Origin of the sequence: Pseudoxanthomonas mexicana, from assembly GCF_001556105.1 — a bacterium.
GTDB classification, from domain to species: Bacteria; Pseudomonadota; Gammaproteobacteria; order Xanthomonadales; family Xanthomonadaceae; genus Pseudoxanthomonas_A; species Pseudoxanthomonas_A mexicana_A.
On the sequence record NZ_LSIF01000065.1, the window covers coordinates 113,876 to 165,688 of the forward strand.

The following is a 51,813-nucleotide window of genomic DNA, read 5'->3' on the forward strand; positions in this document are numbered from 1 at the left end:
CGGCGTGGCCGGCGGCTCGCTGGGTGTCATCTTCGAACAGGTGACGCAGCACCCGGGCGCGTTGGGGGGTGCGATCGGCGGCATCGTCGCTGGCCTGATCGGTTACGCCTTCACCTGGTGGTACCTCGCGCGCTTCTGCCAGACCGCGCAGCAACGGGTACAGGTGCGTCGCTTCATGGCGCTGAACGCCACCAGCGGCGCGGCCTGGCTGTTCTGCCTGATGCTGGCAACGGTGCTCGCACCCGGCTGGCAGACCATCGTCGCGATCACCGTCGTGGGCATGTGCGTGATCAACTACCAATACCTGGTCACCTTGCCCCGCATCATGGCTCCCATTCTTGCGCATCCGGCCAATGCGAGACGCCGGCGCGGCTACGACTATGTGATCGGTCGGAAGGCGGTGGTGCTCAGCAGCGCACTCGCCATCGCGGCCATCCTGTTCGCACTGCTGCAGTCAGGCCGATTCGAACTCTGAAGATGCCGCAACACGCACCCGCCTGAGCGGGTGCGTGCGTGTGCATCAACGGCGGCTTGCCTTGCCTGCCGCCAGCTCATCCCTGGACAGGAACCCGTCCTTGTTGGTATCGAGTGCGTCGAAGCGCTCGGCGAAGCGACCCTTGTCCTTCACTTCATCACGGGACAGGCGGCCATCCTTGTTCGCATCCGCGGACGCGAAACGCTCGTCGGCACGGGCCTGCATGCGCTGCTGGAACTCCGCCCGGCGCGCGACCTCGGCCTGGTCGATCTCGGCACGGGTCAACTTGCCGTCCTTGTCGGCATCGGCCTTGGCGAACCACTCGTCTCGGCGCTGCTTGCCGCGTGCTTCACGGTCGGCACGATCGATCACGCCATCCTTGTTCGCATCCATGGTGTCGAAACGCTCGGCGAAACGCGGTTGCGCGGCGGCTTCGGCGCGGCTGATCTTGCCATCCCCATCGGTGTCCAGCTTGTTGAAGCCATCGCCGTGGCGCGAGCCGCCCTTGCGGCCATGGCCACGCATGCCCTTGTGCTGCGGACGCTCGTCGGCGGTCAGCTTGCCGTCGCCATTATTGTCCAGCGCTGCGAAGCGTTCTGCCAGGCGCGGATGCGCGGTGGCCTCGGCCTTGTCGATGACGCCGTCATTGTTCTTGTCGAGGCTGGTGCGCGCGGGCTTCTGCACGTCACCCGCTTGTGTAGCGGCCAGCGCGGAACCGGCACCGAGGGCGGCCAGCACGGCCACGAAAAGCAGGGTCTTGCGGTTCATCGTGTTCTCCTGAAGACGCGGCGCCATGTGCGCCACTGACACGGAAAACGCGCCTGCACCGTGCCGGTTGACGCGCGGACGGACGTGTTCAGCAAACGGACGGTCGCGATCCCCGCGACGGCGCCGCCGCAGTATGCTGGCCGCATGTCACTTCCGCTCGCCCGTGCCCTGTCGATCTTCGGCCATCCGATGCTGGTGCTGCCGATGGCAGTGCTGGCGATCGCGTTGGCCCAGGGCGATGCGCGGACGGCCGCATGGTCGGCAGTGGGCTTCAGCGCATTCGCCGCGCTGGTGATGGGCTACTCGTGGTGGCAGGTGCGCCGTGGCCGCTGGCACCATGTGGATGCCAGTGCGACGCATGAGCGCAGCGCATTGAACCGTTTCCTGCTGGTCGCCCTCACCACCGGCGCCGTGCTGGTCGCGTGGCACGGCGGACAGCCGCTGTTCGCGCTGGGACTTGCGCTGTCCGCTGCGATGATCCTGGTCGCGATGCTGACGGCTCGCTGGTGCAAGCTGTCGCTGCATCTGGCGTTCGTCGTCTTCGCGGCGTGCCTGTTGCGCGAACTCGGTACGGTGTGGATGCTCGCGGCGTTGATGTTCGCCGCCGCGGTGGCCTGGTCGCGTCTCGCGCTGCAGCGGCATACGCATCGCGACCTGGTCGCCGGTGCGGTGGTCGGCGCACTGGCGGGCCTCGCGTTCTGGCCCCTGGCCACGCGCTGGACGGGCTGACGTGGGCGAGAACACGCACCCCATCGACGATCTGCGCCTGTTCCATACCGGCGAACATCCGTGTGGCTACTGGCCCGATCGTGTCGCACGCGATCTGGTGCTGGATCCGCGCGACCCCCGCCTGTCCCAGCTGTATCCGGATGCGCTGGGCTGGGGCTTCCGCCGTTCCGGCGACATCGTCTACCGGCCGCACTGCCGCCAATGCCGCGCCTGTGTCGCCGTGCGGATCCCGGTGGCCGACTTCGCACCCGACCGCAGCCAGCGTCGCTGCGCATCGCGCAACGCGCGCGTGGAGACGAGGATCGTCGCTGCCTTGCGCGACGAGGAGCACCTGGCGCTCTATCGTCGCTATCTGGCGGCACGGCATCCGCTCGGCGGCATGGATAACCACGGCGCGACCGAGTTCGACCAGTTCCTCGTGGGCAGTTGGTCACGTGGACGCTTCGTGGAATTGCGCGAGGATGGGCAATTGCTGGCGGTCGCAGTGACCGACGTCATCCCCGGCGCATTGTCGGCGGTCTACACCTTCTACGATCCCGCACTTGAAACACGCAGCCTGGGCACGTTGGCGATCCTGCGCCAGATCGAATGGGCGCGACGCGACGGCTACGCGCACCTGTATCTCGGCTACTGGATCGATGGCCATCGCAAGATGGATTACAAGCGTCGTTTCGCCCCGCTGGAATGTTTCGACGGGCGTTGTTGGGTTCGTACAGAAGGGTGAGCCATGGCGCTGCGTCGGCACGACAAGTGTGAGACGTAAATGTGAATAGCAACTTCGTGATTGAGTGCACAAAATGTGCCACCGGCGCAGCTGTGCGACGGACCTGCAACATCCATTCAATCGTCTGGAGCTTTCATGAAGTTCAACATTCTTGCCCTCGCGGCGCTGACCGTCCTGGCGCTCGCCGCCTGCAAGCCTGCCGATGACGCCGCGCGCGTCGCCGATGCCCCGGTGGTCGAAACGCCTGCCACTCCAGGTGCCGTCGCCACCACGTCGGACACGGTCGAAGCCGGCACCGGCGTTGCCGAGTGCGACCAGTATCTGGAAAAGGTCTACGCCTGCATCGCCGACAAGGTGCCGGAAGCCCAGCGCGAGATGATGAAGCAGGGCATCGAACAGTCGAAGGCCGGGTGGTCGGCCCTGACCGACAAGACGGCGCTGGCCGCGCAGTGCAAGACCGCGATGGACCAGGCCAAGACCGCGTACGCCGCCATGGGTTGCACGTTCTGACGTTCCACCGGGCCAACCCGTCGTTTGGCCTGCGGCGCCCCGGTTCTCCGGGGCGCTTTTTTTACGCCTGTCACAGCGGCATGACAGAATCCGCGCATGCGCACCCTCTTCCTCCTGCTCACCATGACCCTGGCCGCCTGCAGCTCGCCCGCAAAGATGGATGAGCCCGCCAGCCGGCAGACCGTGCCGCTCCGCGTGGCCACCTACAACACCTCACTGTTCTCCGACGACACGGGCGGCGTGATCGGGCAGTTGGAGGGCGACAGCGCGCACGCGCGCAAGATCGCGGCCGTGCTGCAGAAGGTGCGACCCGACCTGGTGCTGCTCAACGAGTTCGACTACGACGACGCGCACCGCGCCGCCGACCTGTTCCAGCAGCGCTATCTCGACGTTGCCCAACCCGGCGGCGGCGAACCGCTGCGGTACCCGTATCGCTATCTCGCCCCGGTGAACACCGGCGTTCCCAGCGGTCTGGACCTGGATCGCAACGGATCGGTCGGCACCCGCGGCCGCGAGCGTGGCAACGACGCCTGGGGCTACGGCCTGCATCCTGGCCAGTACGGCATGCTCGTGCTGTCGCGCTTCCCCATTGACGAAGCCAGGGTGCGTACCTTTCAGTTGCTGCGCTGGAGCACGCTGCCCGGCGCCACCAATCCCGTGGACCCGACCACGCGCGAAGCGTTCTATCCCGACGCGACCTGGAAGCAGCTGCGCCTGTCCTCCAAGTCGCACTGGGACGTGCCGGTGCGCACGCCGGGCGGCGTGGTGCATTTCCTCGTCTCGCATCCCACGCCTCCCGTGTTCGACGGGCCGGAAAACCGCAACGGCCTGCGTAATGCCGACGAGATCGGCCTGTGGCGCGAGTACCTGACGCCGGGCGACGCGCCCTGGCTTTGCGACGACCAGGGCCGCTGCGGCGGCCTGCCAGCCGATGCGCGCTTCGTCATCGCCGGCGATCTGAACAACGACCCCGCCGATGGCGACGGCCAGCACGAGGCCATCATCGAACTGCTGGAACACCCGCGCGTCATGCGCATGGCCACGCCGCGCAGCGACGGCGGCGAAGAGACCGCACTGGCCTACGCCGCCAAGGGACTGGAGCGCCGCGGTGCGCCTGCGCATGTCACCGGCGATTTCGGCCGCCGCAACGGCGCGCTGCGGCTGGATTACGTGCTGCCGTCCACGGGTTTCGGCCTGACCGGCAGTGGCGTGTTCTGGCCGAAGAAAGACCAGCCGGACGCCGCCATCGCCGACGGCAGCGACCATCACCTGGTGTGGGTGGACCTTACTCTCTGAGTCGTCGCCGAGGCGACCAGCACCAGCGCACGGCGCTACGGGTATCCCGCACTACTCCGATGCGCCCTCACGTGCGGCCTCATCTGCAGCTGCCTGGGCTTCGCGCGTCGCACGATCGGCACGGGATGTGTCATAGGTCCGCGTGCACACGGCCTCCCGCATGCGGCCGTCCGGTGAAACAACCAGACCCGTGCCACCGACGGTCGCCACCAGCAACTCGCCTTGTCGGGTGAGATACGACATCGACGGAGCCCCCGGCAACACACGCCAGGTGTCCGCACGCCAGGCCCCGTCGGGCAGCAGGGATATCTCGACGACCTCGCCATCGCTGGACAGCATGTGGGCGAGACCCACGGTCGCCACATAGCGACCGCCGAATGCATAGATGTCCTCGACGTTCTGCTCCAGGAGCGTCTGGCGGCGTCCATCGTCGCCAATGAACACGAGTTCGCCGCCCCATTCCCCGCGATCGCCGCCGACCAGCCAACCCTGCTCGGTGCGCAGCGCGACGCTCGGCGTCTGCGATACCGTCCGGCGATGTTCCACCATGTTGTCCGGCGTCACCCTGATCACGCCGACATCCTTCTGGTCGACGTTGTCGCCAGGAGACTCTGCGGGACCGAAGCTCACCACGGTGGTGGCATAGGACAACCTGGAAAGCGCTGCTTGTGCCGTGCGCGCATAGAGCTTCCTGTCCGCCGGCTCCCGCTGCTCACGCTCGGCATACTTCAGGCAAGCAGCCCGCTCTCCCTGGATGTGCTGGTAAGCGAAGAATTCCAATGGAAAATTCTTCTCGTGGAACTTGAGCCGGTAAGCCGTTCCTTCACGGATGTGGCGCAACGCACTGCCGGCAGCCTCGCGAACGGGCGTGTACCAATGCGACGCCGCGATCCGTTCGAGCGCGGGCATCGCCGATGACGCACGAAGTCGCCCCAGTGACTCCGCCGCGACCCAGGACAACCGGGCATCGATGGGATCGTCCAGCTTTCCCGCCAGCGCTGCGGCCGCAGGTGCGTATCCGATGAACCCCAGGGCGCGCGCTGCCGCAACGCGGATCTCCGCATCGCCATGGTCCAGGAGGCCGGTCACGACATCGCCGGCGGCGAAGCCCGCACTGCCGGTTTCAGCAAGGTCCCTCAGCGTGAGCACATGCGGCTGGTCCTGCAGCCGCCGCGCAAAGATGGCACCGGTCCGTGATGAGCGGATGCCGACCAACGCCATGTCCACATGGGGCTGCAACGATGGCCGTTGCTGCGCCAGCTCAGTCAGTCCCGGCTCCAGGACGGCCCCGGCTTCGCCCAGCCCGTCGATCATGCCCAGCACCTTGCGCGCCAAGGGTTCCGCCGCGACGACCGCGATGTCCAACAACCCGGAAGCTGCATCACGCCGGGCCTCCGGATCCATGTCCGCCAGCACCGCGCCGAGTATCCAATGCGTTTTCTCATCGCACGAACGCCGGCAGGCAGCGTGCGCGACGATGGCAGGCACCGCGCGCCGCCCGGACAACCTGGCCGCGTACGCCTCCTGGTTCGCTGGCGCATCCTCCGACACGAGCAGCCGGGCCACCGCCTCGTCGGCGGCCTCCGACGTGTCGATGCGGCCAAGTGCCGGCGCGAGCCAGCCCAATCCCCGATCCAGGCCGCGGACGATCTGCGGAAAGTACACAGGATCGATCACCTTGACGTCGCGAAGCCCCGCCGCCGCAAGGTTGGCGACGTTCTCGTCGGGATCCTCCAGCAGCTGCACCAGCGCGCCGGTGGCACCCGGTTGCAGCCGCATGGCTTTCAACAGGCGACTTTCGGCAGGCGCCATCGACGAACCGAAATCGCGGTCCTGCTTCGCGAGAAGCCGCAGTTGTTGCACGCAGGCATCGACAGAACCACACGCCGCAGATGCCTGCGGCTCCACGGCATGCGCGGGAACCAACAACAAGACCAAGCATCCGATCGTCCAGCGCATGTCCCTCTCCCTGCGACGCGCCCCCTGCATGCAAACCGCTGCCGGCAAGGCAGCCCCTAGGTTCCGACCTGCGTCCCCACCGCCGACGCGCGCGGTCCGAAGCCGAACAGCGATTCGTTCTGCGCCGACACGATCATCCGGATCATGCTGCCGGGGACCATCAGTTCCACCTGCACGTCGTGGCCCTCCGCGTTCTTCCCGACCAGCGTCATCTCGGTGAAGGCGCCGCCGGTGTCGATCTCCTTGCAGAAGATGTGCGGGCCATCGGGCTGGTCGGTCAGGTAGGGCTTGATCGCCTCGCCCAGCGCTTCCAGCGCCTGCGGGAAGAAGAAGACGGCGTAGCCGGTATTGCCATTCATGGCGTCGCTCCGTTCATGCCGCGCGCCTCATGCCAGGTCGATGGTGATGGCCGCGGCCGCGTCGCGCGCCACCGCGCGTGCGGTGTCGGTGTCCTGCGCACGCGCCAGCGTGACGCCGACACGGCGATGGCCTTCCACGCGCGGCTTGCCGAACAGGCGCAGGGCGGTATCCGGCGTGACCAGCGCGCCTTCGACATTGCCGAACACCGGCACGCCGTGACCGTGGGCCAGCATCGCGCAGGACGCCGATGGACCGCTCTGACGGATTACCGGGATCGGCAGGCCGAGGATGGCGCGCGCATGCAGTGCGAATTCCGACAGCTCCTGCGACACCAGCGTGACCAGCCCCGTGTCGTGCGGCCGCGGCGAGACTTCGCTGAACCATACCTCGTCGCCTTTCACGAACAGCTCCACGCCGAACAGGCCCCAGCCGCCGAGGTCATCGGTGACCGCGCCCGCGATCTGCTGCGCACGCTCCAGCGCACGCGGCGACATCGGCTGCGGCTGCCAGCTTTCGCGGTAATCGCCGTCCTTCTGCCAGTGGCCGATGGGATCGCAGAATGAAGTGCCACCGGCATGACGCACGGTGAGCAAGGTGATCTCGTAATCGAAGTCGATGAAGCCTTCGACGATGCAGCGGCCCGCGCCGGCGCGGCCGCCGGTCTGCGCGTAGTCCCACGCCGCATCGATGTGGGCCTCGCTGCGCAGCGTGCTCTGGCCCTTGCCGGAGGACGACATCACCGGTTTCACCACGCACGGCAGGCCGATCGCCTGCACCGCCTCGCGGTACTCCTCGCGCGTATCGACGAAGCGGTACGGCGACGTGGGGAGGGCCAGCGTTTCCGCGGCCAGCCGGCGGATGCCCTCGCGGTCCATCGTCAGCCGTGCGGCGCGCGCGGTGGGAATGACGCGCGCGGCGCCCTCCGCCTCCAGCGCTACCAGGGTTTCGGTGTGGATCGCCTCGATCTCCGGCACCACCAGGTGCGGCTGCTCGCTGGCGATCAGTGCGCGGATCGCGGCCGGGTCCAGCATGTCCAGCACGTGCGAACGATGGGCGACCTGCATCGCCGGCGCGTCCGCGTAGCGGTCGGCGGCGATGACTTCCACACCCAGGCGCTGCAGTTCGATGGCCACTTCCTTGCCCAGTTCGCCCGACCCCAGCAGCAGCACGCGAGTGGCATGGGGAGACAACGGGGTTCCAAGGGTGGTCATGCGAGGGCGTCCGGGAAAGGGGGCGCCAGTGTAGCGGGCCCGCCGACGGACGGCCCCGGGGCTCGTTGACAATTGATATCAAATTGATATCTTTCCATCTATCGCAAGCCGGCCAAGGGGAACCCCATGCTCCACGTGATCCACCAGATCCAGCGCCGCTGGCCATCCCAGGCGCACCGCGTGGCCCCCACCCTGCTCGTCCTCTCCGCCGCCCTGCTCGCCGCGGGCGCCGGCCTGTCGTTGCTGTGATCCCGTCCTGAGACCAAGACCATGAAAGAGAACGCCACGTCGTCGTTGCCCGGAATTCCAAGCCTGCTGGGCCTGCTGGTACTGGGCCTGGGGGTCATCGCCCTCTTCATCACGGGCGCGGCGGACAAGCAGCCCGCTTACATGGGCGTGGCCGCCTTGCTCGGCTTCGTGCTCATGTTCCTGTTGGCAGGCCTGTACAAGCTGGAACCCAACCAGTCCGCCGTGCTCAGCCTGTTCGGCAAGTACGTCGGCACGGTGAAGGACAACGGCCTGCGCTGGAACAACCCTTTCCTGAGCAAGCGCAAGGTGTCGCTGCGCATCCGCAACTTCGAGAGCAGCCGCCTGAAGGTCAACGAGCTGGACGGCAGCCCGATCGAGATCGCTGCGGTGATCGTGTGGCAGGTGGTCGACTCGGCCGAAGCCGTGTTCAACGTCGACGACTACGAGAGCTTCGTGCACATCCAGTCCGAGGCCGCGCTGCGCGCAATGGCGTCCAGCTACCCGTATGACCAGCACGAGGAAGGCCAGATCGCCCTGCGCAGCCATCCGCAGGAGATTTCGCAGCACCTGCAGGAACAGATCGCAGAACGCTTGGGCAAGGCCGGCGTGGACGTGATCGAAGCGCGCATCAGCCACCTCGCCTACGCCCCCGAGATCGCGCAGGCCATGCTGCAGCGCCAGCAGGCCAACGCGGTGATCGCCGCGCGAACGCGCATCGTCGCCGGCGCGGTCGGCATGGTGGAGATGGCGCTGGCCGAGTTGCAGAAGAACGACGTGGTGAAGCTGGACGAGGAGCGCAAGGCGCAGATGGTCAGCAACCTGCTGGTCGTGCTGTGCGGCGAGCGCGGCACCCAACCCATCGTCAACACCGGCTCCATCTACTGACGCGGCACGCCGGCATGCATGCCCTCGTTCCGCTGATCCTCGCCGTTTCCGGCCTGCCCTCGCTGCTGATTGGCGCGTGGGTGAGCCGCGCCCCGGATCATCGCTCGCGCGGCATGGCGCTGCACTGGGTGCTGATCGGCCTGACCATCCAGGCAGGTGCGGTTGGCACGTACTGGGCAGCGGACCGTGACGGCTGGGTGCACGGCATCGTGATCGCCATGGTCGTGCTGGTGAACGCACTGATCGTGTCGATGGTGCTGCAGCTGCGCCGCAACGGGACGCCGCGGTGAGCGAGAAGCAGGATAAGAAAGCCTATCCGCTGCGTATCAGCGCTGACGTGCTGGCGGCGGTGCAGCGATGGTCGGACGACGAACTGCGTTCGCTGAACGCACAGATCGAATACGTGTTGCGCGACGCGCTGCGGAAGGCCGGGCGACTACCCAAAGGTAGCGCCTTGGGAACCGGGGACAAGGAATCGCCATGAATCATCGCTGGAGCCACAAGGTCATCGAAGTCCCGTACAGGATGTTCGCCGGCAAGCTCACCGACCGCATCCAGCAGGATCTGGACAGGATGAGTGCGCAGGGCTGGGAACTGGTCAGCACGCTCTTCATCGAACACGAGGTTTCGGTGCGCCTGTTTTTCAAGAAGCCCGCCTGAGACTCGGCCGATGGCGGGACTCATCAAGCGGATCAAGCGCGTCTGGATCACGCTGGGACTGGCGGCCACGGCCGTGTTCATCCTCTGGTGTCTGGTCGCCTACCGTGCGAACGCGGACGGCTTAAGCGCGTCGCTGCCTGATGATCGCGTCGACGTTGTGCATGGCAATGATCGCTGGGTGTTTGAGCCACGCGCCTCGCCCACACGCACGGTCGGGCTGCTGTTCTTTTCCGGCGCGCTGGTCGACCCGCGCGCCTATGCCCGGCTGGCACGCCATGCGGCCGACGCAGGCTATCCCGTCGCCGTGGTCGAATTGCCGCGACGCGGTGCGCTTGGCGGCGCCGAAGGATCACCCGTCCTGCAGCGCGGCCGCAACGCCATGGCGGCCATGCCTGAGGTGCATTGCTGGGTCATCGGCGGACATTCCCGTGGTGGCGAGGTGGCATCGCGTTACGTCCTCGCCCATCCCGACGGCGTCGCGGCCCTGTTGCTCGTCGGCACCTCGCACCCGCGTGACGTGGACCTGTCCGCGCTGACACTGCCCGTCACCAAACTCGTGGCGGACCGCGATGGCCTGGCCACGCCCGAGCGGGTCGCACGCAACCGTCACCTGCTGCCACCGGCAACGCATTGGGTCGAGATCGCCGGCGGCAACCATTCGCAGTTCGGCGACTATGGGTTCCAACCCGGGGATGGGTTCGCCCGCGTGCCGCGACAGACCCAATGGCAGCGGCTGGCCGATGAGACCCGGCGGCTATTGGACGACACGGCCGCCACCCCGGCCTGCACACCTTCCATCGAGGCATCGTAGGAGCGCCATGCAGCAGAAACAGGAATTCGACCTCGCGCCATTGCCCAGCCACACCGTCTGGTGGTTGTGGCTGCCGATGCTGCTTGCGACAGGCGGTGTCATCCTGGCGATGACGGTAGGCTCGCGCACGGCACCATCATTGGCCGCGTGGCTCGCGGTGCCGTTCGTGCTCGCAATCGGTACCGTGTTGACCCTCGCCCTGCGACGCCGCCGGATCGTACTGGACAACCGTGAGCTGCAGGTGCTCGCAACGTTCTATACGAAAAAACTGTCGGTGGAAGCGATCGACCTCGGCAAGGCACGCGTGTTGAGCCTGGAGGAGCACACCGATCTTGCGCCGATGCTGAAGACCAACGGTTTCAGCCTGCCGGGCTTCAAGGCGGGCCACTTTCGACTGCGCAACCTGGGCAAGGCGTTCTGCCTCGTCACCGATCGCACCCGCGTACTCACCCTGCCCTTGCGCGATGGCGGGCTGGTGCTGCTGAGTCCGGCACGTCCCGCCGACGTCCTGGCTCGACTGCGCGAACTGGCGGTCGCCACGCCGCATCGCTAAGCTGCGGGCATGCGCCGCCTGCCCGCCCGAGCCCTGAAGACACTGCTGCTCAACACCGCGCAGATCGAACTGTGGCCCGCCGATGTATTGCGCGTGCGCAGCAATGCCGATGCACGCGCGCTTGCCGGCTCGCATACGGTCCTGCGCCGCAAGCAGGATGGCCGTTACCTCGCGGCCGTGTCGGCGCACGCGATTCACCCACTCGTACCTGGCCTGTCACGCGAACCCGGGATCGATGACGCGTGGGATGCGCTGGATCGGCTCGAGGGCGCCACCCGCGGCTTCGATGCGGAAGCGCAAGGCACGTTGCCATTGCACGCATTGCAGGAGCGACTGGACGAACTCGGGCTGGACGACACGTACGGCGAGCGCAGCGGCCTGGCACTGGTCGCCGAGCCGGCCGCGCTGGCGTTCGCCGGACGCGACCGCTATCGCAGGCCGTTGTGGCTGACCTCCGCTGCCGCACGCGCCTGGCTTGTCATGCAGCGCGCGGCTTACAGGGAAGGCATCGTCCTTGAAGCGATCTCCGGCTACCGCAGCCACGACTATCAGCTCGGCATCTTTACCCGCAAGCTGGCGCGCGGGCAGACGGTCGAAGAGATCCTCACCGTCAACGCCGCGCCCGGCTACAGCGAACATCATGGCGGACGTGCGCTCGATATCGGCACGCCGGGCGAGCCACCAGCCGAAGAATCATTCGAAAAAACGAAGGCCTTCGCATGGCTCACCCGCCATGCCATCGATTTCGGCTTCGTCATGAGTTACCCGCGCGACAATCCACACGGCATCGTTTACGAGCCGTGGCACTGGCGGTTCGGACGGACAACCCTTGCTTGACGGCGCGGTCGCGACGAAGCCACGCTTGGCCCGGGGAACTTTGAATGGCGACTACGCAGCTCAGGCTGCGGCGTTACGCTGTTCCTTTCGCGCTTGAAGCACTCGGGAAGGACACCTTGAACGCACCCAATCCTTATGAAAGCCCTATCGCGCTAATTGCCGAGGTCGCGGTGTCATCGGAGCGGGACGTACCGGATGATATCGCGCGACCAATCAAACACGGCTGGGTCGCCGCCTGCGTGTCGGGAGCGATAACGTTGCTGTTGACCGTGATCGCAATGGCATCCGGTGGCAATGGGGTGGGAGATGGCGCGTGGAATCTGGTCGATGTCGGCCTGATCGCGATGCTCGCCTTCGGCATCTACAAACGCAGCCGAACCGCCGCCACGCTCATGCTGGCCTACTTCGTTCTGTCGAAGATCCTGATCATGGCGGAGACGGGTAGACCTTCCGGACTTGTGCTCGGCCTGCTGTTCGCCATTTTCTACTTCCGCGCGATGACGGCGACATACCGTTACCATCGCTTCGTCAGGGACTGGAAGCGCAATCCACCGACGCTGAAACGCTCGCTCAGCGAAGACCCCTTGTTCGCACCGAAGGCCAACGACACCTAGCGCTGCGTCAATCCTGCGAACGCTTCGTCGCGGTTTTGGCTTCGGTACCGAAGTCCGCGATGCGCCACAGGTACTGCGCCGCATACGTGCGGTAAGGCCCCCACGTCTCGCCGCGCGACGCCAGTTCCTTCGGCGTCGGCATGGCATCGAGCTTGTCGACGAACTGCGCGCCCTTGCGCACGCCGAGATCGTCGATCGGCAGCACATCCGGGCGGCCGAGGCGGAACATCAGCATCATCTCCACCGTCCAGCGGCCGATCCCCCGCACCGGGACCAGCGCGGCGACGATCGCGTCCTCGTGCATCGTCGACATCTGCCGCAGCGTGGGGATCTCGCCACGCCGCTCGCGCGCCGCCAGATCGCGCAGCGCCAGCGTCTTGTTGCCGGACACGCCGCAGGCGCGTAGCGCCGCGTCGTCGATGCGGTCCAGGGTGTCGAAGTGGAGGCGCGCGCTGGCAATGGCGGTTTCGACGCGACCGACGATGGTGCCCGCCGCCTTGCCGCTCAGTTGCTGGTAAAGGATCGCCCTGGCCAGTGCATCGACCGGATCGAAGGTCTTCTTCCAGCTGGGTTGCGGCTCGATGTAGCCGATCCGCTTCATCCACGCGCCCAGCCTGCGGTCACGCCGTCTCAGGTGGTCCCACGCCTGCTCGGTATCGAAGCCGCGCGTGTGCCGGGGCACGGTGTCAGCGCCGGACGGCGTCGACGGCCCACAGCACCCAGCCGAGCATCAGGGTGACGCCACCGGCCGGCGCCAATCGCGTGCTCACGCCCCACAGCGCCCCGCCAACCAGGCTGCCGGAAAACAACAACGTTCCCAACAGCAGCAGCGATAGCGCCCCCTTGCCCATGCGGCGCGCCGTGCCCGCCGCCAGCGCGGCCAATGCCAGGCCGTGCCCGAAGGCGAACAACGCGGCGGTCTGCAGATTCGACTGCGCCTGGCTGTCCGCCGCGCCATGCGATGCATAAGCAGACAAGCCAACGGAGGCGGCCGCCAGCAATGCACCGGAAAGGGCCAGGAGTGATGGCTTGCGTTGGCGCCGGTCGTAATTCATGGGCACTGCAGACCTCGTCTGAAGACCGGCATCCTGCCAGTGGCTGGGGAAAACGGTGCGGACGGGTTCCCGCCAAACGCAACGCGCCGCATGAAGCGGCGCGTTGGCGTGGTACCTGGCATCAGGGACGCAGGTCCTGGTGGTGTTACTGCTTGACCGCCCAGTAGATGTCGAACTTGCCGTCTTCCAGGAAGGAGCCGTCAACACCGGACTTCCAGGACTCATACGGACGGTCGACGACTTCGTGGCCCGAGGTGACGGCCCAGGCACGCAGTGCGTTGCGCTGGTTGTCGAGCTCGGCCATGTAGCCGGTGTAGCTGGCGAACGCCGACTTGCGCGGCTGGGTACGGACGTACTCCACCGGCGCGCCGGACGGGATGGTGACCTTCAGTTCGGCCGTCGATGCCACCGGCGCCGGTGCCGGCGGCGGGGTCACCGGCGCTGCACCCTCGGCAGCGTCGGCTTTCGGTGCAGCAGTGCCTTTGCGGACCGGCTGTGCGATGTCGAACGCGTACTTCTCGGCACCGAAGTCCGTGGTGATGACGCGCAGCGGGCCGGCGGCGACCAGGCCGTTGGCATCCATCACGCGCTTGATCCACTCCTGGTTCTGCTTGATCGAGCCCTTGATGGCATCGTTCGTGCGGTCGATGTTGCCGGCATTGACGACCAGCAGGTCCTCGACCGGCACCTCGACGATCTTCAGGTCGGTCAGCGGGCTGCCTTCGGTGCGGTAGTCGAAGTTCGGCACGGTGGCCAGCATGTTGGTCAGCTTGCCCAGGCCGGCCTTGACGGCATCACCCACGTGGCGGCTGACGTACATGCCGGCATAACGGCCAAGCAGGTTGAAGCCGTACTTCACCTCGTAGCTCTGGGTGACCTTGACGTTGCGGTTGTTCTTGCCGCTCGGCTCCAGCGTGAACACGCTGCGCTTGTCGCTGCCCATGCGCTTGTCAACGATCGCATACGTCACCTTGCCGGGGCCGCCGGTCGGCGCCGGGCGCTCGCTCTCGACGATTTCCCAGCTGCCCTGGCCCCAGGCTGCGTTGGCGGAATTGAAATCCACCTTCGCGCCGACGCCCGTGTTGTTGTCGCCGCCGGAATAGCTCAGCTCGTTGGCCGCGCCGGGGATCAGCGGGTTCCAGTCCTTCAGCCGACGCACGTTGTTCACCGTGTCGAACACGATGGTCATGCGGCGGTTGGTCTCGATGCTTTCCTGCAGTTGGCGCGAGGACGGCAGGATCAGGCCGATCACCAGAAACAGCGCCAGAACCAGCGCCAGCGCAATCACGAACTCGATCAAACGGGTCATTCAGGAGTCTCCGGGGGCCGGTGCCTCGGCCGTGAAAAAAATGCACCGCGCATCCTAGCAGGGTTGCAGGGCTTCGCGCAGCCCATCCGGGACTGGTGGGCCGCCCCCAACGGGGGCGTACGCAGGCGCACGCACGCCTTGCCTGCAACGCCCTGCTGCGCTGCAACGGCGGGCGTCTTGCCGGTTCAGCCGGGCCGCCAACGGCCACGCTTGCCGCGCCCATGACAGCCGCTGGATGCGCTGCGGCGGACCCGCCCTTCCAGGCTCAGACGAGTTGGAGTTCGAACGCTTTGAGCACGGCACGCGTACGGTCGCGCACGCCGAGTTTGGACAGGATGTTGGACACGTGGTTCTTGATGGTGCCTTCGGCCACGCCCAGCGAGTTGGCGATCTCCTTGTTGGAGAAGCCGCTCGCCATCAGGCGCAGGATCTCGGTCTCGCGGTCGGTCAGCGGATCCGGGCGGTCGAGGCTGACGAACTCGTTGCGCATGTGCTCCAGCCCGGACAACAGCCGCTGGGTCACGGCCGGCTGCACCAGCGAGCCGCCATCGGCCACCGTCCGGATGGCACCCACCAGCTGTTCCAGCGACACGTCCTTCAGCAGGTAGCCCCGGGCACCGGCCTTCAGGCCCGCGAGGACCAACTGGTCGTCGTCGAAGGTAGTCAGGATGATGGTGGGCGGCAACTGGCCCAGGCGCGCCAACGCCTGCAGGGCCTCCAGACCCGACATCGCCGGCATCCGCATGTCCATCAGCACCACGTCGGGCTTGACCTGCGGAACCAGTTCCACCGCCTGCTTGCCATCCGCGGCCTCGGCCACGACCTCGATGCCGTCATCCAGCGCCAGCAGGGAGCGGATGCCCTGGCGCACCAGGGTTTGATCGTCGACCAGACAGACACGGATCACGGGGTTCCTCCGGAGCTGAGCTCGGGTATGGGTTCGGGTTGGGAAACGGGAAGGGGCACCAGCGCGGGCGCCACCTCGTTGACCGGCAGGGCGATATGCAGGCGGAAGCCCTTCCCCGGTTCGGTGTTGATGCGCAGCTCGCCGCCGTACTGCGTCAGACGCTCGCGCATGCCCGTCAGGCCGTTGCCGGCCACCACCTGCGGGCTGCCCGCGCCGTCGTCGCGGGCGTCGATCAGGATGCTCGATCCCTCCTTCCGGCAACGCAGCCACAGGTGGCGGGCACCGGCATGGCGCACGGTATTGGTGATGATCTCCTGGGTGCAACGGAGCAGCACGTGCGCGCGGTGGGGATCTTCAAGGGTCAGTGGCTCCTCGATATCCAGGTGGATGGTCAGCGACGGCACCTTCTCCGCCAGCGGCATCAGGGCGGCGCCCAGGTCGATCGCACCGCTGTCGCGGAGCTGGCTGACAGCCTCGCGCACGTCCGTCAGCAGCAGGCGGGCCAGCGTGTGCGCCTGGCGGACGTGTTCCTGCGCGCGGCCCTCGGTCATGTGGCCGGCCACTTCCAGGTTCAGGCTCAACGCGGTCAGGTGGTGCCCCAGCAGGTCGTGCAACTCGCGCGAGATGCGGGTGCGTTCGTTGACACGGGCACTTTCGGCCAGCAGCACGCGCGTGGCCCGCAATTCGGCGTTGAGCCTGCGCTGCTCCTCACGGGCCTGTGCCTGCTGCCGCGCCACATAGGTGGTGATGAGCACGAAGGCCGAAAAGCCCACGTAGAACATCGACTGGAAGAGGGCTTCCCAGAAATTGAAGTCGTCGCGCGCCATGAACGACGGCACCAGCAGCACATGGGCGGCGAGCAGCCAGGCCACGGCGAAGCGCAACTCCAGCAGCCAGGGCAGCACGCCGGCCATGATCAGCAGCAGCACCGCACCCAGTCCGGTCTGCGTGTAGAACCCCACGCCGATCGCCGTGGCCGTGAGCACCATCGCCAGCGGGACATTCCATGCCGTGGGCATGCCGTCGCGGCGACCGTCGAGCGCGCGTGTCGCCAGCCAGTACACGCCACCGAACGCGAAGTAGCTCAGCGCCGTCAACGGCAGGTTGACGCCATGCCCGTCGGTCCCGCTGGACGGCGGCAGCACCCACACGTTCAGGATGATGGGAATACCTACCAGGGCCCACGTATAGAGCCCGGCGGCGCGCAGCAGGCGGGTATGGCTGAGTCGTCCCAACATCCGGGCATATTAGGCGGAATCGCCGGCGCAGATGGCCCAACTAAAGTCATGTCGGCGCTGGAACGTGAGGTGGCCGGGTTCATCCCCGGCTCACCCCGCGCCTCGCCGGTCGCCGCGGCACCATGCGATAATCCGGGCTTGGCCGCGTGCCGCCCTGCAAGACCCGTTCGGAGTCAGGTAATGTCGATTGTCATCCGCGACGTGCGCGAGCACGAGCTGGATTCCGTCCTAGCCCTCAACAACAATGCCGGACTGGCGATTCTGCCGCTGGATTCGGCCAAGGTCCGCCGCTTCCACGAGACGGCCGAATACTTCCGCGTCGCCGAGCGCGACGGCAACCTCGCCGGCTTCCTCGTCGGCTTCGGTTCCAGCACCGGCCACGACAGCAGCAACTTCGCCTGGTTCGGCGAACGCTACCCGCAGTTCTTCTACATCGACCGCATCGTCGTGGCCAGCCGCCGCCGCGGCGGTGGTGTGGGCCGCGCCTTCTATGCCGACGTCCAGAGCTTCGCCGAGCTGCGCTACCCGCAACTCGCGTGCGAAGTGTTCCTCGACCACGGCGCCGACCCCGCCCTGCTGTTCCATGGCAGCTTCGGTTTCCGCGAAGTCGGCCAGAACGTCATGGCGGAAGCCGAAGTGCGTGCCAGCATGCTGATGAAGGAACTCTGCAGCTATCCGTGGGTGCGCGACACGTACGGCGACGCCCTTCCCGATGTGCCGTGGACCCGCACCCGCCTGCGGACCGGCACCAGCGTGCAACGGCCGACCGGTACATGAGCGTGACGCGAGCTTCCATGGACTACGAGCAGGCCGGCGAATTGAAGATCGGCCAGGTTGGCATCGCCAACCTCCGCATCCGCACCCTCGACGTCGACCAGTTGATCCGCGAAATGCGCGAACGCGTCGAACGCGCGCCCAAGCTGTTCGGTCGCGCGGCGGTGATCGTCGATTTCGGCGGCCTGAGCCAGGTGCCCGACGTGACCACCGCCACCGCGCTGATCGATGGCCTGCGCGGTGCCGGCGTCCTTCCGGTGGCGCTGGCGTATGGCACGCGTGATACGGAAACGCTCTCCGAGGCGCTCGGCCTGCCGTTGCTCGCCAAGTTCCGCGCACAGTACGAACCAGTGGCGCAGCCGGCACCCGCCCGAGCCGCCTCACCCGATCCCGCTCCGGCAAAAGCAGTTCCGGCCCCCGCCGCGAAAGCCGCGGAGACAAAACCCGGGCTGGTCCAGAAGACCCCCGTGCGCTCCGGCCAGCAGCTGTATGCCGAGAACCGCGACCTGACCGTGCTCAGCACCGTGGGTGCCGGCGCGGAAGTCATTTCCGATGGCTCCATCCACATCTACGGCGCGCTGCGCGGCCGCGCCCTCGCCGGTGCGCGCGGCAACGCCGACGCCCGCATCTTCTGCCGTGAATTCCATGCCGAACTGGTCGCCGTCGCCGGCCACTACAAGGTGATGGAGGAAGTACCCAGGGAACTGCGCGGCAAGGCCGTGCAGATCTGGCTGGACCAGGACCAACTGAAGATCGCTGCGCAGGAATGACGCGGCATCACCCGAACATAAGAACGACCAAGGAGAACACCGTTGGCTGAAATCATCGTAGTCACATCCGGCAAGGGCGGCGTCGGCAAGACCACCACCAGCGCCAGCATCGCGTGCGGCCTCGCACGTCGCGGCAAGAAGGTCGCGGTCATCGACTTCGACGTCGGCCTGCGCAACCTCGACCTCATCATGGGCTGCGAGCGCCGCGTCGTGTACGACTTCGTCAATGTCACCCAGGGCGAAGCCACGCTGAAGCAGGCGCTGATCAAGGACAAGCGGTTCGAAACGCTGTACGTGCTGGCCGCGTCGCAGACGCGTGACAAGGACGCGTTGACCAAGGAAGGCGTGGAGAAGGTGCTGAAGGACCTCGACGCCGATGGCTTCGACTACATCGTGTGCGACTCGCCCGCCGGCATCGAGAAGGGCGCGTTCCTGGCCATGTACTTCGCCGATACCGCGATCGTCGTGGTGAACCCGGAAGTCTCCAGCGTGCGCGACTCCGACCGCATCCTCGGCTTGCTGGATTCCAAGACGCGCAAGGCCGAGAACGGCGAAACGCTGAAACCGCACCTGCTGCTCACCCGCTACAGCCCGTCGCGCGTGGAAGGCGGCGAGATGCTGAGCATCAAGGACGTGGAAGAAGTGCTGGGCCTCAAGACGCTGGGCGTGATCCCGGAATCCGGTGACGTGCTGAATGCCTCGAACAAGGGCGAGCCGGTGATCCTGGAACTGGAATCGCCCGCCGGCCAGGCGTACGACGATGCGGTCGGCAGGCTGCTGGGCGAAGACCGTCCGCTGCGCTTCACCACCGTGGAAAAGAAAGGCTTCTTCAGCAAGCTGTTCGGAGCCTGATCATGGGCATGTTCGATTTCCTCAAGCCGAAGAAAGAAACCGCGTCCATCGCCAAGGATCGACTGCGGATCATCGTCGCGCAGGAGCGCACCACCCGCGGTGCGCCCGATTACCTGCCGATGCTGCAGCGCGAGCTGCTGGAAGTGATCAAGAAGTACGTCAATGTCGACGCCGAAGCGGTCAACGTGAAGCTGATCAAGGAAGGCGAGCACGACGTGCTGGATATCTCGGTATCGCTGCAGGAAGGCAGCGCCTGACCGCCGGGGCGGAGCCCTGCTCCGCCCTTGCACCGTTCGACCATGGACGTCGCCGCGGATACCGTCGAACCTGAAGTGATGCGGGTCGGCGCGCTGCCGTTTCCCGAGGCATCGGCCCTGCTGTCGCGCTACGGCCTGGTGCTGCATCGCGTCGAGGACGGTGCGTCCATTCCCGGTAGTTACTGGGGTGAACCGGAAGCCGGTGTCATCGCCCACAACGTCTACGTGCGCGGGGACACGCCCGTGCACTCGATGCTGCACGAAGCCTGCCACCTGATCGTGCTGCCGCCTGAGCGGCGCGCGCAGGTGCACACCGACGCCACCGACTCGGTGATCGAGGAAGACGCCACTTGCTGCCTGCAGATCATCCTGGCCGACGAACTGCCCGGCATCGGGCGCGCACGCCTGATGGCCGACATGGATGCCTGGGGATACACGTACCGGCTTGGGTCGACACAGGCGTGGTTCGAGCAGGACGCCGAGGACGCGCGCACCTTCCTGCGGGAACGAGGTCTGCCGTACCGCTGAGGGCGCACCTTGTAGGAGCGACCGCACGATATCGGCGCCCACAAGCCTTTTGTAACTGCATCCACCGGCCTTCAAGTCGTCGGAAGGTCGTCGGTCGCGACTGACGTCGCTCCTACGGGGGATGCAGGCGGCCGCACTTGCACCCCCTGCCCCGCCCTCACTACCCTTCCGGTTCCTGCGCCCGCGCACCCTGAAGGACGTCCCGTGAAGCATCGCCACCTTTTGCTTGCCCTCGCCGTCGGCGCGGGCATCGCCACGCTCGCCGCCTGCAAGAAGGACGAGCCTGCCACCGAGACGGCCGCCGCACCGGCCGCATCGAAAGGCGAGACCGCCGACCAGTTCATCGCGCGCGTCAACGACGAATTCAAGAAGATGTATCCGGAGCTGACCGCCGCGCAGTGGCTGTCCAGCACCTACATCAACGACGACAGCCAGTTGCTGGCGGCCAAGGGCAACGAGCGCTACCTGACCCAGCTCAACCGCTGGATCGAGCAAGCGAAGAAATTCGAGGGCCAGCAGATGTCGCCCGAGACCGCACGCGCCATCCAGCTGCTGAAGCTGGCCACCGCGATGCCGGCGCCAAAGGATCCGGCCAAGCTCGCCGAGCTGACCCAGATCGCAACGAAGATGGAAGGCACCTACGGTGCGGGCAGCTACTGCACCGGCGAAGGCGATGCGAAGAAGTGCCGCCAGCTGGGCGAACTGGAAGACGTGCTGCGCAGCAGCCGCGATTACGACGCGCAGCTTGACGCGTGGCAGGGCTGGCACACGATCGCGCAGCCGATGCGCACGGACTACACGCGCTTCGTCGACCTCGTGAACGAAGGCTCGAAGGAAATGGGCTTCGCCGATGCCGGCGAGATGTGGCGCAGTGGCTACGACATGACGCCGGCCGAAATCGCCGCCGAGACCGATCGCCTGTGGGGCCAGGTCAAGCCGCTGTACGAACAGCTGCACTGCTACACCCGCACCAAGCTGCAGGCGACCTACGGCGTGGAGAAGGGCCAGGTCAACGGCCTGCTGCCCGCGCACCTGATGGGTAACATGTGGCAGCAGGACTGGGGCAATTTGTGGGACGTGCTGGAACCGTACAAGGGCGCGGGCAGTCTCGACATCACCGGCGCGCTTGAAAAGCAGTACCAGGCGGACTACCAGGCAGCACTGGCGAAGGCCGGCCCCGGCCCGACGACCGACAAGATGTTCCAGGCCGAGCGCGACGCACAGTTGCAGGTCGCCAAGCAGATGACCGCGCGCGCGCAGGAGTTCTACACCAGCCTCGGCATGCCCAAGCTGCCGGAAAGCTACTGGTCGAAGACGCAGTTCATCAAGCCGATCGATCGCGACGTGGTCTGCCATGCCAGTGCGTGGGACATGAACATGACCGGCGACGTGCGCACCAAGATGTGCATCAAGCCGAACGAGGAAGACTTCACCACCATCTACCACGAGCTCGGCCACGTGTATTACTACCTGGCCTACAACAAGCTGCCGCCGCTGTTCCAGACCGGCGCGCACGACGGCTTCCACGAAGCGATCGGCGACACCATGGTGCTGGCGATGACGCCGGACTACCTGAAGTCGATCGGCATGGTGGATGCGCCGCAGCAGAGCAACGAAGCCCTGATCAATGCGCAGATGCGCATGGCGCTGGCCAAGGTGTCGTTCATGCCGTTCGGCCTGATGATCGACCGGTGGCGCTGGGGCGTGTTCGACGGCAGCATCAAGCCGACCGACTACAACAAGGCGTGGTGGGAGCTGAAGGCGAAGTACCAGGGCGTGGCGCCGGCCACCGCCCGTGGCGAGGATTTCTTCGATCCGGGCGCGAAGTACCACGTGCCGGGCAACACGCCGTACACGCGCTACTTCCTCTCGCACGTGCTGCAGTTCCAGTTCTACAAGGGCCTGTGCGACGCGGCCGGTTACAAGGGTCCGCTGTACAACTGCAGTTTCTACGGCAACAAGGCGGCGGGCCAGAAGTTCTGGGCGATGCTCGAGAAGGGCGCCAGCCAGCCATGGCAGGGCACGCTGAAGGAGCTCACCGGCACCGAGAAGATGGATGCCGGCGCGGTGCTGGAATACTTCGCCCCGCTGCAGGACTGGCTGAAGCAGCAGAACGAAGGCCAGGCCTGCGGCTGGCAGGTGCCGGCCACGGCGGCTGCACCGGCACCGGCGGCGCCTGCGAAGTCGTAAGCACCGTAATGGACGGGCCGGCAACGGCCCGTTTTTGCATTCAAGAAGCCCCATGGAAAGGACGCCCGACCCATGACACTCCCCATCGTCTTCCGCATCCTGGCAAGCCTGGTGCTCGCCACGCCGGCCATCGCGCTGGCCGGCGTGACACAGGTCGCCGGCGAATCAAGCCGTACGCCGGCGCAGGCTGCGCCCACCTGGAAGCTTGCCCCGTTCCCTGCGCGCAGCACCACGCAGCAGCGGTATCGGGAGATGCCGATCAAGCGGTTGGTGGATCTGGAGCGTACGAACGCACGCCAAGGCATCAAGGCCACGCAGATCGGCATTGGTCGCACGCTGACCGGCGAAGGCCTGTCCCGCACGACACCTGCCCTGCGCTGGATTCCGTTGCAGGCAGGCGATGCCGTCGCACGCCTGCAGGTGGGCTCGCCGGATGCGATGGGGTTGCGCGTAGGCGTGCAGGTGGACAGGCTGCACCCGCATGTGGAGCTTCGCTTCGCCGGGTCCGATGATCCCACTCGCGTCATCGCCGTGATTACGGCCGCAGAAGCACAGTCGCTTGCCGACGACCAGGGGCGCTACTGGACGCCCGCCACCGATGGTGAGGCGCAGATCATCGAGATCTACCGCCCGGCTCATGTCAATGTCGCCCAGGCCCGCTTGCAGGCACCCGAGGTCTCGCACCTGCTGGCCAGCAGCGCGAGCGGTTTCAAGATCCTCAAGTCACTGGGCGATTCCGGCTCCTGCAACATCGATGTCGTCTGCAAGGTCGACAGCCTGGGGCCGGCCTACGTGCAGGCCAAGAACGCCGTCGCGCACATGGTGTTCAACACCTACAAGACCGATGGAACCCTGCATGGCTCCTACATCTGCACCGGCACCCTGTTGAACGACACCTCGCCGGCCACGCAGGTGCCGTGGTTCTACACGGCGGACCATTGCTTCCGCGGAGGGGCGAACAATGTCCCCGTGCAGGATCGGGCCAAGGTGGCCGCGAGCCTGGTCACTTACTGGGCGTTCGAGAATTCCAGTTGCGGTGTCGCAAACGGGACAAGGACGAATGCGCTGGCCGGCGGTGCCGACGTCATGTTCTACGACGCCAACATCGATGCCCTGTTGCTGCGCCTGAAGAACCCCGCACCCGCCAGCGCAACGTTCGCCGGCTGGGACGCCGGCGCGCTTGCCCCCAATGCGGAGGTCATCACCATCCACCATCCGTCGGGTGACGCGAAGAAGTACTCGCGCGGCCAGCACGTCAGCGACGCCTATGCCGAGCAGTACACCGTGGGCTGGCTGGAAGGCACCACTGAAGGTGGTAGCAGCGGCTCCGGCCTGTTCACGCGCCACACCGACAACAGCTACCGATTGAGAGGCGGCCTGTACGGTGGCGATGCGTTGTGCACGAACAGTGGCAGCCTGACGAACACGCTGAATCGCGATCATTACTCACGCCTTGACCTGGTGTTCCCGCAGATCAAGCAATGGATCGCCGTCGACCCGGTTCGCGAACATGGCTCGCAGCCGCTGGTCCGCTCTGCCGGCGCGGTCGCCCAGGGCCAGGGGGCGCGCAGTGCCCCGCTCACCTCCGCCACCGCACCGGTGCCGGTGGTCATGCCCACCCCATCGCCGCCACGCGCACGACCGGCATCACCGGTGCGGATGACACGGCACGAACCCTGATCGGCGAACCGCAGATGCCTGCAAAGGCCGGCCCGTGCCGGCCTTTTTTCTTGGCTGCACACAGGGACTTCATCGCAGGCCCACATGGCGGGCCCACGCTCTGGGCTACACGCCTGCCCTCGATCATCCATGCCGACCATCCTGACCCACGCCTTGATCCCGCTGGCTGCCGGTGTCGCGCTAGGCACGCAACGCATTCCGCCTCGCCTGCTCGCCGCCGGCATGATCGCCGCGATAGTGCCGGACGCCGACGTCGTGGGATTCAAACTCGGCATCGAATACGCCCATGCGCTTGGCCATCGTGGTGCCAGTCATTCGCTGGTGTTCGCGCTGGCCTGCGGTGTATTCGCCATGTTCGGCGCACCCTGGTTCAGGACGCCGGCTATGACGGCATTCCTGTTCGTCGCGCTGTCCGCCGCCTCGCACCCGCTGCTGGACATGCTGACCGATGGCGGCCTCGGCGTCGCGCTGTTCTGGCCGTGGTCGGACGCCCGCCACTTCGCGCCGTGGCGGGTGATCGAGGTGTCGCCGTTCGCGAACCGCTTCTTCAGCGCGCGCGGCGTGGACGTCCTGTTGTCGGAGCTACGGTGGGTCTGGCTGCCGATGTTGGCACTCGCTGGCGTCACCGCCTGGTTGCGCCGCCAGCGCGCCCTTCTGTAGGAGCGACGTCAGTCGCGACCGCACGGCCTGAGGATTCGATCGCCAGGAAGACAGGTATGGGAGGGGGCCATCATGTCCCCTTGCTTACGCGTCAATGGCGCGTCGCGATCCACGGTCGCGACTGACGTCGCTCCTACAGGAGAAATCCGCCCCTCAGTTCACGTCCGGCGATGGTTCCGGCTTGCGGTCCTTCATCTGCGCAGCCAGTTGTTCCTCGAACTGCTCCAGCGTGAACCCTTGCGCCGCCGCCTCGATCACCGCGGTGTCGCGCAGTTCGTCGGAGTACACCAGCCGCACCGCGTTGCCCTGCGCCTCGTGCAGCGCGGCGGCCTGCTTGATCATCGCCAGCACTTCGGCGGCACTGTCCGAACTGCCGGCGATACGGCCGTCCATCCCCAGTACCCACACGCCGGCCTGGCGCACCACGCCCGCCAGCAGTTCGCCCTGCGGATTGCGCAGCTCGGCGTGCGGCTCGATGGACGGCGCATTCGCGCGCGCCTGGTTATGCGCCTTGACCGCCTTGCGCTTCTTCGCCTCGCGGCGGGCCTTGGACTGGATCGACATGGAGGTTCTCGTGATACGTCAGAGTTGATCGGTGGGTTCGAGCGCGGCAGCGTTCTTCGGGCACGCCAGCCGACGATGATGGACGCGCGCCTCCCATTGCCACATCAGCCAGCCCAGCAGCGTGAAGCCGGCCATGCCAAGCGCCAGGTGCAGCCCATGATGGCTCAACAGCGGCGACAGCACACCGGCGACCACCGCATTGACGATCAGGTTGCTGAACGCCTGCAGCGACGACGCCGCGCCTCGCTGGCGCGGGTACATGTCGAGGATGGCCAGCGTCAGGATCGGGAACACCAGCGCCACGCCCAGCGCCGCCAGCATCATCGGCAGCACCGCCCACGGCACCCGGATCTCATCACCGGCCCACGCCGTGTAGCCGACATTGGCCACCATCGCCAGCGCCATGCACGCGTAGCCGATCCTCACCAACCGCGCCCCTTCCATGCGCCCGGCGGCACGACCGGACAGGAAGGCACCCAGCACCATGCCGCCGATCGTCGGCAGGAACAGCCAGGCGAACTGCTGTTCGTTCAAGCGCAACAGGTCCATCACGAAGGCGGGTGCGGAGGCGATGTACAGGAACAGCCCACCGAAGCTCAGCGAACCCGCCACGGCCAGCCGCAGGAAGCGCGGGTTCCGCGCGATGCCCACGTAGTCGCGCAGCAGATGTCGCGGGGAGACGCGGTGGCGCACTTCCGGCGGATGCGTCTCCGGCAGCCAGCCGACCACCGCGACGATCAGCAGCAGCGAGAACCCGGCCAGGAACCAGAAGATCATCGGCCATGCGCTCCAGCCGAGGATCCAGCCGCCCACGATCGGTGCGATCGCCGGCGCGATGCCGAAGATCATCGATACCTGGCTCATCAGCCGCTGCGCATCGTCGCCGTCGCGCGCGTCACGGATCACCGCGCGCCCGACGATGAAGCCGACGCCCGCCGACAGGCCCTGCACGCCACGGAACAGCAGCAGCGTGCCCATGTCGGTGGCCAGCGCGCAGCCCACCGACGCCAGCAGGAACACGAACAGCCCACCCAGGATCACCCGCCGGCGGCCGAACGTGTCCGACAGCGGCCCATGCACCAGGCTCATCAACGCGTAGGTCAGCAGGTAGACGCTGATGGTCTGCTGCATCGCCACCTTGTCGGCGCCCAGCTGCGCGGCCATGGCCGGGAACGCCGGGAAGATGGTGTCGATGGAGAACGGGCCGAACATCGCCAGTCCGCCCAGCAGCAAGGCCAGGCGGCGGTTGGAGATCGCGTGGGGGGCACTCATTGCGGGAAAACTCCGGACAGGCGCGGCGGGGCTTCATGAACAGGCCGCGCCGGGCTGCACATGGTACGCCCAAACCGCCGGCGACCCGCCGCGCCGGGCTATACTCCGCCGGCAAGACCCGGTGGGAGAAGCCCGTCGCCCGCGACGTGCTGCCGAAGGCGCAAACGCCCGTAATCGCTCAGGCCCGATACCACCACTGCAACGACACTCTGGAGAGACCGGCCGCCCACGCGGCAGCGCCGGCGCCGAAGGGGCACGAAGCACGCGACGTCATCGTCGGCGCGCTTCCAAACTCTCAGGCAAAAGGACAGAGGGGCATCCCACGCGCGGTTTTCCGCGCGCCTGGTCCTATTGCCCTTCCCGGATGCCTCCCATGTCGAACACCCCCTCCCTGCGCGAGCTCGAGCACCACGGCGCGTTCCTCGAACGCCACATCGGCCCCAACGACGCCGAGATCGCGCACATGCTGCGCGTGGTCGGCCACGCCTCGCTCGATGCGATGACCGATGCCATCGTGCCGGCCAGCATCAAGTCCGCGCAGCCGCTGGCCCTGCCCGCCCCGATCAACGAGGAAGAAGCGCTGGCGAAGATCCGCGCCGTCGCCGACCGCAACCGGGTCTTCCGCAGCTTCATCGGCCAGGGCTACTACGGCACGCACACGCCGAAGGTCATCCTGCGCAACATCCTCGAGAACCCGGCCTGGTACACGGCCTACACGCCGTACCAGGCGGAGATCTCGCAGGGCCGCATGGAAGCGCTGATCAACTTCCAGACCCTGGTCACCGACCTGACCGGCATGGAGATCGCCAGCGCCTCGCTGCTGGACGAAGGCACCGCCGCCGCCGAGGCGATGACGCTGGCCAAGCGCTCGGCCAAGTCGAAGTCGAACGTGTTCTTCGTGCACGACGGCGTGCACCCGCAGACGCTGGAAGTGCTGCGCACGCGCGCCGAACCGCTGGACATCGAACTGGTCGTCGGCAGCGCCGCCGATGCGCTCGCCGCCGACAGCTTCGGCGTGCTGCTGCAGTACCCCGACACCCTGGGCGGCATCGCCGACCACCAGGCGCTGGCGGACGCCGTGCATGCGCGCGGCGGCCTCGTCGCCGTCGCCACCGACCTGCTCGCGCTGACGCTGATCGCCGCGCCGGGCGAATGGGGCGCCGACATCGTCGTCGGCAACTCGCAGCGCTTCGGCGTGCCGTTCGGCTTCGGTGGCCCGCACGCGGCCTTCATGGCCTGCCGCGACGCCTACAAGCGCAGCATGCCCGGCCGCCTGATCGGCGTGTCGGTCGATACCGAAGGCAAGCCTGCCTACCGCCTGACCCTGCAGACGCGTGAGCAGCACATCCGTCGCGAGAAGGCCACGTCCAACATCTGCACCGCACAGGTACTGCTCGCGGTGATGGCCAGCATGTATGCGGTCTACCACGGTCCGGAAGGCCTCACCCGCATCGCCCACCGCACCCATCGCCTGGCCGCGATCCTGGCCGGCGCGCTGCGCACGGCCGGCGTCGGCGTCGGCGAGCACTTCTTCGACACGCTGCATGTCAGCGGTGTGGATGCCGCCGCTCTCCATGCCAAGGCGCAGGCCGCCGGCATCAACCTGCGCGCGATCGATGCGCAGCGCGTGGGCATCAGCCTGGACGAGACCACCACCCGTAAGGACGTGGTGGAACTGGCGGCGCTGTTCGGCGCGCAGATCGGCGACATCGATGCCGCCGACGCGGCGACGGCCGACGCCCTGCCTGCCACGCTGAAGCGCGGCACCGCGTTCCTGCAGCACCCGGTGTTCAACACGCACCACAGCGAACACGAACTGCTGCGCTACATGCGCGCACTCTCCGACAAAGACCTGGCGCTGGACCGCACCATGATCCCGCTGGGCAGCTGCACGATGAAGCTCAACGCCACCGCTGAGATGATCCCGGTGACGTGGCCCGAGTTCGGCAACATCCACCCGCTGGCGCCGGCAGATCAGACCCAGGGCTACACGCAGCTGATCGACGAGCTGGAAGCGATGCTGGTGGAGTGCACCGGCTACGATGCCGTCAGCCTGCAACCCAACTCCGGCGCGCAGGGCGAATACGCCGGCCTGCTGGCCATCCGCGCCTACCACCGTGCGCGGGGCGACGCCCACCGCGACATCTGCCTGATCCCCGAATCCGCGCACGGCACCAACCCGGCCAGCGCGCAGATGTGCGGCATGCAGGTGGTGGTGACCAAGTGCGATGCGAACGGCAACGTCGACGTCGAAGACATCCGTCGCGCCGCCGAGAAGTACAGCGACCGCCTGGCCGCGATCATGATCACCTACCCGTCCACGCACGGCGTGTTCGAGGAAGACGTGGTCGCGATCTGCGACGTCGTCCACCAGCACGGCGGCCAGGTCTATACCGACGGCGCCAACATGAACGCACTGGTCGGCGTGGCCAAGCCGGGCAAGTGGGGCTCGGACGTGTCGCACCTCAACCTGCACAAGACCTTCTGCATCCCGCACGGCGGCGGCGGCCCCGGCGTGGGCCCGTGCGCGGTGAAGTCGCACCTGGCGCCGTACCTGCCGAAGACGCTGGGCGGCGAAGGCGATGTCGGCATGGTCAGCGCGGCCAGCTTCGGCAGCGCCAGCATCCTGCCGATCAGCTGGATGTACATCACGCTGATGGGCGCGGCGGGCCTGCGCAAGGCCACCCAGGTGGCACTGCTCAACGCCAACTACATCGCCACGCGGCTGGCACCGCACTTCGAGACGCTCTACACCGGCCGCAACGGGCTGGTGGCGCACGAATGCATCCTCGACCTGCGCCCGCTCAAGGACGCCACCGGCATCAGCGCCGAGGATGTCGCCAAGCGCCTGATCGACTTCGGCTTCCACGCGCCCACGCTGAGCTTCCCGGTCGCCGGCACGCTGATGGTCGAGCCGACCGAGAGCGAATCGCAGCATGAACTGGACCGCTTCATCGACGCGATGATCGAGATCCGCGAAGAGATCCGCGCGGTCGAGGACGGTCGCCTGGACCGCGAGGACAACCCGCTGCGCAATGCGCCGCACACCGCGACGATGGTGATGGCCAGCGAGTGGACCCACGCCTACCCGCGCGAACTGGCCGCATTCCCGCTGGCCACGCTGAAGTTGCAGAAGTACTGGCCGCCGGTCTCGCGCGTGGACAACGTCTACGGCGACAAGAACGTCATGTGCGCGTGCATCCCGGTGGATGCGTACAAGGAAGACGTGGAGGCGTAAGCCACCCGCATCCACACCACGCACGAGGCCCCGCATGTCGGGGCCTCGTGCTTTTCCGGTCACACCGTTGTGGGAGCGCCACTGACGCGGCCGACAACACCGCGCCCGCAGCGTTTACCATCGCCCCATGCCCAGCACCCCCGCCTTCGTCCTCGACGCCCTGATCTTCATCGGTCTCGCCTGGGTCGCCTGGCGCGCGCTGGGGCGGTCGATCCCGATCGCGGTCATCCCCATCATCATCGGCCTGCTGCTGGCGGCCACCGGCGCGCTGCCGGCCGGCTGGGGCGTACCGTCGAAGCTCGGCGACCAGATCGGCTTCGTCGGCGTGCTGCTGCTCGCGTTCACCGCCGGCCTGGAAACGCGGCAGTCGGCGCACCTGCCCACGGCCGCCGACGCCACCCCGCTGCCGCGCACGCAGGCGCTGCGCTTCGTCGCCAGCGCGGGCATGGCGCTGCTGCTGCCGTTCGCGCTCGGCACGCTGGCCGCGCACTACTACTTCACCGGCCTGCCGGGCTGGGAAGCGCCCAAGGGCGGCGCGTGGATGGGCGCGCTGGCGATCGGCCTGTGCATCGCGGTCAGCGCGCTGCCGGTGCTGATCGGCATCGTGCGCGAACTCGGCCCGCTGCATCGTCCGCTGACGCAGCTCGCGCTGCGCATCGCGGTGATCGACGACGCCGTGCTGTGGATCGGTCTCGCCGTGTTGCTGCTGGCGGCCGAAGGCGGCTCGCTGCTGGCCGGTGCCTCGTGGTCGACCGTGCTCGCGGTCGGCGTCGTCGCCGTGCTCGCCGTTGCCGGAACGCTGGCCCAGCGCCTGCACCGCGACCCGCCGACCTGGGCCATCTGGCTGATGCTGCCGCTGTTCCTGGTGGCCGGCGCGTGGGCCAGTTCGCAGTTCGGCCTGCATGCGCTGCTCGGCGCCTACTTCGGTGGCGCGATGGTGCCGCCGGCCTGGACGAAGCGGCTGCCCGTCGAACGCATGGGCCAGCTTGCGCTGATCGGACTGGCGCCGCTGTTCTTCGGCCACAGCGGCCTGAAGATCGACGGCAGCGTGCTGGGCTGGGCCTCGTTGCAGGCGTCGCTGGCTCTATTGGTACTCGCTGTCGTGGCGAAGCTGGTCGCGGTGCTGCTGTGTCCGCCGGCTTCCACGCTGTCGCGCCGCGAAGCGCTCGCGGTCGGCGCACTGCTGCAATGCAAGGGGCTGATGGAAATCGTCGCCGCCACCATCCTGCGCGACCATGGCCTGCTGTCGGAGCACGCGTTCGCCGCGTTGGTCACGCTGGCCGTGCTGTCGACGCTGCTGACCGGGCCGTTCTTCCGCGCACTCGTGCGACGTCACGCGCAGGCCGATACCGGCGCACGCCAGGCCGTGTAGCGCGCTTCACGCGTCCAGGTAGGGGCGCGAGGTCTCCGTCAGCCACGCCATGAAGGCCTGCACGCGTTGCGGCAGGTGCCGCCGGTGCGCATACAGCAGCGTCACCGGCATCGGTTCGGCGCGGTACTGCGGCAGCACGTCCACCAGCTGCCCCTGCTCGATCAGCGTGCGCAGCCCGGCCATCGGCGCCTGGATCAGGCCCAGCCCGGCCACGCACGCCGCTTCGTAGGCGTCGGAACTGTTGACCGTCAGCGCGCCGTCCATCGGCACGCTGGCGAACTGCGCGCCGTCCCAGTATTCCCAGCCATCCGGCTTGCCGCCGAAGGTGCTGGCGTAGTGGATCAGCCGATGCGTGCGCAGGTCCTCCGGTGACGCCGGCATGCCGTGGCGCTGCAGGTAGGCCGGACTGGCGCAGGTCACCACGCGCAACTGGCCGAGCGGCCGCGCGATCAGGCTGGTGTCGGCCAACGTGCCCACGCGCAGCACGCAGTCGAAGCCCTCGCGCACCACGTCGACGCGCCGGTCGGTGCAGCTCAGTTCCAGTTCCAGCTGCGGGTGCGCCTGCAGGAACTCCGGCAGGTGCGGCAATACGAAATGGCGGGCAAACCGCGCCGGCATGTCCACGCGCAAACGGCCCCGCAATGCCTGCGGCGTGCGCGCGAACAGGTGCTGCACCTCGTCCATGTCGGCCAGCAGGTCGCGACAGCGTTCGTAGAACGCCTGCCCGTCCTGGGTCATCTGCACGCGCCGGGTGGTCCGGTGCAGCAGTTGCGTACCCAGCCAGCCTTCCAGCTGCTGCACGGCCGTGGACACACTGGCCTTGGGCATGCCCAGGCTGTCGGCCGCACGGGTAAAGCTGGCCATCTCGGCCACCCGCATGAAGGCCTGCATGGCATCGAGGCGATTCATCACGGCTCCGGCGATTGTTCGCCAGTGACGAACGGTCCAATCAGTCTAAGCCGATTTATCCGCCCATGGCCGCCCAATACAGTACCGGCACGGTGTCGCCACCGCCTTCCCCGACTGGAGTCCTGCCATGACCACACACCTCGCCCCCCTCACCCTGATCACCGGCGGCAGTCGCGGCCTCGGCCGCGCGATGGCTATCGCCGTCGCCCGCCAGGGCCATGACGTACTGCTGACCTACCGCAACCAGCAGGCCGAAGCCGCGTCCGTCGTCGCGGAGATCGAAGCCCTCGGCCGGCGCGCCGCCGCGTTGCCGCTGGATGTGGGCCACAGCGACACCTTCGACGCCTTTACCGCTGCCGTGCGTGCGCAACTCGGCGCGTGGGGCCGCGAACGGTTCGACCACCTGGTCAACAACGCCGGCATGGGCGTGCACGCGGGTTTCGCCGAGACGACGCGTGAACAATTCGATGCACTGGTCGACGTCCACTTCAAGGGCCCGTTCTTCCTGACCCAGACGCTGCTGCCACTGATCGCCGATGGCGGTCGCATCGTCAACATCTCGTCCGGCCTCGCCCGTTTCGCACTTCCCGGCTACGCCGCCTACGCGGCAATGAAGGGCGCGATGGAAGTGCTGACCCGCTACCAGGCCAAGGAACTCGGCGCGCGCGGCATCGCGGTGAACATCATCGCGCCCGGCGCGATCGAAACCGACTTCGGCGGCGGCGCCGTGCGCGACAACGCGCAGCTCAACGCCTTCGTCGCCGCGCAGACCGCGCTCGGCCGCGTCGGGCTGCCGGACGATATCGGCGGCGCGGTAGCCGTGCTGTTGTCGCCGGGTGCGGGCTGGGTCAACGCCCAGCGCATCGAAGCCTCGGGCGGCATGTTCGTGTAAGCCACCGTATCGCCTATCGCGCGACATCCCCTCTCCCTGCGTCAGCGGGGAGAGGGTGCCGAAGGCGGGTGAGGGGCGAACGGAGGCGCGAGGCAATCCGAACATCACGATAGTGCCGCGTTCGGCGCTCGCCCCTCATCCGCCCTCCGGGCACCTTCTCCCCGCCTAGCGGGGAGAAGGATTCAGAACTCGATCTTCACCGACGCCGCACTGCGCTTCGCCTCACCGTGGAAGACCGCTTCGATGTTGTTGCCATCCGGGTCCAGCACGAATGCAGCGTAGTAACCGGGGTGATAAGGCCGCTCCCCCGGCGCACCGTTGTCGGTGCCGCCGTTCGCCAGCGCCGCCTGGTGGAAGGCGTCGACCATCGCCTTGTCCTGCGCCTGGAACGCCAGGTGATGGCGGCCAGTCAACGCGCCCTGCGCCGCTTCGCTGCCGGCGGTGGAGACGAACAGCTCGTCCGCCCAGAAATAGCCCTCGTCCTCGCCGCCCATCGGCACGCCGAGCACATCGAACACGGCGGTGTAGAACCGCTGGCTCGCCTTCAGGTCGCGGACGACCAGCTGGATGTGGTCGATCAGGCGACCGCGATGCAATTCCTGGGTTTCCATGGCGTGATCCTCGAATTGGGAGCCGACAGTGATGACATAGAACGCGGACAGCGAGTGTCCGCAACGGAGCGTCTGCACCGCGTTAACGCCGCCTGCACGCGCCATGGCGGACGCTGCCGCTCGCCAGCCATCACGAGCCAGCCCGCATGCCCGAGTCCATCTACGACGCCCTGCACGAAAGCCACGAAGCGCAGCGCTCGCTGTGCCGTCGCATGCTGCGATCGAAACCCGGCACGCGCGAGCGGCTGGACCTGTTCACCGCCCTGCGCATCGAACTGGCCGCGCATGCCGCCGCCGAGGAACGCTTCCTCTACGCGCCGATCCTGATGGACGACCGCGGGCTCAACTCCTCGCGCCACGCGCTGCACGAACACCACGAGATCGACGAACTGGTCGAGGACATCCAGTCGCTGGATCCCCGCTACACCGCGTGGCTGAAGAAGGCGCGCGAACTGTCGGGAAAGGTGCATCACCACCTGCGCGAGGAAGAGAAGAAATTCTTCCAGGTCTCCGGCCGCATCCTCAGCACGACCAGGAAAGTACAGCTCGCGCGCCAGTACCGCCGCGACTACGCGCGCATGCGCAAGGCACTGGAAGCGGAGTAAGCCGCAGCACGCTACGCATTCTTTACGGCATCGGCGGGAAAACCGCGTAGCGGCGTTATGCGCGCGACACCTATCGTGGCCACACCGCACCGCCGTGCGCCACGACCCGCTCCATGTCCATCCTGATCCTCCGCGGCCCGCACGCAGGTGCGGCAGCCGGTTCACCGCCTCACTTCGCTTCGACTGACCACGACCTGCGCCTGCGCGCCCATTCGGCTGGCCACGCGCTGCACTGCCGTGCCTTCGACAGCCTGCGCGACCTGCTGCCCCGCCTGCGCCAGGTGCGCCAGGTGCGCCGGCAGGATGGCATGGTGCTGATCGATGCGGGCGACCTCGCCGTCGACAGCCCCGACGACGCGCACGCGCTCCGCGATGCGCTGGATGCCCTGCCCGTTCCCTACATCGAGCTGCACGACGATGCCGCGCATGCGCTTGAACCGCGCGTGCAGCCGCAACATCCCCCGCTGGTCACGGTGATCCTGCGCGACGACCTGCCGCACGCCTACACGATGGCGCTGGCCATCGCCTTGCGCCGCGTCGATCACCCCGAACCGACGGCCCCCCTCCATGCCTGAGCAGGAATCCCTCATGTCCATCCTCGTGATCCGTGGTCCAGAGCACCACGACGGACTGACGTCGCCGCCGATGCCGTTGCCACCGTCCATCCTCGGCGCCCTCGTGCAACGCGCCGGCTGCGCCGGCCAGACGCTGGCCGTGCGCAGCTGCGGCTCCACCACCGAAGTCCTCAACGCACTGCGCCTGGCCAACGAATGGGGCGTACGTGCGACCCTGCTCGATCCCGGTTCGCTGTCCGATCACCCGCTGCTGCAGCGCGCGGTACAGGGCCTGGCGCATCCCTACGTGGAGGTGCATGACGATCTCGGCGGGCATGAAGCCACCCTGCCCGCGTCCACCGGCCGGCGCCTCGCGGTGATCGAAGGCTACGGCGCACGCAGCTATGCGCTGGCGCTGGAGATCGCGCTGGAGCGACTCGGCCATGCGGAATGCGAATGCGATGTGCACGTCGGCACCTGACGGAGACGACGCGTCGCCGCGCCACTACTTCGCCGACTACGAGGTCTACCAGGACGGCGTCGCCATCGCCTGGGGCCAGGTGACGCACAGCGCGGCGCGCGGCGTCGACGGCGATCCCGATGCACTCGTCGCGGCCCTGCGTGCACGGGCATCGCGCACGCATGACGTCGATGCCGGCGTCATCCGCCTGCGCTGCGTTCACCGGCTGTAATCCACCGCGCTGTCATCCGGACGTCATCGCCACCGCGTACCGTGCCGCCCTTTCCGGGGACAGGACGGGACGTTGGCCGAACAGGCGATCAGGGCACTGACGCGCGTCTTCACCGACGAAGCGCCGGCGCTGCGCGGCTTCTTCGCGCGCCGTGGCGCCAACGACGAGACCGAGGACCTGGTGCAGGAGACCTACCTGCGCCTGCTTCGCGCGCACCAGGGCAGCGGCGAACGCATCGTCAACCCCGAAGCCTATCTGTACACCGTCGCCACCAACCTGGCGCGCGAGCAGGCCGCACGCCGGCAACGCTTGCCCGTCCCCATCGAAGACGTCGAACAGGTGGCCGCGCTGATGACCAGTCCGGAAGGCGTCGAGGATGCGACCGACCGCGCGCAGCGCCGCCAGCACATGCAGGCCTTGCTCGCCGGCCTGCCGGCGCGGACGCGCGCGGTGCTGGTCATGCAGTACCGCGATGGACTGACCTACCGCCAGATCGCCGAGCGCATGGGCGTGTCCTCGCACATGGTGAAGAAGCACGTGGTGCGCGGACTGGCCGTCTGCCGGCGCGCGGTCGGGGACGCGCCGTGAGCATCCCGATGTTCGGTCGGACCACGGCCACGGAAGCCGCCGCGCAGTGGCATCTGCTGCAGCGCGAAGGCGCGCTGAGCGCGGCCGACCAACAGCGTTTCATGGACTGGCTGGTCGCCTCGCCCGACCATCTGCGCGAGTATCTGGCCATGGCGCGTGTGGTCGCCGAACTCGGCGATGCACTGCACGACCTGCCCGCGGACGACGACGTCGATGCGATCATCGCCGGCCAGCGTCCGGAGGCCGGCAACGTGATCGCGTTCGGCCGCCCACGCCGTGCGGCACCGGCATCGCCGGAGGTCGTGCGTCGCGGCCGGATGCGACGCGTGGCCGTCGCGGCCGTGCTGCTGGTGGGTATCGGGGTTGGGCTGCACGCCGCGCTGCCGACGCGGAACACCTATGCCGCCCCGCATGGGGCTCCGCGGGTGTTCACGCTGGACGACGGCACCGTGCTGCATCTCAACGCGGAAAGCACCGCCTCGGTGTCGCTGAGCCTGTTCCAGCGACGTGTCGAGCTGGCGAGCGGCCAGGCCAGCTTCGTCGTCGCGCCGGACCGCCGTCCCTTCACCGTGCACGCCGCCGGCCTGGAAGTGCGCGACATCGGTACGACGTTCGATGTCTCGCTGCAGCGCGACCAGGCCCGCTTCGGCGTCACCGAGGGGCGCATCCAGGTGATCGACGAGGCGGGCGACGGTCCGCTGCTGGCCGACCTGCGGGCGGGACAGGCCGCGCGCATCGCGCACGAGGATCGTCGCGTGCAGGTCACCCGCGAAGATGCCGACGTGCTGACCGCATGGTGGGAACGCCGGGTCGTCTTCCGCAACGAACCGCTGCGCGAGATCGCCGACCGCTTCAACCGCATGAACCGCGTGCAGCTGCAGGTGGACGACCCCACGGCCGGCGCGTTGCGCCTGACCGGCAACCTGCAGGCGAACGATCTCGACTCGCTGCGCGCCTTCCTCGACGAACAACCCACGCTGGCCACCACCCTGCAGGCGGGCGAGATCCGCGTGCACTCGCGTCCTGCATCGGTATCGATCGTGCGCTGAGCGGGCGCTGTAAGAAAAAATTCACGAAGAAACCGGTGCCCGATCTTCTTCGTGCGGAATCGTAGGAAGCGTGAGCGCGCGGCGATCGCGACGCCACCACCCCACCCCACCGGACCCCATGATGCGCCGACTCCTCGTTCTTTCCATCGCCCTCGCCCTGCAGACCGCGACCGCCACCGTCGCCGCCCGGCAGACGAACGTCGCGACCGACGCCATCCCCGCGCAATCCCTCGACAGCGCGCTCAACACGCTGTCGCGGCAGACCGGCCTGCAGTTCGTCTACAACGCACAGTCCGGCAATCCGCGTACGCGCGCGGTGCCCGCCGGGCTATCGTCCGACCAGGCGCTGGCGCACCTGCTGGAAGGCACCGGCCTGCGCTTCCGCTATCTCAACGCCGGCACCGTGACCATCGAAGCCGACAGCGCCACGACGCCGGCCGCACCGGCTGCACCCACGCAGACGCCGGCGCCGACGGCCTCCGCGGCCAGCCCAACGACGCAAGCCGTCGACGCGCAGGAACTGGACAGCGTGGAAGTGGTCGGCAGCTACAGCCGCAGCCTGGAACAGGCGGTCGACCTGAAGCGCTACACGGTCGGCTTCTCCGATTCCATCGTCGCCACCGACGTCGCGGATTTCCCCGAACAGAATCTCGCCGAAGCGTTGCAGCGCATGCCCGGCGTGACCATCGAGCGCAACAAGGGCATGGGCAGCAAGGTCAACGTCCGCGGCCTGCCCTCGGAGTACACCCACGTCTCCATCAACGACCTCGCGACGGCCTCCGGCAGCGGCGGACGCGATGTCGAGTTCGACCTGTTCGCCTCCGAGATCATCCAGCAGGTCACGGTGCAGAAGTCACCGACGGCCGCCGACGAGGAAGGCGGCATCGCCGGCTCGGTGAAGATCTCCACCGCGCGCCCGTTCGACTACAACGACCGCAAGCTGGTGCTCTCCGCCGAAGGCGCGCACAACTCGATTTCCAGGGAGACCGACCCCAAGTTCGCCTTCCTCGCCAGCGACACCTGGGGCGACTGGGGCGCACTGGTGTCGTTCTCGTATGCGCAGCGCACCAACCGCACCGATTCCACCTCGGGCATCAACTTCCGCCCGATGTCGCGCTTCCTCGGTGCCTCCGGTACGCGCGGTTCGCAGGCCGAAGCGGTGATCGAGCGGGATACCGGCCGGGTCATCGACAACCGCGCCGACACCGCCGAGAGCAACCTGATCGTGTTCCAGGACAAGGTGGGCGACCGCGTCTACCTCAACGACCAGAAGAAGTGGGGCGCCACCACCTCGCTGCAGTACCGGCCCAGCCGCACCTTCAGCCTGACCTTCGACGCCATGGTCGGCGGCTACGACACCACCGAGGACGAATACGACGCCGCGGCGTACTCCGCGTCCAGCCGCAGTACGCTGGACACGATCTACGAATACGACGACACCACGCTGTCCGACTACGGCATGCTGGTGCTGCGCGACGTGTCGTACACCGCCACCCAGCACGAGTTCCTCAGCAAGGAACGCATCAACGAAACCGCCTACGGCCAGTACAGCCTCGCGCTGGACTGGAACAACGACCTCTGGGACATCGACGCCATGGTCGGCTACTCCGGCGCCGAGAAGACGCTGGACTACTCCAACCTGAAGCATGTCGCCTACGCGCCGTCGCGCACGCGCTGGACCGGCCGTAGCGGCGAGACGATCCCCAGCGCCACGTCCAACGGCTTCGACATGTACAACTCGCCCTCGCGCTACCTGTTCGAGGCTTACGAGACCACGCTGGAAAAGATCAACGACGACAAGTACGCCGCGAAGCTGGACGTCACGCGCAAGCTCGACCTGCCGTTCCTGCCCGCACTGCGCAGCGTGCAGTTCGGTGGCCGCTACACCGACCGCAGCAAGGAACGCCAGTACGGCGAGCTGAAGATCACCGGCCCGTCCGCCGGGGACACGTCGTGGGTCAACACCCGCACGCTGGCCGACAGCCCGCTGCAGGGGATCGGCGACATCGTCCCCGGTGGCGCCTACAGCGTGAAGGACCTCGACTGGCAACAGGTCTCCAACGACTTCGCACGCGGCTACTTCCGCTATCCCGGCTTCTACACACCGTTCGACAACGCCCAGTACTACCGCGTCGACGAAGGCGTCGCCGCCCTGTACGCGATGACCAACTTCGACTTCAGCCTGGGTCGCGTGCCGGTGACGGTGAACGCCGGCGCGCGTTACGTCGACACCTCGGTGACCTCGTTCGGCTACCACCCGGTGCAGAATCCCGACGGCAGCACCGGCTACAGCGGCACGCCCGTGTCCAGCGACGGCGGATACAGCGACGTACTGCCCAGCTTCAACCTGACCGCGGAACTCGCCGATGGCCTGCTGCTGCGCGCCGCCGGCTCCGAAACGCTGATCCGCCCCGCGCTGACCGATGTCGCCTACAAGCGCACGGCGAGTTGGAGTTCGTTCCGCTTCACCGACGGCAACCCGGACCTGAAGCCGACCTACGCCAGGCAGGCGGAAATCGGCCTGGAGAAGTACCTGGACAACGGCGGCCTGCTGGCGGCGTCGTACTTCCGCAAAAGGATCGATGGCGTGGTGGTCAACGCGCTGACCGGCGTGGTCGAGGACGTCGCCGTCTACAACGCCAACGGCACGCTCAACGGCTACTACGACTTCGACGTCTACCAGCCGGTGAACGCCAAGGGCTCGTACGACGTCCAAGGCATCGAGCTGATCGCGAACCTGCCGCTGGCCGCGCTGCATGCGTCGCTGGACGGCTTCGGCATCAACGCCAACTACACGATGCTGGACAGCTCGCTGGCGGGCGAATCCGACCTCGGCATCCGCACGCCGATGCCGGGCCTGTCCGAGAAGAGCTGGAACCTGACCGCGTACTACGAGCATGCACGCTTCGACGCCCGCATGTCCTACAACAGCAAGAGTGCATACGTGGAATCGATCGGCTACAACATGTATCCGATCTGGCGCGATGCCTATGGCCAGCTGGACGTGTCGATCGGCTACCGCATCAACGACCACCTCAAGGTGAGCCTGAAGGGCATCAACCTGACCGACGAAGCCACCAGCGGCTACACGATGGATCCGTCGTTCCCGACGATGTACGAGAAGTCAGGCCGACGCATCAGCCTCGGCCTGCGTGCCGATTTCTGAGCCCCTGCGTCGCTCCCAGGGGCGACGCATGCCTTCCCCGCCTGGCCACTTCAGCAGTGGCCCGGCACGTGCGGCGCGGTCTTCCGTGCCGCCCCCAGGAGTATCGATGCCGCGTCCCCTGTTCTGCCTCGCCCTGCTGGCCCTTCCCACCTTCGCGCTCGCGGCCGATGACCACGGTCGTCGCTGGCAACCCGGCGATCATCACGTGCACAGCGAGTGGAGCGTGGACTGGGACAGCACTACCACGCCGCCCACGCCGGTGCGCGGCGGCGATTCGCCCTACACGCGCAGCGACAACGCGCGCCAGGCATCGAAGTTCGGATTGACGTGGATGGTGCACACCGACCACGGTGGTCCCGGCCATTCGGCGGTGACGCGCGACCACGCCTTTCCCGCGCTGGAACAGGCGCGTCGCGACGTTCCCGCGCTGATCCAGTTCAACGGCATGGAGTTCGACGTGCCGGCCGCGGAACACGCATCGCTGATCATTGCGCCGAGCGCGCGCGAACGCGACGAACTGGTCGAGATCGAGCGCCGCTTCAGCCGCAGCGAACCGGTCGACGGCGTGCCGCGCGACGACGGCCAGACCATGCTCGACGCGCTGGCGCACATGCGCGACCTGCCTTCGCCACCGCTGATGTTCGTCAACCATCCCTCGCGCACCGCCACCGGCGTGGGCGTCTGGGGCAAGGTCGATCCCCTCGAACTGCGCGGCTGGCACGACCGCGCACCGCGTGTGCTGGTCGGCATGGAGGGCGCGCCCGGCCACCAGGCGATCCGCAGCGAGCGCGGTCTCTACCGCAACAAGGCGGCGCCGACGTTCGGCGGCTTCGACCAGATGACCACGCAGGTCGGCGGCGTGTGGGACACGCTGCTGGCCGAGGGACGGCGCTTCTGGATCACCGCGAGTTCCGATTCGCACGTCAACCTGCGCGACGGCGGACGCGACTATGACCCGGGCGAATACAGCAAGACCTACGTGTGGGCGCGGCCCGACGCCGACGACATCCTCGATGGTCTTCGCCACGGCCGCATGTTCGCGGTCACCGGCGATCTGATCGATGCGCTCGAACTGACGGTGCGCCAACCCGGCCACCCCACGCGCCAGGCGACGCTCGGCGAAACACTCGCACTGCCTGCAGGCGCGACGATGCGCATCGAACTGCGCGTGCGGCAGCCCGGTCGACCCAATCCCCATGGCGATCGGCCCGCGCTGGCGCAGATGGAACTCATCGTCGGCACGCCCGGCGACGACGGTACGCCGGTGATGCAGACCCGTCGCTGGACGCCGGACCGCTGGCGCAACGAGGCCGCGTGGCGCGTCGCCACGTGGGAACTGCCGGTACCCGCGCGCGGTGCGTTCGTGCGTGCGCGCGGCGGCAGCACGCAGGACACCACGCCGCTTCCCGACGTGCCCGGCGAGGATCCGTGGCAGGACCTCTGGTTCTATTCCAATCCGGTCTTCATCGGCACGGCAGGGTCGAACGGCGCCGCGGCGGGGCGCTGACGCCAGGACAGCACGCGTTCACGCCACGGTGTGATCGCGTGCGCAGTTCGTCCGCTTCCCGCGCTTCGCGTTGACGCGATCTTTGCGAACCGCACGCGATACTGCGGGCGTGGTCGGTGCTGCAGCAGCAGCCTGCCGGATCCAGCTGGAACAGCCACGGCGACCACACGGATACCGTTGTACGAAGCCCTAGCTTCGTCCAGCCTGGCTGCACGTGCGTCCCCTCCGATAGGATCGCTGGCGCGGTATCCGCTTCACCGGTGCAGGACAACGAAACGCATGGCCTCAGCCACGCGTTTCGTTCCTGTGTGCAGCGCCGCTTTGCGGGCACGGTAATCCGACGCGCCCGGTACGTGATCCACCGTAGGCGGCCCTGTTCCAGCGCGCTCCGTGCATGGGATGGCGCGCGGCGATGCGCGCGCGCCGCCCTCATCCGCGCAGATCGACGTCCGCCACCTTGTCCTGGTAATCCTCTTTCGGATCGACACCGAGCAGCAGCTTCACGCCGGCCAGCAGGCTCTGCTCGTTCAGCCAGATTTCCGCGTGTTCGGGATCGAAGCGCAGCAACGCCAGCTTCGGATCTTCCTTGCCCCCTTCGTACCAGGCGGCGACGAACGGATTCCACAGGCGTTCGATCACGGCACGGTCGTCGTCGCGCACGACCGATCCCTGCAGGCTGGCGAAGATATCGTGCCCCATCGACGCGAACGTGGCGACGGCGCGCTGTGGCGTGCGCGTGCGTTGCGCCAGCAGGTTGTCCGTCGCGGTGAAGATCCACAACGGCCCCCGCCCCTCGTGCTCGAGCAACGCGGTCATCGGCCGCGTGTGTCCATCCTCGCCACCATCGAGTCCGATCATCACCGTCCGGTCGGACTTGATCGCCTTCCACAGCTTCCTTTCCAGTTCCTCGGGGGTATGCATGGCGTGCTCCGATGAGGGGATGCGCAGACGGTAGGCGGGGCGATGTGGTGTCGCCGTCAAGAACGCGCAATGCCCGTCAGCCCGCCCTCATCTTCGTTATGCGCACGTCACGGCTTCCGAACCGCTGCATGAACGCGCAACGTCGAACAGTGGATTTTTCACCGCTCGTTCGCATCCCGCCGCGCAGGCTGGCACCGCGATACCCACCCAGGAGATCCATCATGACGACCTCACGCATCCTACTGTCGCTCGGCTTGCTGTCGGTGATGTCCGCCGCCGGGGCGCAGGCCTATGGTCCACAGGACGAAGGCCGCCGTTTCAGCGACGGCAGCAAGGTCGAATGCCGCAACGTGGAAGTGCAGAAGAACAGCCGTGACCCGAATCGCGTGGCCGGCACCGCCATCGGTGCCGTCGTCGGCGGCCTGCTGGGCAACCAGGTGGGCAGCGGCAACGGCAAGAAGGTCGCCACGGTCGGCGGTGCCATCGCCGGCGGCGCGATCGGCCGCAAGGTGCAGGGCAACAGCCAGGAACACAAGGGCAACCGCGTCGTCGAACGTCGTTGCGAGCGCGTCTACCGCTAAGCGCGCCTGCTCCCCGGGACAGGTGCCGGCGCCCGCAGCCCCTGGCTGCGGGCGCTTCTTTTTGTCCGCTGAGGACCGCCGTGCCTGTCGCTAGCCGTGCGTCCCGGACGCGGCGGGCAACGCATGCAGCACCTGGTCGGACATCTCCTCGACCGCACGCGGCTTGCCGATGTAGTAGCCCTGCAGGCGGCTGCATCCCATCGACGCCAGCATCTGTTTCTGCTCCAGGGTCTCGACGCCTTCGGCCACCACTTCCATGCCCAGTTGCTGGCCGAGCATCACCACCGACTGCACGATCGCCGCATGCCGCGAGCCGGTGGTCATCTGCCGCACGAACTGGCGATCGATCTTCAGTTCGTGCGCCGGCAGGTAGGCCAGGTAGGACAGGCTGGAATAGCCGGTACCGAAATCGTCCACCGAGATGCGCGCACCCACCGCCACCAGCTGCGTCAGCACTTCGACCGTGCGCTCGGGTTCCAGCATCGCCATCGACTCGGTGATCTCCAGCGTCAATGCGCCGGGCGGCAGGCCATGCCGGCGCATCGCCGAGGCCACCTGCGCCACCAGGTAATCGCCGCGCACCTGCACCGGCGACAGGTTCACCGACACCGTCGGCACGCGCGCACCGGCGCGACGCCACGCCGCCCATTGGCGGCAGGCTTCATCCAGCACCCACTGGCCGAGGTCGACGATCAGGCCCACGCGCTCGGCCAGCGCGATGAAGCGGTCCGGCATCACCAGCCCCAGGCGCGGATGCTGCCAGCGCACCAGCGCCTCCATGCCCGCCATGCCGTTGTCCAGCGCGCGCACCTGCGGCTGGTAATGCAGCACCAGCTGCCGGCGTTCCAGCGCCTTGCGCAGTTCATAGGTGAGCTGCAGCTGGCCCTGAACTTCATCGCCCATCGATGGCGCATACAGTGCCAGCCCGTTGCGGCCGGCCTGCTTGATGTAATACATCGCCGCGTCCGCGTGCGCGATCAAGGCCTGCGCGTCTTCGCCATCGCCGGGATACAGCGCGATGCCGACGCTGGCGCTGACCACCACGTCGTCGTTCTCCGCCAGCCGCGCCGATTCGGCCAGGCTGGCAAGCAGGCGTTCGCCGCGTGCGGTGGCGTCGCCCGCCTGCGATACCGTCGTGACCACGACGAACTCGTCGCCGCCCAGGCGCGCCACCGTGTCGCCGGGCAATGCCGTGCGCTGCATGGTGTCGGCCACGCGCACCAGCAGCGCATCGCCCACGTGGTGGCCGAAGGCATCGTTGACGCCCTTGAAGCCGTCCAGGTCGATGAACAGCACGGCGAAGCGGTCGCCCTGCAGCTGCGCCTGCAGGATGCGGTCCTGCAAGGCATCGATCAGCAGCAGCCGGTTCGGCAACCCGGTCAGCGCGTCGTGCATCGCCAGGTGGGTCAGTTGCCGGTTGGCCTGCTGCAGCGAATCGGACAGGCGCGCGGTGCGGTCATGCAGCAGCCGGTCCAGCGCGCTCGCCCCGATCGCGGTGCCCAGCACGGCGGCGTTCACCACCACCACCAGCCACGCCAGCGAATCCGGCGACAGCCCGTCACGCAGCGCGGCGCTGCAGATCGAACCGGCGGGAAAGTGCGCCGCGGCCATGCCCGTGTAGTGCATGCCGACGATGGCCACGCCCATCACGCCGGCGGCGAGCAGGCGGTGCAGGCGTTCGTGGTGCGCGTTGTCGCGCAGGCGATACGCGATGGCCAGCGCCGCACCGGCGGCGACGATGGCGATCAGCAACGACGCGCCGAACCACAGCGGCCGGTAGATGATCTCCGGGTTCATCCGCATCGCCGCCATGCCGATGTAATGCATCGCCGCGATGCCCAGCCCCATCACCACCGCGCCGCTGAGCAGGCGCAGCCGAGTGACATGGTCGCGGGTGACCAGCCACAGCGCGTAGCCGCTGGCGGCGACCGCCAGCAGCAGCGACAGCACGGTGATGCCGATGTCGTAGCCCAGCCGGATCGGCAGGCGCAGCGCCAGCATGCCGATGAAGTGCATCGACCACACGCCGATGCCCATCGCCAGCGCACCGCCGGCCAGCCACCAGCGGCGGGCGACCGGGTCGCTGGCGCGGATGCGTCCGGTGGTCTTCAGCGCGGCATACGAGGCCACGACGGCCACGGCGAACGACGTGACCACCAGTTCCGGCACATAGGTCGCAACAAGCCCTGCTTCCATGGAACGTCCCTGGCACTCCTCTTCTGACAGCTTCAACGGCGTGGCCATTCAAGAATGAAGGCGTGCGCCGACAACCGGCGTCAGCGTGATCCATTGTGCGGACCCTGTCACATAACGACCGCTGCGCATGCCGCGGCGGCGGCGATGCCGGGCGTATGTGCGCCGTCCTTGCCCTCGCCTCCGCCCCCGCGTATAACGCCCGTTATAACGCTTGGAGGCATCCCGTGAAGCTCAAGATCACCACCATCGGCAATTCCGCCGGCGTCATCCTGCCCCGCGAGCTGCTGGCACGCCTGCGCCTGGAGAAGGGCGACGAACTTCACGCGCTGGAAACCCCTGACGGCATCCGCCTGACCGTCTACGACCCCACGGTGGCCGAGCAGATGGAGATCGCCGAGCAGGTGATGCGGGAGCGCCGCACCCTGCTCAACAAGCTCGCACAGTAGGAGCGGCCATGATCACCTGGATCAGCAGGACGCTGGCCCTCGCCATCCACGACCGGCAACTCGCCGAACATGGTGGCGGCACAGGCGTGCGCGACGAAGGACTGCTCGAATCCGCGCTTGCACGCCCACAGCAGTTGTTCGCATACGGCGACCCCACTCCGGATCTGGCGCAGCTCGCGGCAAGCGTGGCGCACGGCCTTGCGCGCAATCATCCTTTCGTCGACGGCAACAAGCGCACCGCGGCGGTCGCCTGCGAAGTCTTCATCGTGCTCAATGGTGGCAGGCTCAGTGCGACGGACGTTGAGCTCTACCCACAGTACCTGGGACTCTCCGAAGGCTCGATCAGCGAGACCGGGTTCGCCGACTGGCTGCGCCCGCGCATCGCGATGGCGGCGACCGGCAAGGTGCAGGAATCGCCGGCACGTTACGCGCGCTGACGGCTCAATGCTTCGTCAGGCAACGTGATCCGCAGGGTGGGCTCCGTCGGTCGCAACGGAGCGCACCCATGCCGGCATTCGTCAATGCGGCTTCTGCCGGTCCAGGGTGAACGCGTCGGCCACCGCATGCTTGGCGCGTTCCCACGTCAGCCGCGAACCGCCGCGCGCGCGATCCCAGCCGCGCTGGAGCTCCGAGGCCAGGCTGTCGTCCCACGTGCGGTCGCTGTACTCGCCGCGCGCATACGTGCCGTAGCGGTAGGCCGAACGGTAGTCGTCGAACGCGTCGCCTTCCTGGCGATACGGTGCCTGCTCGAAGCGCCTGGAGAACGTGTCGTCGCTGCGCGCATAGGCGCCATAGGTGCGGTCGGCGCGTTCCCACGCGTCCTGCACGGCCGGACGTGCGTGCTCCCAGTCCAGCCGCGACTCGCCCCGGCGCTGTTCCCAGCCGGCCTGCAGGCGGCGTTCGGTGTCGTCCCACGACTGTTCCGGATACTCGCCGCGCGCCACCGCACCGGCGTGGTACACGCCTGCGTAGTCGCGCTGGAAATCATGCTCGCTCGAATAATACGGGCGCGTCGGCGCGGTCTCGCGCCAGTAATCGGCTTCACCGGTGGGGTCGATGCGTTCGGCCACGCCCTTGCCGGCGGCGGCACCGATGACGGTACCGGCCGCCGCGCCGATCAGCGTACCGATGGGGCCGAACACCGTGCCGGCCACCGCACCGGCGGCGAGACCACCTGCGGCGCCACCGACGCCGACGCCGACCGGGTGCGAGCCGAGTGCGCCACTGAGGGGGTCACGGTTCGCGTCGCGTTGTGATGTATCGCGTGTCATCTGGGGGATCCTCCGAAGTGGTGAAGCGATGCGACATGCAGCGCCTCATGCCGGCACGAATACGTCGTGCGCGGCGTGACTCCGATCCTCCGCATTGCAGGTGATCACCGCGTGCAGCCGGGTCATGTTGGTGACCACGCCGTGATCGAAACGTGTGGTTTCCGACAACCGCACATGAACTGGTGGCGCATCGCCTCGACGATGCGCCACCTGCATGGCATTGAGGTGCTGCGTCAGGCGACGCGGCGCGGCAGCGTGATCGCGAACGTCGTCGTACCGTCTTCGGAGCGGGCCGTCACGTCGCCACCGTGCGCGGTGGCGATCTAGCGCACGAGGAACAGGCCGAGGCCCAGGCTGGTGTGTTCGCCCTTGTGGGCCGCGTTCGAGCCGCGTCGCAACGGATCGAACAGCGTGTTGAGCGCATCGCCCGACAGGGGCTCGCCTGCATTGCTGACCGCGATCAGCACGTGGTCGGTCTGGCCTGTCAGCGACACGCGGATCTCCGCGCGCTCGTCGCCGTACTTGGCGGCATTGGTCACCAGGTTGTGGATCGCCTCGCGCACACGCGTGTCGTCGAACGCGCCGCGCACCTGCCCCTCCACCTGCAATGCAATGGAGGCCTCGGGCAACCCGGCACGCAGCAGCTCGATCTCCTCGGCGATCGCCTCGCCGAGATCGCAGGCCACGCGCTGCAGTTTCATGCCGCCCCCCAGCGTGCTCTTGCTGTAATCCAGCAAGCCATCCACCAGCCGGCTCAGCTGCACGCCGCCACTGAGGATGCGCTCCGCCTGCCGCGCATGCGGGGTGTCCCTGGTGCGCTCCACCAGCAAGTCCGCCGTGCCGATGACGGCGCTGAGCGGCCCGCGCAGGTCGTGGCCGAGCGCACCGAGGAAGACCTGGCGCCACGATTCGACCGTGCGCGAGAACTCCAGCAGCGATTCGGCCACCGCCTGGTCGATCGCTTCGTTGAAGCGGATCATGTCCTCGATGGAGCCGGTAGCGAGCGTCTGGTCGGCGGCCCACAGGCGCAGCACCGACGCGCGCAGCGCCCGGTACTCCGCGATCATCTGGTTGACGCCGAATCCGTCATCCGCACGCGCCCGGCCGTGGCTGGTCGCCGCCGACTCGGGGCCCACCCTGGCCGGCGCGCGGCCTTCGGCCTTGGCCCGCTGCTGCGCGCTGCTCTGGGCCGTGCGCAGGTCCAGCACGATCGCATCCAGGATCAGCGGGACGTCGTTGCGCAAGGTCTTTTCATCGAACGCGACACCTGCCGGTGCCTGGGTGATGGCGAACTCCACGGCATCATCGAGAATCCGCTCGGTGTTCGCCTGGATGAAATCGGCAAGTCGCATGGGCACTCCTCTTTGCTCCTGTGGCGTGTGGGCGCCTGCGATCATCGGGTCATCCTTCCGTATCGAGGCGGGCGATTTCGTTGTTTCGATTCCGACGCGCGAGTCAGTCGGCGATGCTGCGCGGATCGCGCGGATCATCGATGTGCGCCGGATCCTGCCGAGGCTGGTCCGGTCCGCCGGGTACGTCCTCCGGATCGCCGGGATCACGCGGCTGGGGCGGTGTCTGCGGTTCGTCCGGCGCGTACGGATCACTCGGCGTGCCGGGCACACTCGGCTTGCCCGGTTCGGACGGCGTGCCGGGCGGCGTCGGTTGGCCCGGCGGCGTCGGCGTGCCGGGTGGCGTCGGTGATGGCGTAGTGGCGTTCGTCATGTCGTGCTCCGAGGCGCCGGTGACGGCGCGGTCAGTCTTTCGCGGGTGACGCCTGCGGTGCCGCGCCGGCGCCTGCATCGCCGGACAGCAGCTCGCCCCAGCGCACTTCCACGCCGTTGCGGCGCCCCTTTTCGACCAGTTTCAACCCGTCGGGATCGATGGTCAGCGTGTACGGCTTCTCGCCGATGGTGATTTCGCGTCGCAGGGCTTTGTCGAGTGGCGTCATGGTGCGCTCCTAGATCTGGGCAGGATGGTGGCGGGGTTGGCCTTCGGTCGCGCCCGGCTCGGTGGCCGGATCGTTGCGCGCCTCGTTCGTGCGCTTGCCGCGTGCTTCGCCCGGCAACGGCGGGCCCGCGGGCCGGCGTTGTTGCTCCAGCGGATTCGGCGGGTCGTGCAGCGGCGTGGACAAGGTCTTGGCCATGGGCGCTTCCTCGCGTGTGGAGGTGCAGCCTCGCGTCCGGCCCGTTTGCGGTTCGTGAATACGGGCGTCGGCGTTTCAGCGTCCAGTCACGCAACGGCGCAGGCGACTGGCGCATGAATGCGTGCACACGAACGCGACGGCGTTTTTACATACGCGCTTCCACCATCGCCGCATGCTCTGCCAAGAACGTATCGACGCGCGGTTGTCCGACGCGGAAATCCTGGTCCACACCGGCGCCGATATCGGCGACCCCCACACCTTCCTGCGCGGCTTGTGGACGCAGGTGTACGACAAGGCACCGATGCACCTGCGCTCGGCGATCCTGCGCCGCCTGCATGGCTTGTCGCGCCGGTTGGGCGTCAGCTACGAGCATGGCGCCGATCCCGCCATGCACTGACGCGAGGCTCAGCCCGGCGGTTGCAACCGCGACAGCGCCGCTTCCAGATCCAGCCTGCGGAATGGCTTGGCCAGCACCGGCGTACCGGCGTACTGCGGCGGCAGCCCATCCTGGCCGTAGCCGGTGGTGAAGAGGAACGGCACGCCGCGCACGCGCAGCGCATCGGCGACCGGGAACGATTCGGTGCCCGCCAGGTTCACGTCCACCACGGCGAGATCGACGTCCGTCTCCTTCAACTGCGCCAGCGCGTCATCGACCGAGCCCGCCGTGCCGACCACGTCGTAACCGATCGCCGGCAGCAGGTCTTCCAGCAGCATCACCAGCATCGATTCGTCTTCGACGATGAAGACGCGCTTGGCGGTGGACGGCTCGGTCATGCGTGGGCTCCTTCGTTCGGCAGCGGGGCGGTGATGCGGCAGGCCACGCCGGTCGGCGCGAACGTCAGGGTAACCTCACCGCGCAGGTCATGGCGAAGACCCCGTTCGATCAGGCGCGTGCCGAAGCCGCGCCGCGTGGGCGCGACCACCGGTGGGCCGCCCCGCTCTTCCCAGCACAGCACCAGTCGCGCCTGGCCGCCGTCGGTGTCGCGCGTCCAGTGGATCTCCACGCGCCCCGCCGGCACCGACAGCGCGCCGTACTTGGTGGCGTTGGTGCACAGCTCGTGCAGCGCCATCGACAGCGCCAGCGCACGTTGCGGGTCCAGGTCGACCGCCGGGCCATGGAGGTCGAAGCGACCCGTTTCGTCTTCGCCCGGCGCCACCGCGATGCGCACGATCTCCTCGATCTGCGCGCTTTCCCAGAACTTGCGCGTCAGCACGTCGTGCGCCTGCGCCAGCGCATGCAACCGCGCTTCGAAGCGCTCCGCGGCCAGCGCGGTGTCGCCGCCGTTGCGCAGCGTCTGCACCGCCATCGACTGCACGATGGCCAGCGTGTTCTTGACCCGGTGGTTGAGTTCGTTGACCAGCAGCCGCTGGTGTTCGTCGTGCAGCTTGCGCTCGGTGATGTCGGTGGCGGCCCCGAACCACTCGGTCACCTGCCCGCCCACCGGCCGGATCGGCACCGCACGCGAGGACAGCCAGGCCCATTCGCCGGTGTCGCTGCGCACGCGGTGTTCGGCCTTGTAGGTGGTCTGCGTGGCCTGCGCATGGGCGACCGCTTCACCCACCGCGGCGCGGTCGTCGGGGTGCACCAGCACTTCCAGCCAGTCCGGCGTCAGCGAGCCGTGCCGGCCCAGCAGCAGGCTGCCGCCGACGATGTCGATCTCGGTCCAGTCCTGGTTGGTGCGGTAGACGAGGTCGGTGGTGGCGTTGACCATCGCGGCCAGCCGCTCCTCGCTGCGGCGGCGCGCGTCTTCGTGCTGCTTGCGCTCGGTGACGTCGCGGGTGGTGCCGGCGACGGCCTCGACCTCGCCGTCCGGGCCGATCACCGGCACCAGCAGGTAGTCGTAGATGCGGCGGCCATTGGTGCCGTTGAACGGCACATCGCCGCGCACCGGCCGCCGCGTGGCGACGACCTGGTCGATCTCGCTGTCGTGCATGGCCGCATGCCACGGCTCGTAGCCGATCTCCAGGCAGGTCTTGCCGATCGCCTCGTCCCAGGTCATGCCCCACATCGCCAGCAGCGCGGCATTGGCGTAGGTGAAGCGGTGCTCACGGTCCCACATGTAGACCAGGTCGGGCGTGGTCTGCAGGATGGTTTCGTACAGCCGCAGACGCTGTTCCGAAGACGCATGCGGCCCTGCGGCTGCCGCGGAATGGTCCATGCACGTCCCCAGTTTCGTCGGTGCGTCGAGCTTAGCGGCGGCGCGTGTTGGTGGCCCGTGAAGCCCGCGCATGCGCGACAGGCTGCGGTTAATGCACGAAACGCGCGCGCTCAACACGGCGGGCCAAGGCCCGCCCTACACAAGCAACGGGATGCCTTGCACGTAGGGCGGGCTCAAGCCCGCCATCGCACGGCGCCACGTCGCGTGGGGAAATGA

The 51,813-nt window shown here is 67.6% G+C and carries 60 protein-coding genes, 2 pseudogenes and 1 riboswitch (1 of these 63 running past the window's edge); of the genes and pseudogenes, 38 read left to right on the forward strand and 24 right to left on the reverse strand.

The annotated features are described in order from the left end of the window. A protein-coding gene (locus tag AX730_RS12150; RefSeq protein WP_062356790.1) for an RNA polymerase sigma factor crosses the window boundary here: on the forward strand, positions 1 to 475 show its 3' portion. Its footprint begins 740 nt before the window's first position; the window shows 475 of its 1,215 coding nt (coding positions 741–1,215); its start codon lies beyond the left edge, outside the window; it ends in the stop codon at positions 473 to 475. Between the two features lie 45 nt (positions 476 to 520). Here AX730_RS12150 and AX730_RS19570 read toward each other — a convergent pair whose 3' ends face one another. Next, positions 521 to 628 (reverse strand): hypothetical protein, encoded by a 108-nt coding sequence (locus AX730_RS19570; RefSeq protein ID WP_407071489.1) that lies wholly within the window; start codon positions 626 to 628, stop codon positions 521 to 523. After that, a pseudogene (locus tag AX730_RS12155) lies at positions 626 to 1,243 on the reverse strand (hypothetical protein); the annotation flags it as partial. The pseudogene AX730_RS12155 and the gene AX730_RS19570, both read right to left, overlap by 3 nt. A gap of 144 nt (positions 1,244 to 1,387) precedes the next feature. Here AX730_RS12155 and AX730_RS12160 point away from each other — a divergent pair. The 4 genes from AX730_RS12160 to AX730_RS12175 all read left to right on the forward strand — a co-directional run bounded on the left by AX730_RS12160 (position 1,388) and on the right by AX730_RS12175 (position 4,502). Further along, complete coding sequence (locus tag AX730_RS12160) at positions 1,388 to 1,972, forward strand: hypothetical protein (RefSeq protein ID WP_062356796.1); 585 nt, start codon at positions 1,388 to 1,390, stop codon at positions 1,970 to 1,972. A 1-nt stretch (position 1,973) separates the two neighbouring features. Further along, complete coding sequence (locus AX730_RS12165; protein WP_062356799.1) at positions 1,974 to 2,696, forward strand: arginyltransferase; 723 nt, start codon at positions 1,974 to 1,976, stop codon at positions 2,694 to 2,696. A gap of 135 nt (positions 2,697 to 2,831) precedes the next feature. Further along, positions 2,832 to 3,206, forward strand: coding sequence for a hypothetical protein (locus tag AX730_RS12170; RefSeq protein ID WP_062356802.1), 375 nt, complete (start codon positions 2,832 to 2,834; stop codon positions 3,204 to 3,206). A gap of 96 nt (positions 3,207 to 3,302) precedes the next feature. Continuing rightward, on the forward strand, positions 3,303 to 4,502 hold the full coding sequence (locus tag AX730_RS12175) for an endonuclease/exonuclease/phosphatase family protein (protein ID WP_062356805.1): 1,200 nt from the start codon (positions 3,303 to 3,305) through the stop codon (positions 4,500 to 4,502). A gap of 51 nt (positions 4,503 to 4,553) precedes the next feature. On the opposite strand, the gene AX730_RS12180 is transcribed toward AX730_RS12175, so the two are convergent. The 3 genes from AX730_RS12180 to purT are packed head-to-tail and all read right to left on the reverse strand — an operon-like array spanning position 4,554 to position 8,032. Next, positions 4,554 to 6,461, reverse strand: a complete 1,908-nt coding sequence (locus AX730_RS12180; protein ID WP_062356808.1) for a HEAT repeat domain-containing protein — start codon at positions 6,459 to 6,461, stop codon at positions 4,554 to 4,556. 56 nt (positions 6,462 to 6,517) lie between these two features. Then, positions 6,518 to 6,820 (reverse strand): hypothetical protein, encoded by a 303-nt coding sequence (locus AX730_RS12185; RefSeq protein WP_062356810.1) that lies wholly within the window; start codon positions 6,818 to 6,820, stop codon positions 6,518 to 6,520. A gap of 27 nt (positions 6,821 to 6,847) precedes the next feature. Beyond that, a complete protein-coding gene (gene purT / locus AX730_RS12190; RefSeq protein WP_062356812.1) occupies positions 6,848 to 8,032 on the reverse strand; it encodes a formate-dependent phosphoribosylglycinamide formyltransferase in 1,185 nt (394 codons plus the stop codon). A gap of 126 nt (positions 8,033 to 8,158) precedes the next feature. Between purT and AX730_RS19475 the strand changes: the two genes are divergently transcribed. The 9 genes from AX730_RS19475 to AX730_RS18895 are packed head-to-tail and all read left to right on the forward strand — an operon-like array spanning position 8,159 to position 12,641. Next, a complete protein-coding gene (locus AX730_RS19475; RefSeq protein ID WP_269746995.1) occupies positions 8,159 to 8,281 on the forward strand; it encodes a hypothetical protein in 123 nt (40 codons plus the stop codon). Positions 8,282 to 8,302: 21 nt separating this feature from the next. Continuing rightward, positions 8,303 to 9,166 (forward strand): SPFH domain-containing protein, encoded by an 864-nt coding sequence (locus AX730_RS12195; protein ID WP_062356814.1) that lies wholly within the window; start codon positions 8,303 to 8,305, stop codon positions 9,164 to 9,166. A gap of 14 nt (positions 9,167 to 9,180) precedes the next feature. Beyond that, positions 9,181 to 9,456: a hypothetical protein gene (locus tag AX730_RS12200; RefSeq protein ID WP_062356817.1), complete on the forward strand. Its 276-nt coding sequence runs from the start codon at positions 9,181 to 9,183 to the stop codon at positions 9,454 to 9,456. Next, a complete protein-coding gene (locus AX730_RS12205; protein ID WP_062356820.1) occupies positions 9,453 to 9,650 on the forward strand; it encodes a type II toxin-antitoxin system antitoxin in 198 nt (65 codons plus the stop codon). Before AX730_RS12200 ends, AX730_RS12205 begins: the two co-directional genes overlap by 4 nt. After that, a complete protein-coding gene (locus AX730_RS12210; RefSeq protein ID WP_062356823.1) occupies positions 9,647 to 9,826 on the forward strand; it encodes a DUF4177 domain-containing protein in 180 nt (59 codons plus the stop codon). Before AX730_RS12205 ends, AX730_RS12210 begins: the two co-directional genes overlap by 4 nt. A 10-nt stretch (positions 9,827 to 9,836) precedes the next feature. Beyond that, the gene (locus AX730_RS12215) at positions 9,837 to 10,637 is read left to right on the forward strand and encodes an alpha/beta hydrolase (RefSeq protein ID WP_062356826.1); all 801 of its coding nucleotides are present in this window, start codon (positions 9,837 to 9,839) and stop codon (positions 10,635 to 10,637) included. A 7-nt stretch (positions 10,638 to 10,644) separates the two neighbouring features. After that, positions 10,645 to 11,190 carry a PH domain-containing protein gene (locus AX730_RS12220; protein ID WP_062356827.1) on the forward strand — a complete coding sequence of 182 codons (546 nt, stop codon included), beginning with the start codon at positions 10,645 to 10,647 and terminating at the stop codon, positions 11,188 to 11,190. A 9-nt stretch (positions 11,191 to 11,199) separates the two neighbouring features. After that, positions 11,200 to 12,027, forward strand: a complete 828-nt coding sequence (locus AX730_RS12225; protein WP_062356830.1) for a M15 family metallopeptidase — start codon at positions 11,200 to 11,202, stop codon at positions 12,025 to 12,027. A gap of 44 nt (positions 12,028 to 12,071) precedes the next feature. After that, positions 12,072 to 12,641 (forward strand): hypothetical protein, encoded by a 570-nt coding sequence (locus tag AX730_RS18895; RefSeq protein WP_157074225.1) that lies wholly within the window; start codon positions 12,072 to 12,074, stop codon positions 12,639 to 12,641. Positions 12,642 to 12,648: 7 nt separating this feature from the next. On the opposite strand, the gene AX730_RS12235 is transcribed toward AX730_RS18895, so the two are convergent. The 5 genes from AX730_RS12235 to AX730_RS12255 all read right to left on the reverse strand — a co-directional run bounded on the left by AX730_RS12235 (position 12,649) and on the right by AX730_RS12255 (position 17,150). Then, entirely contained in the window at positions 12,649 to 13,323 is a 675-nt protein-coding gene (locus AX730_RS12235; RefSeq protein ID WP_062356836.1) for a DNA-3-methyladenine glycosylase family protein, read from the reverse strand. A 4-nt stretch (positions 13,324 to 13,327) separates the two neighbouring features. Then, complete coding sequence (locus AX730_RS12240) at positions 13,328 to 13,696, reverse strand: DUF423 domain-containing protein (RefSeq protein WP_062356837.1); 369 nt, start codon at positions 13,694 to 13,696, stop codon at positions 13,328 to 13,330. A gap of 145 nt (positions 13,697 to 13,841) precedes the next feature. Next, positions 13,842 to 15,005 (reverse strand): polyketide cyclase, encoded by a 1,164-nt coding sequence (locus AX730_RS12245; protein WP_062356840.1) that lies wholly within the window; start codon positions 15,003 to 15,005, stop codon positions 13,842 to 13,844. A 265-nt stretch (positions 15,006 to 15,270) separates the two neighbouring features. Beyond that, positions 15,271 to 15,912 carry a response regulator gene (locus AX730_RS12250; RefSeq protein ID WP_062356842.1) on the reverse strand — a complete coding sequence of 214 codons (642 nt, stop codon included), beginning with the start codon at positions 15,910 to 15,912 and terminating at the stop codon, positions 15,271 to 15,273. Next, positions 15,909 to 17,150: a sensor histidine kinase gene (locus AX730_RS12255; protein ID WP_062356845.1), complete on the reverse strand. Its 1,242-nt coding sequence runs from the start codon at positions 17,148 to 17,150 to the stop codon at positions 15,909 to 15,911. Before AX730_RS12255 ends, AX730_RS12250 begins: the two co-directional genes overlap by 4 nt. A gap of 180 nt (positions 17,151 to 17,330) precedes the next feature. On the opposite strand from AX730_RS12255, the gene AX730_RS12260 reads away from it, so the two are divergent. The 8 genes from AX730_RS12260 (at position 17,331) to AX730_RS12295 (ending at position 24,861) form a co-directional block, all read left to right on the forward strand. Beyond that, positions 17,331 to 17,927, forward strand: a complete 597-nt coding sequence (locus AX730_RS12260) for a GNAT family N-acetyltransferase (RefSeq protein WP_062356848.1) — start codon at positions 17,331 to 17,333, stop codon at positions 17,925 to 17,927. Further along, entirely contained in the window at positions 17,924 to 18,694 is a 771-nt protein-coding gene (gene minC / locus AX730_RS12265; protein ID WP_062356850.1) for a septum site-determining protein MinC, read from the forward strand. The genes AX730_RS12260 and minC overlap by 4 nt, the downstream gene beginning before the upstream one ends. A 42-nt stretch (positions 18,695 to 18,736) precedes the next feature. After that, entirely contained in the window at positions 18,737 to 19,546 is an 810-nt protein-coding gene (gene minD / locus AX730_RS12270) for a septum site-determining protein MinD (RefSeq protein ID WP_062356853.1), read from the forward strand. Positions 19,547 to 19,548: 2 nt separating this feature from the next. Then, positions 19,549 to 19,803, forward strand: a complete 255-nt coding sequence (minE, locus tag AX730_RS12275; RefSeq protein ID WP_055941742.1) for a cell division topological specificity factor MinE — start codon at positions 19,549 to 19,551, stop codon at positions 19,801 to 19,803. Between the two features lie 78 nt (positions 19,804 to 19,881). Further along, the gene (locus tag AX730_RS12280) at positions 19,882 to 20,331 is read left to right on the forward strand and encodes a hypothetical protein (protein ID WP_232310249.1); all 450 of its coding nucleotides are present in this window, start codon (positions 19,882 to 19,884) and stop codon (positions 20,329 to 20,331) included. Between the two features lie 204 nt (positions 20,332 to 20,535). Then, positions 20,536 to 22,521, forward strand: coding sequence for a M2 family metallopeptidase (locus AX730_RS12285; protein WP_062356859.1), 1,986 nt, complete (start codon positions 20,536 to 20,538; stop codon positions 22,519 to 22,521). 72 nt (positions 22,522 to 22,593) lie between these two features. Beyond that, complete coding sequence (locus AX730_RS12290) at positions 22,594 to 24,201, forward strand: trypsin-like serine peptidase (protein WP_062356862.1); 1,608 nt, start codon at positions 22,594 to 22,596, stop codon at positions 24,199 to 24,201. 129 nt (positions 24,202 to 24,330) lie between these two features. Then, a complete protein-coding gene (locus AX730_RS12295) occupies positions 24,331 to 24,861 on the forward strand; it encodes a metal-dependent hydrolase (RefSeq protein ID WP_062356865.1) in 531 nt (176 codons plus the stop codon). A 153-nt stretch (positions 24,862 to 25,014) separates the two neighbouring features. On the opposite strand, the gene AX730_RS12300 is transcribed toward AX730_RS12295, so the two are convergent. Both AX730_RS12300 and AX730_RS12305 read right to left on the reverse strand, forming a co-directional pair. Next, positions 25,015 to 25,425, reverse strand: a complete 411-nt coding sequence (locus AX730_RS12300; protein WP_062356867.1) for a hypothetical protein — start codon at positions 25,423 to 25,425, stop codon at positions 25,015 to 25,017. An 18-nt stretch (positions 25,426 to 25,443) separates the two neighbouring features. Continuing rightward, positions 25,444 to 26,697, reverse strand: coding sequence for a multidrug effflux MFS transporter (locus AX730_RS12305; RefSeq protein ID WP_083537881.1), 1,254 nt, complete (start codon positions 26,695 to 26,697; stop codon positions 25,444 to 25,446). A gap of 199 nt (positions 26,698 to 26,896) precedes the next feature. Next, positions 26,897 to 27,018: riboswitch (glycine riboswitch) on the forward strand. 43 nt (positions 27,019 to 27,061) lie between these two features. On the opposite strand from AX730_RS12305, the gene gcvP reads away from it, so the two are divergent. Next, positions 27,062 to 29,935, forward strand: a complete 2,874-nt coding sequence (gene gcvP / locus AX730_RS12310) for an aminomethyl-transferring glycine dehydrogenase (RefSeq protein ID WP_198147173.1) — start codon at positions 27,062 to 27,064, stop codon at positions 29,933 to 29,935. A 127-nt stretch (positions 29,936 to 30,062) separates the two neighbouring features. After that, a complete protein-coding gene (locus AX730_RS12315; protein WP_062356873.1) occupies positions 30,063 to 31,307 on the forward strand; it encodes a cation:proton antiporter in 1,245 nt (414 codons plus the stop codon). 6 nt (positions 31,308 to 31,313) lie between these two features. Here AX730_RS12315 and AX730_RS12320 read toward each other — a convergent pair whose 3' ends face one another. After that, on the reverse strand, positions 31,314 to 32,216 hold the full coding sequence (locus AX730_RS12320; protein WP_198147175.1) for a LysR family transcriptional regulator: 903 nt from the start codon (positions 32,214 to 32,216) through the stop codon (positions 31,314 to 31,316). 127 nt (positions 32,217 to 32,343) lie between these two features. On the opposite strand from AX730_RS12320, the gene AX730_RS12325 reads away from it, so the two are divergent. Beyond that, positions 32,344 to 33,108 carry an SDR family NAD(P)-dependent oxidoreductase gene (locus AX730_RS12325; protein WP_062356879.1) on the forward strand — a complete coding sequence of 255 codons (765 nt, stop codon included), beginning with the start codon at positions 32,344 to 32,346 and terminating at the stop codon, positions 33,106 to 33,108. Positions 33,109 to 33,290: 182 nt separating this feature from the next. Here the strand turns inward: AX730_RS12325 and AX730_RS12330 are convergent, their stop codons facing one another. Then, the gene (locus tag AX730_RS12330) at positions 33,291 to 33,719 is read right to left on the reverse strand and encodes a VOC family protein (protein ID WP_062356955.1); all 429 of its coding nucleotides are present in this window, start codon (positions 33,717 to 33,719) and stop codon (positions 33,291 to 33,293) included. Between the two features lie 146 nt (positions 33,720 to 33,865). Here AX730_RS12330 and AX730_RS12335 point away from each other — a divergent pair, with 146 nt between their 5' ends. From AX730_RS12335 to AX730_RS12370, 8 genes are all read left to right on the forward strand, one after another. Then, positions 33,866 to 34,324: a hemerythrin domain-containing protein gene (locus tag AX730_RS12335; protein WP_062356881.1), complete on the forward strand. Its 459-nt coding sequence runs from the start codon at positions 33,866 to 33,868 to the stop codon at positions 34,322 to 34,324. 113 nt (positions 34,325 to 34,437) lie between these two features. Then, the gene (locus AX730_RS12340; RefSeq protein ID WP_062356884.1) at positions 34,438 to 34,899 is read left to right on the forward strand and encodes a hypothetical protein; all 462 of its coding nucleotides are present in this window, start codon (positions 34,438 to 34,440) and stop codon (positions 34,897 to 34,899) included. A gap of 13 nt (positions 34,900 to 34,912) precedes the next feature. Continuing rightward, positions 34,913 to 35,359 carry a hypothetical protein gene (locus AX730_RS12345; RefSeq protein WP_062356887.1) on the forward strand — a complete coding sequence of 149 codons (447 nt, stop codon included), beginning with the start codon at positions 34,913 to 34,915 and terminating at the stop codon, positions 35,357 to 35,359. Continuing rightward, positions 35,322 to 35,570, forward strand: a complete 249-nt coding sequence (locus AX730_RS12350) for a hypothetical protein (protein WP_232310243.1) — start codon at positions 35,322 to 35,324, stop codon at positions 35,568 to 35,570. Before AX730_RS12345 ends, AX730_RS12350 begins: the two co-directional genes overlap by 38 nt. Positions 35,571 to 35,642: 72 nt before the next feature. Continuing rightward, positions 35,643 to 36,158, forward strand: coding sequence for an RNA polymerase sigma factor (locus AX730_RS12355; protein WP_062356892.1), 516 nt, complete (start codon positions 35,643 to 35,645; stop codon positions 36,156 to 36,158). Then, positions 36,155 to 37,207 (forward strand): FecR family protein, encoded by a 1,053-nt coding sequence (locus AX730_RS12360; protein WP_157074226.1) that lies wholly within the window; start codon positions 36,155 to 36,157, stop codon positions 37,205 to 37,207. Before AX730_RS12355 ends, AX730_RS12360 begins: the two co-directional genes overlap by 4 nt. Positions 37,208 to 37,325: 118 nt before the next feature. After that, complete coding sequence (locus tag AX730_RS12365) at positions 37,326 to 40,373, forward strand: TonB-dependent receptor (RefSeq protein WP_232310244.1); 3,048 nt, start codon at positions 37,326 to 37,328, stop codon at positions 40,371 to 40,373. 106 nt (positions 40,374 to 40,479) lie between these two features. Beyond that, on the forward strand, positions 40,480 to 41,880 hold the full coding sequence (locus tag AX730_RS12370; protein WP_062356897.1) for a hypothetical protein: 1,401 nt from the start codon (positions 40,480 to 40,482) through the stop codon (positions 41,878 to 41,880). Between the two features lie 429 nt (positions 41,881 to 42,309). Here the strand turns inward: AX730_RS12370 and AX730_RS12375 are convergent, their stop codons facing one another. After that, on the reverse strand, positions 42,310 to 42,801 hold the full coding sequence (locus AX730_RS12375; RefSeq protein WP_062356900.1) for a pyridoxamine 5'-phosphate oxidase family protein: 492 nt from the start codon (positions 42,799 to 42,801) through the stop codon (positions 42,310 to 42,312). A gap of 221 nt (positions 42,802 to 43,022) precedes the next feature. Between AX730_RS12375 and AX730_RS12380 the strand changes: the two genes are divergently transcribed. Continuing rightward, positions 43,023 to 43,382, forward strand: coding sequence for a glycine zipper 2TM domain-containing protein (locus AX730_RS12380; RefSeq protein ID WP_062356903.1), 360 nt, complete (start codon positions 43,023 to 43,025; stop codon positions 43,380 to 43,382). Positions 43,383 to 43,472: 90 nt separating this feature from the next. Here AX730_RS12380 and AX730_RS12385 read toward each other — a convergent pair whose 3' ends face one another. Then, the gene (locus tag AX730_RS12385) at positions 43,473 to 45,578 is read right to left on the reverse strand and encodes a putative bifunctional diguanylate cyclase/phosphodiesterase (protein WP_062356960.1); all 2,106 of its coding nucleotides are present in this window, start codon (positions 45,576 to 45,578) and stop codon (positions 43,473 to 43,475) included. Positions 45,579 to 45,802: 224 nt separating this feature from the next. Between AX730_RS12385 and AX730_RS12390 the strand changes: the two genes are divergently transcribed. Together AX730_RS12390 and AX730_RS12395 are read left to right on the forward strand one after the other, a co-directional pair. Continuing rightward, entirely contained in the window at positions 45,803 to 46,024 is a 222-nt protein-coding gene (locus AX730_RS12390; RefSeq protein WP_062356905.1) for an AbrB/MazE/SpoVT family DNA-binding domain-containing protein, read from the forward strand. Between the two features lie 8 nt (positions 46,025 to 46,032). Beyond that, positions 46,033 to 46,461, forward strand: coding sequence for a type II toxin-antitoxin system death-on-curing family toxin (locus AX730_RS12395; protein WP_062356908.1), 429 nt, complete (start codon positions 46,033 to 46,035; stop codon positions 46,459 to 46,461). 81 nt (positions 46,462 to 46,542) lie between these two features. Here the strand turns inward: AX730_RS12395 and AX730_RS12400 are convergent, their stop codons facing one another. Continuing rightward, positions 46,543 to 47,295, reverse strand: coding sequence for a hypothetical protein (locus tag AX730_RS12400; protein WP_062356911.1), 753 nt, complete (start codon positions 47,293 to 47,295; stop codon positions 46,543 to 46,545). Positions 47,296 to 47,469: 174 nt separating this feature from the next. On the opposite strand from AX730_RS12400, the gene AX730_RS19370 reads away from it, so the two are divergent. After that, a complete protein-coding gene (locus AX730_RS19370; RefSeq protein WP_232310245.1) occupies positions 47,470 to 47,622 on the forward strand; it encodes a hypothetical protein in 153 nt (50 codons plus the stop codon). Here the strand turns inward: AX730_RS19370 and AX730_RS12405 are convergent. The 4 genes from AX730_RS12405 to AX730_RS12420 all read right to left on the reverse strand — a co-directional run bounded on the left by AX730_RS12405 (position 47,619) and on the right by AX730_RS12420 (position 49,438). Further along, on the reverse strand, positions 47,619 to 48,647 hold the full coding sequence (locus AX730_RS12405) for a sensor histidine kinase (RefSeq protein ID WP_232310246.1): 1,029 nt from the start codon (positions 48,645 to 48,647) through the stop codon (positions 47,619 to 47,621). The genes AX730_RS19370 and AX730_RS12405 overlap by 4 nt on opposite strands. A 103-nt stretch (positions 48,648 to 48,750) precedes the next feature. Beyond that, positions 48,751 to 49,017 carry a hypothetical protein gene (locus AX730_RS19480; protein ID WP_062356913.1) on the reverse strand — a complete coding sequence of 89 codons (267 nt, stop codon included), beginning with the start codon at positions 49,015 to 49,017 and terminating at the stop codon, positions 48,751 to 48,753. Between the two features lie 31 nt (positions 49,018 to 49,048). Beyond that, positions 49,049 to 49,243, reverse strand: a complete 195-nt coding sequence (locus AX730_RS12415) for a hypothetical protein (RefSeq protein ID WP_062356916.1) — start codon at positions 49,241 to 49,243, stop codon at positions 49,049 to 49,051. Positions 49,244 to 49,252: 9 nt separating this feature from the next. Next, positions 49,253 to 49,438 carry a hypothetical protein gene (locus tag AX730_RS12420; RefSeq protein WP_062356919.1) on the reverse strand — a complete coding sequence of 62 codons (186 nt, stop codon included), beginning with the start codon at positions 49,436 to 49,438 and terminating at the stop codon, positions 49,253 to 49,255. 172 nt (positions 49,439 to 49,610) lie between these two features. On the opposite strand from AX730_RS12420, the gene AX730_RS12425 reads away from it, so the two are divergent. Then, complete coding sequence (locus AX730_RS12425) at positions 49,611 to 49,835, forward strand: hypothetical protein (RefSeq protein ID WP_062356923.1); 225 nt, start codon at positions 49,611 to 49,613, stop codon at positions 49,833 to 49,835. An 8-nt stretch (positions 49,836 to 49,843) separates the two neighbouring features. Here AX730_RS12425 and AX730_RS12430 read toward each other — a convergent pair whose 3' ends face one another. From AX730_RS12430 to AX730_RS19380, 3 genes and pseudogenes are all read right to left on the reverse strand, one after another. After that, positions 49,844 to 50,212 (reverse strand): response regulator, encoded by a 369-nt coding sequence (locus AX730_RS12430; protein WP_062356926.1) that lies wholly within the window; start codon positions 50,210 to 50,212, stop codon positions 49,844 to 49,846. Next, positions 50,209 to 51,150 carry a sensor histidine kinase gene (locus AX730_RS12435; RefSeq protein ID WP_232310250.1) on the reverse strand — a complete coding sequence of 314 codons (942 nt, stop codon included), beginning with the start codon at positions 51,148 to 51,150 and terminating at the stop codon, positions 50,209 to 50,211. The genes AX730_RS12430 and AX730_RS12435 overlap by 4 nt, the downstream gene beginning before the upstream one ends. Before the next feature lie 36 nt (positions 51,151 to 51,186). Continuing rightward, a pseudogene (locus AX730_RS19380) lies at positions 51,187 to 51,597 on the reverse strand (PAS domain-containing protein); the annotation flags it as partial. Positions 51,598 to 51,813 lie beyond the last annotated feature (216 nt).

Excerpts from the sequence above, each read along its gene's own strand:
- gcvP (WP_198147173.1), top strand. The coding sequence starts at position 27,062 with ATGCCTCCCATGTCGAACACCCCCTCCCTGCGCGAGCTCGAGCACCAC.
- AX730_RS12425 (WP_062356923.1), top strand. The coding sequence starts at position 49,611 with ATGCTCTGCCAAGAACGTATCGACGCGCGGTTGTCCGACGCGGAAATC.
- AX730_RS12330 (WP_062356955.1), bottom strand. The coding sequence starts at position 33,719 with ATGGAAACCCAGGAATTGCATCGCGGTCGCCTGATCGACCACATCCAG.
- AX730_RS12375 (WP_062356900.1), bottom strand. The coding sequence starts at position 42,801 with ATGCATACCCCCGAGGAACTGGAAAGGAAGCTGTGGAAGGCGATCAAG.
- AX730_RS12215 (WP_062356826.1), top strand. The coding sequence starts at position 9,837 with ATGGCGGGACTCATCAAGCGGATCAAGCGCGTCTGGATCACGCTGGGA.
- AX730_RS12405 (WP_232310246.1), bottom strand. The coding sequence starts at position 48,647 with ATGCGACTTGCCGATTTCATCCAGGCGAACACCGAGCGGATTCTCGAT.
- AX730_RS12350 (WP_232310243.1), top strand. The coding sequence starts at position 35,322 with ATGCGGAATGCGAATGCGATGTGCACGTCGGCACCTGACGGAGACGAC.
- AX730_RS12195 (WP_062356814.1), top strand. The coding sequence starts at position 8,303 with ATGAAAGAGAACGCCACGTCGTCGTTGCCCGGAATTCCAAGCCTGCTG.
- AX730_RS12335 (WP_062356881.1), top strand. The coding sequence starts at position 33,866 with ATGCCCGAGTCCATCTACGACGCCCTGCACGAAAGCCACGAAGCGCAG.
- AX730_RS12415 (WP_062356916.1), bottom strand. The coding sequence starts at position 49,243 with ATGACGCCACTCGACAAAGCCCTGCGACGCGAAATCACCATCGGCGAG.
- AX730_RS12315 (WP_062356873.1), top strand. The coding sequence starts at position 30,063 with ATGCCCAGCACCCCCGCCTTCGTCCTCGACGCCCTGATCTTCATCGGT.
- AX730_RS12435 (WP_232310250.1), bottom strand. The coding sequence starts at position 51,150 with ATGGTCAACGCCACCACCGACCTCGTCTACCGCACCAACCAGGACTGG.
- AX730_RS12255 (WP_062356845.1), bottom strand. The coding sequence starts at position 17,150 with ATGTTGGGACGACTCAGCCATACCCGCCTGCTGCGCGCCGCCGGGCTC.
- AX730_RS12365 (WP_232310244.1), top strand. The coding sequence starts at position 37,326 with ATGATGCGCCGACTCCTCGTTCTTTCCATCGCCCTCGCCCTGCAGACC.
- AX730_RS12290 (WP_062356862.1), top strand. The coding sequence starts at position 22,594 with ATGACACTCCCCATCGTCTTCCGCATCCTGGCAAGCCTGGTGCTCGCC.
- AX730_RS12240 (WP_062356837.1), bottom strand. The coding sequence starts at position 13,696 with ATGAATTACGACCGGCGCCAACGCAAGCCATCACTCCTGGCCCTTTCC.
- AX730_RS12345 (WP_062356887.1), top strand. The coding sequence starts at position 34,913 with ATGTCCATCCTCGTGATCCGTGGTCCAGAGCACCACGACGGACTGACG.
- AX730_RS12180 (WP_062356808.1), bottom strand. The coding sequence starts at position 6,461 with ATGCGCTGGACGATCGGATGCTTGGTCTTGTTGTTGGTTCCCGCGCAT.
- AX730_RS12220 (WP_062356827.1), top strand. The coding sequence starts at position 10,645 with ATGCAGCAGAAACAGGAATTCGACCTCGCGCCATTGCCCAGCCACACC.
- AX730_RS12300 (WP_062356867.1), bottom strand. The coding sequence starts at position 25,425 with ATGTCGATCCAGTCCAAGGCCCGCCGCGAGGCGAAGAAGCGCAAGGCG.
- AX730_RS12395 (WP_062356908.1), top strand. The coding sequence starts at position 46,033 with ATGATCACCTGGATCAGCAGGACGCTGGCCCTCGCCATCCACGACCGG.
- purT (WP_062356812.1), bottom strand. The coding sequence starts at position 8,032 with ATGACCACCCTTGGAACCCCGTTGTCTCCCCATGCCACTCGCGTGCTG.
- AX730_RS12325 (WP_062356879.1), top strand. The coding sequence starts at position 32,344 with ATGACCACACACCTCGCCCCCCTCACCCTGATCACCGGCGGCAGTCGC.
- AX730_RS12385 (WP_062356960.1), bottom strand. The coding sequence starts at position 45,578 with ATGGAAGCAGGGCTTGTTGCGACCTATGTGCCGGAACTGGTGGTCACG.
- AX730_RS12225 (WP_062356830.1), top strand. The coding sequence starts at position 11,200 with ATGCGCCGCCTGCCCGCCCGAGCCCTGAAGACACTGCTGCTCAACACC.
- AX730_RS12295 (WP_062356865.1), top strand. The coding sequence starts at position 24,331 with ATGCCGACCATCCTGACCCACGCCTTGATCCCGCTGGCTGCCGGTGTC.
- AX730_RS12260 (WP_062356848.1), top strand. The coding sequence starts at position 17,331 with ATGTCGATTGTCATCCGCGACGTGCGCGAGCACGAGCTGGATTCCGTC.
- AX730_RS12280 (WP_232310249.1), top strand. The coding sequence starts at position 19,882 with ATGCGGGTCGGCGCGCTGCCGTTTCCCGAGGCATCGGCCCTGCTGTCG.
- AX730_RS12160 (WP_062356796.1), top strand. The coding sequence starts at position 1,388 with ATGTCACTTCCGCTCGCCCGTGCCCTGTCGATCTTCGGCCATCCGATG.
- AX730_RS19370 (WP_232310245.1), top strand. The coding sequence starts at position 47,470 with ATGAACTGGTGGCGCATCGCCTCGACGATGCGCCACCTGCATGGCATT.
- AX730_RS12185 (WP_062356810.1), bottom strand. The coding sequence starts at position 6,820 with ATGAATGGCAATACCGGCTACGCCGTCTTCTTCTTCCCGCAGGCGCTG.
- AX730_RS12420 (WP_062356919.1), bottom strand. The coding sequence starts at position 49,438 with ATGGCCAAGACCTTGTCCACGCCGCTGCACGACCCGCCGAATCCGCTG.
- minE (WP_055941742.1), top strand. The coding sequence starts at position 19,549 with ATGGGCATGTTCGATTTCCTCAAGCCGAAGAAAGAAACCGCGTCCATC.
- AX730_RS19480 (WP_062356913.1), bottom strand. The coding sequence starts at position 49,017 with ATGACGAACGCCACTACGCCATCACCGACGCCACCCGGCACGCCGACG.
- AX730_RS12305 (WP_083537881.1), bottom strand. The coding sequence starts at position 26,697 with ATGAGTGCCCCCCACGCGATCTCCAACCGCCGCCTGGCCTTGCTGCTG.
- AX730_RS12175 (WP_062356805.1), top strand. The coding sequence starts at position 3,303 with ATGCGCACCCTCTTCCTCCTGCTCACCATGACCCTGGCCGCCTGCAGC.
- AX730_RS12370 (WP_062356897.1), top strand. The coding sequence starts at position 40,480 with ATGCCGCGTCCCCTGTTCTGCCTCGCCCTGCTGGCCCTTCCCACCTTC.
- minC (WP_062356850.1), top strand. The coding sequence starts at position 17,924 with ATGAGCGTGACGCGAGCTTCCATGGACTACGAGCAGGCCGGCGAATTG.
- AX730_RS12320 (WP_198147175.1), bottom strand. The coding sequence starts at position 32,216 with ATGAATCGCCTCGATGCCATGCAGGCCTTCATGCGGGTGGCCGAGATG.
- AX730_RS12340 (WP_062356884.1), top strand. The coding sequence starts at position 34,438 with ATGTCCATCCTGATCCTCCGCGGCCCGCACGCAGGTGCGGCAGCCGGT.
- AX730_RS12200 (WP_062356817.1), top strand. The coding sequence starts at position 9,181 with ATGCATGCCCTCGTTCCGCTGATCCTCGCCGTTTCCGGCCTGCCCTCG.
- AX730_RS12245 (WP_062356840.1), bottom strand. The coding sequence starts at position 15,005 with ATGACCCGTTTGATCGAGTTCGTGATTGCGCTGGCGCTGGTTCTGGCG.
- AX730_RS12400 (WP_062356911.1), bottom strand. The coding sequence starts at position 47,295 with ATGACACGCGATACATCACAACGCGACGCGAACCGTGACCCCCTCAGT.
- AX730_RS19475 (WP_269746995.1), top strand. The coding sequence starts at position 8,159 with ATGCTCCACGTGATCCACCAGATCCAGCGCCGCTGGCCATCCCAGGCG.
- AX730_RS18895 (WP_157074225.1), top strand. The coding sequence starts at position 12,072 with ATGGCGACTACGCAGCTCAGGCTGCGGCGTTACGCTGTTCCTTTCGCG.
- AX730_RS12210 (WP_062356823.1), top strand. The coding sequence starts at position 9,647 with ATGAATCATCGCTGGAGCCACAAGGTCATCGAAGTCCCGTACAGGATG.
- AX730_RS12380 (WP_062356903.1), top strand. The coding sequence starts at position 43,023 with ATGACGACCTCACGCATCCTACTGTCGCTCGGCTTGCTGTCGGTGATG.
- AX730_RS12170 (WP_062356802.1), top strand. The coding sequence starts at position 2,832 with ATGAAGTTCAACATTCTTGCCCTCGCGGCGCTGACCGTCCTGGCGCTC.
- AX730_RS12430 (WP_062356926.1), bottom strand. The coding sequence starts at position 50,212 with ATGACCGAGCCGTCCACCGCCAAGCGCGTCTTCATCGTCGAAGACGAA.